The sequence below is a fragment of the Pseudomonas baetica genome (genome assembly GCF_051216495.1).
Classification (GTDB): domain Bacteria; phylum Pseudomonadota; class Gammaproteobacteria; order Pseudomonadales; family Pseudomonadaceae; genus Aquipseudomonas; species Aquipseudomonas baetica_B.
Map to the genome: position 1 here is coordinate 54,136 of NZ_JBPKAM010000009.1, position 45,441 is coordinate 99,576.

At 59.4% G+C, this 45,441-nt stretch carries 50 protein-coding genes, 1 tRNA gene and 1 riboswitch (1 of these 52 only partly in view); of the genes, 29 read left to right on the top strand and 22 right to left on the bottom strand.

Annotated elements, in window-relative coordinates:
- The 4 genes in view from ACSFE6_RS05885 to ACSFE6_RS05900 are tightly spaced (at most 15 nt apart) and all read right to left on the bottom strand, a layout consistent with a single transcriptional unit that may run on beyond the window.
- Nucleotides 1-321 carry the beginning of an urea amidolyase associated protein UAAP1 gene (locus tag ACSFE6_RS05885; protein WP_435426720.1) on the bottom strand. 405 nt of this gene lie to the left of the window's left edge, so the window shows 321 of its 726 coding nt (coding positions 1-321); its start codon is at nt 319-321; its stop codon lies off the left edge, out of view.
- A 12-nt stretch (nt 322-333) separates the two neighbouring features.
- Entirely contained in the window at nt 334-1,122 is a 789-nt protein-coding gene (locus ACSFE6_RS05890) for an ABC transporter ATP-binding protein (protein WP_435426721.1), read from the bottom strand.
- On the bottom strand, nt 1,119-1,934 hold the full coding sequence (locus ACSFE6_RS05895) for an ABC transporter permease (RefSeq protein ID WP_435426722.1): 816 nt from the start codon (nt 1,932-1,934) through the stop codon (nt 1,119-1,121). The genes ACSFE6_RS05890 and ACSFE6_RS05895 overlap by 4 nt, the downstream gene beginning before the upstream one ends.
- A gap of 15 nt (nt 1,935-1,949) precedes the next feature.
- A complete protein-coding gene (locus ACSFE6_RS05900) occupies nt 1,950-3,017 on the bottom strand; it encodes a putative urea ABC transporter substrate-binding protein (protein ID WP_435426723.1) in 1,068 nt (355 codons plus the stop codon).
- A gap of 61 nt (nt 3,018-3,078) precedes the next feature.
- Nucleotides 3,079-3,179: riboswitch (guanidine-I (ykkC/yxkD leader) on the bottom strand.
- A 277-nt stretch (nt 3,180-3,456) separates the two neighbouring features.
- On the opposite strand from ACSFE6_RS05900, the gene ACSFE6_RS05905 reads away from it, so the two are divergent.
- Nucleotides 3,457-3,699, top strand: a complete 243-nt coding sequence (locus ACSFE6_RS05905) for a hypothetical protein (RefSeq protein ID WP_435426761.1) — start codon at nt 3,457-3,459, stop codon at nt 3,697-3,699.
- A 167-nt stretch (nt 3,700-3,866) separates the two neighbouring features.
- Nucleotides 3,867-4,331, top strand: coding sequence for a hypothetical protein (locus ACSFE6_RS05910; protein ID WP_435426724.1), 465 nt, complete (start codon nt 3,867-3,869; stop codon nt 4,329-4,331).
- A gap of 116 nt (nt 4,332-4,447) precedes the next feature.
- Here ACSFE6_RS05910 and ACSFE6_RS05915 read toward each other — a convergent pair whose 3' ends face one another.
- The gene (locus ACSFE6_RS05915) at nt 4,448-5,563 is read right to left on the bottom strand and encodes an enoyl-CoA hydratase/isomerase family protein (protein ID WP_435426725.1); all 1,116 of its coding nucleotides are present in this window, start codon (nt 5,561-5,563) and stop codon (nt 4,448-4,450) included.
- A 132-nt stretch (nt 5,564-5,695) separates the two neighbouring features.
- On the opposite strand from ACSFE6_RS05915, the gene ung reads away from it, so the two are divergent.
- Nucleotides 5,696-6,388: a uracil-DNA glycosylase gene (gene ung, locus ACSFE6_RS05920; protein WP_435426726.1), complete on the top strand. Its 693-nt coding sequence runs from the start codon at nt 5,696-5,698 to the stop codon at nt 6,386-6,388.
- Between the two features lie 94 nt (nt 6,389-6,482).
- Here the strand turns inward: ung and ACSFE6_RS05925 are convergent, their stop codons facing one another.
- Genes ACSFE6_RS05925 through ACSFE6_RS05940 form a run of 4 tightly spaced genes read right to left on the bottom strand, consistent with a single transcriptional unit; the run spans nt 6,483 to nt 10,520 of the window.
- Nucleotides 6,483-7,517: an AbrB family transcriptional regulator gene (locus ACSFE6_RS05925; protein ID WP_435426727.1), complete on the bottom strand. Its 1,035-nt coding sequence runs from the start codon at nt 7,515-7,517 to the stop codon at nt 6,483-6,485.
- Entirely contained in the window at nt 7,510-9,024 is a 1,515-nt protein-coding gene (locus ACSFE6_RS05930) for a tripartite tricarboxylate transporter permease (RefSeq protein ID WP_435426728.1), read from the bottom strand. Before ACSFE6_RS05930 ends, ACSFE6_RS05925 begins: the two co-directional genes overlap by 8 nt.
- A 1-nt stretch (nt 9,025) precedes the next feature.
- Nucleotides 9,026-9,484 carry a tripartite tricarboxylate transporter TctB family protein gene (locus tag ACSFE6_RS05935; protein WP_435426729.1) on the bottom strand — a complete coding sequence of 153 codons (459 nt, stop codon included), beginning with the start codon at nt 9,482-9,484 and terminating at the stop codon, nt 9,026-9,028.
- Nucleotides 9,485-9,542: 58 nt separating this feature from the next.
- Nucleotides 9,543-10,520, bottom strand: coding sequence for a Bug family tripartite tricarboxylate transporter substrate binding protein (locus ACSFE6_RS05940; RefSeq protein ID WP_435426730.1), 978 nt, complete (start codon nt 10,518-10,520; stop codon nt 9,543-9,545).
- A gap of 433 nt (nt 10,521-10,953) precedes the next feature.
- On the opposite strand from ACSFE6_RS05940, the gene ACSFE6_RS05945 reads away from it, so the two are divergent.
- On the top strand, nt 10,954-11,625 hold the full coding sequence (locus ACSFE6_RS05945; RefSeq protein WP_007930220.1) for a response regulator: 672 nt from the start codon (nt 10,954-10,956) through the stop codon (nt 11,623-11,625).
- On the top strand, nt 11,618-13,006 hold the full coding sequence (locus tag ACSFE6_RS05950; protein ID WP_435426731.1) for a sensor histidine kinase: 1,389 nt from the start codon (nt 11,618-11,620) through the stop codon (nt 13,004-13,006). Before ACSFE6_RS05945 ends, ACSFE6_RS05950 begins: the two co-directional genes overlap by 8 nt.
- A 51-nt stretch (nt 13,007-13,057) precedes the next feature.
- Here ACSFE6_RS05950 and ACSFE6_RS05955 read toward each other — a convergent pair whose 3' ends face one another.
- On the bottom strand, nt 13,058-13,879 hold the full coding sequence (locus ACSFE6_RS05955; RefSeq protein WP_435426732.1) for an HDOD domain-containing protein: 822 nt from the start codon (nt 13,877-13,879) through the stop codon (nt 13,058-13,060).
- 35 nt (nt 13,880-13,914) lie between these two features.
- The gene (gene ygfZ / locus ACSFE6_RS05960) at nt 13,915-14,856 is read right to left on the bottom strand and encodes a CAF17-like 4Fe-4S cluster assembly/insertion protein YgfZ (RefSeq protein WP_435426733.1); all 942 of its coding nucleotides are present in this window, start codon (nt 14,854-14,856) and stop codon (nt 13,915-13,917) included.
- Between the two features lie 149 nt (nt 14,857-15,005).
- On the opposite strand from ygfZ, the gene ACSFE6_RS05965 reads away from it, so the two are divergent.
- Complete coding sequence (locus tag ACSFE6_RS05965) at nt 15,006-15,260, top strand: succinate dehydrogenase assembly factor 2 (protein ID WP_007930227.1); 255 nt, start codon at nt 15,006-15,008, stop codon at nt 15,258-15,260.
- On the top strand, nt 15,244-15,696 hold the full coding sequence (locus tag ACSFE6_RS05970; RefSeq protein WP_435426734.1) for a protein YgfX: 453 nt from the start codon (nt 15,244-15,246) through the stop codon (nt 15,694-15,696). The genes ACSFE6_RS05965 and ACSFE6_RS05970 overlap by 17 nt, the downstream gene beginning before the upstream one ends.
- Here the strand turns inward: ACSFE6_RS05970 and nadB are convergent.
- The gene (gene nadB, locus ACSFE6_RS05975) at nt 15,665-17,281 is read right to left on the bottom strand and encodes an L-aspartate oxidase (RefSeq protein ID WP_435426735.1); all 1,617 of its coding nucleotides are present in this window, start codon (nt 17,279-17,281) and stop codon (nt 15,665-15,667) included. The genes ACSFE6_RS05970 and nadB overlap by 32 nt on opposite strands.
- 557 nt (nt 17,282-17,838) lie before the next feature.
- On the opposite strand from nadB, the gene rpoE reads away from it, so the two are divergent.
- The 4 genes from rpoE (at nt 17,839) to ACSFE6_RS05995 (ending at nt 21,616) form a co-directional block, all read left to right on the top strand.
- The gene (rpoE, locus tag ACSFE6_RS05980) at nt 17,839-18,420 is read left to right on the top strand and encodes an RNA polymerase sigma factor RpoE (RefSeq protein WP_003172477.1); all 582 of its coding nucleotides are present in this window, start codon (nt 17,839-17,841) and stop codon (nt 18,418-18,420) included.
- A gap of 31 nt (nt 18,421-18,451) precedes the next feature.
- On the top strand, nt 18,452-19,039 hold the full coding sequence (locus ACSFE6_RS05985; protein WP_435426736.1) for a sigma-E factor negative regulatory protein: 588 nt from the start codon (nt 18,452-18,454) through the stop codon (nt 19,037-19,039).
- An 8-nt stretch (nt 19,040-19,047) separates the two neighbouring features.
- Nucleotides 19,048-20,010, top strand: coding sequence for a MucB/RseB C-terminal domain-containing protein (locus ACSFE6_RS05990; protein ID WP_435426737.1), 963 nt, complete (start codon nt 19,048-19,050; stop codon nt 20,008-20,010).
- Between the two features lie 178 nt (nt 20,011-20,188).
- Nucleotides 20,189-21,616, top strand: coding sequence for a DegQ family serine endoprotease (locus ACSFE6_RS05995; protein ID WP_435426738.1), 1,428 nt, complete (start codon nt 20,189-20,191; stop codon nt 21,614-21,616).
- Between the two features lie 69 nt (nt 21,617-21,685).
- Here the strand turns inward: ACSFE6_RS05995 and ACSFE6_RS06000 are convergent, their stop codons facing one another.
- Complete coding sequence (locus tag ACSFE6_RS06000; protein WP_435426739.1) at nt 21,686-23,119, bottom strand: M48 family metalloprotease; 1,434 nt, start codon at nt 23,117-23,119, stop codon at nt 21,686-21,688.
- A 98-nt stretch (nt 23,120-23,217) separates the two neighbouring features.
- Here ACSFE6_RS06000 and ACSFE6_RS06005 point away from each other — a divergent pair, with 98 nt between their 5' ends.
- A complete protein-coding gene (locus tag ACSFE6_RS06005; RefSeq protein WP_433739182.1) occupies nt 23,218-23,457 on the top strand; it encodes a sulfurtransferase TusA family protein in 240 nt (79 codons plus the stop codon).
- 31 nt (nt 23,458-23,488) lie between these two features.
- The gene (locus tag ACSFE6_RS06010; RefSeq protein ID WP_435426740.1) at nt 23,489-24,559 is read left to right on the top strand and encodes an AI-2E family transporter; all 1,071 of its coding nucleotides are present in this window, start codon (nt 23,489-23,491) and stop codon (nt 24,557-24,559) included.
- A gap of 138 nt (nt 24,560-24,697) precedes the next feature.
- On the opposite strand, the gene ACSFE6_RS06015 is transcribed toward ACSFE6_RS06010, so the two are convergent.
- The gene (locus ACSFE6_RS06015) at nt 24,698-25,171 is read right to left on the bottom strand and encodes a peroxiredoxin (RefSeq protein ID WP_435426741.1); all 474 of its coding nucleotides are present in this window, start codon (nt 25,169-25,171) and stop codon (nt 24,698-24,700) included.
- A gap of 10 nt (nt 25,172-25,181) precedes the next feature.
- Nucleotides 25,182-25,742, bottom strand: a complete 561-nt coding sequence (locus ACSFE6_RS06020; RefSeq protein WP_056856013.1) for a glycine cleavage system protein R — start codon at nt 25,740-25,742, stop codon at nt 25,182-25,184.
- Between the two features lie 328 nt (nt 25,743-26,070).
- Between ACSFE6_RS06020 and dapA the strand changes: the two genes are divergently transcribed.
- The 13 genes from dapA to ACSFE6_RS06085 all read left to right on the top strand — a co-directional run bounded on the left by dapA (nt 26,071) and on the right by ACSFE6_RS06085 (nt 37,029).
- Complete coding sequence (dapA, locus tag ACSFE6_RS06025; RefSeq protein ID WP_435426742.1) at nt 26,071-26,949, top strand: 4-hydroxy-tetrahydrodipicolinate synthase; 879 nt, start codon at nt 26,071-26,073, stop codon at nt 26,947-26,949.
- A 17-nt stretch (nt 26,950-26,966) separates the two neighbouring features.
- Nucleotides 26,967-28,082: an outer membrane protein assembly factor BamC gene (gene bamC, locus ACSFE6_RS06030; RefSeq protein ID WP_435426743.1), complete on the top strand. Its 1,116-nt coding sequence runs from the start codon at nt 26,967-26,969 to the stop codon at nt 28,080-28,082.
- 4 nt (nt 28,083-28,086) lie between these two features.
- Nucleotides 28,087-28,845 (top strand): MBL fold metallo-hydrolase, encoded by a 759-nt coding sequence (locus ACSFE6_RS06035; RefSeq protein WP_435426744.1) that lies wholly within the window; start codon nt 28,087-28,089, stop codon nt 28,843-28,845.
- 28 nt (nt 28,846-28,873) lie between these two features.
- Entirely contained in the window at nt 28,874-29,587 is a 714-nt protein-coding gene (gene purC / locus ACSFE6_RS06040) for a phosphoribosylaminoimidazolesuccinocarboxamide synthase (protein ID WP_435426745.1), read from the top strand.
- An 83-nt stretch (nt 29,588-29,670) separates the two neighbouring features.
- A tRNA-Ser gene (locus ACSFE6_RS06045) sits at nt 29,671-29,760 on the top strand.
- Between the two features lie 307 nt (nt 29,761-30,067).
- Nucleotides 30,068-30,259 carry a YegP family protein gene (locus ACSFE6_RS06050; protein WP_435426762.1) on the top strand — a complete coding sequence of 64 codons (192 nt, stop codon included), beginning with the start codon at nt 30,068-30,070 and terminating at the stop codon, nt 30,257-30,259.
- Between the two features lie 230 nt (nt 30,260-30,489).
- On the top strand, nt 30,490-31,416 hold the full coding sequence (locus tag ACSFE6_RS06055) for a LysR substrate-binding domain-containing protein (RefSeq protein WP_435426746.1): 927 nt from the start codon (nt 30,490-30,492) through the stop codon (nt 31,414-31,416).
- A 57-nt stretch (nt 31,417-31,473) separates the two neighbouring features.
- Nucleotides 31,474-31,839, top strand: a complete 366-nt coding sequence (locus ACSFE6_RS06060; protein ID WP_435426747.1) for a 5-carboxymethyl-2-hydroxymuconate Delta-isomerase — start codon at nt 31,474-31,476, stop codon at nt 31,837-31,839.
- 205 nt (nt 31,840-32,044) lie between these two features.
- Complete coding sequence (locus ACSFE6_RS06065) at nt 32,045-33,694, top strand: phosphoethanolamine transferase (protein ID WP_435426748.1); 1,650 nt, start codon at nt 32,045-32,047, stop codon at nt 33,692-33,694.
- 72 nt (nt 33,695-33,766) lie between these two features.
- Nucleotides 33,767-34,429, top strand: a complete 663-nt coding sequence (locus ACSFE6_RS06070; protein ID WP_435426749.1) for a class I SAM-dependent methyltransferase — start codon at nt 33,767-33,769, stop codon at nt 34,427-34,429.
- 123 nt (nt 34,430-34,552) lie between these two features.
- The gene (gene rnd, locus ACSFE6_RS06075) at nt 34,553-35,686 is read left to right on the top strand and encodes a ribonuclease D (protein ID WP_435426750.1); all 1,134 of its coding nucleotides are present in this window, start codon (nt 34,553-34,555) and stop codon (nt 35,684-35,686) included.
- Entirely contained in the window at nt 35,683-35,976 is a 294-nt protein-coding gene (locus ACSFE6_RS06080) for a YcgL domain-containing protein (RefSeq protein WP_435426751.1), read from the top strand. Before rnd ends, ACSFE6_RS06080 begins: the two co-directional genes overlap by 4 nt.
- A 120-nt stretch (nt 35,977-36,096) precedes the next feature.
- Nucleotides 36,097-37,029: a D-2-hydroxyacid dehydrogenase gene (locus ACSFE6_RS06085; RefSeq protein ID WP_435426752.1), complete on the top strand. Its 933-nt coding sequence runs from the start codon at nt 36,097-36,099 to the stop codon at nt 37,027-37,029.
- 124 nt (nt 37,030-37,153) lie between these two features.
- Here ACSFE6_RS06085 and ACSFE6_RS06090 read toward each other — a convergent pair whose 3' ends face one another.
- Complete coding sequence (locus ACSFE6_RS06090; RefSeq protein WP_435426753.1) at nt 37,154-37,747, bottom strand: nitroreductase family protein; 594 nt, start codon at nt 37,745-37,747, stop codon at nt 37,154-37,156.
- A gap of 280 nt (nt 37,748-38,027) precedes the next feature.
- Here ACSFE6_RS06090 and ACSFE6_RS06095 point away from each other — a divergent pair, with 280 nt between their 5' ends.
- Nucleotides 38,028-38,477: a YcgN family cysteine cluster protein gene (locus tag ACSFE6_RS06095; RefSeq protein ID WP_435426754.1), complete on the top strand. Its 450-nt coding sequence runs from the start codon at nt 38,028-38,030 to the stop codon at nt 38,475-38,477.
- A 37-nt stretch (nt 38,478-38,514) separates the two neighbouring features.
- Nucleotides 38,515-39,744 (top strand): hypothetical protein, encoded by a 1,230-nt coding sequence (locus ACSFE6_RS06100; protein ID WP_435426755.1) that lies wholly within the window; start codon nt 38,515-38,517, stop codon nt 39,742-39,744.
- Nucleotides 39,745-39,854: 110 nt separating this feature from the next.
- On the opposite strand, the gene ACSFE6_RS06105 is transcribed toward ACSFE6_RS06100, so the two are convergent.
- From ACSFE6_RS06105 to ACSFE6_RS06120, 4 genes are all read right to left on the bottom strand, one after another.
- Complete coding sequence (locus ACSFE6_RS06105) at nt 39,855-40,232, bottom strand: YgaP family membrane protein (RefSeq protein WP_435426756.1); 378 nt, start codon at nt 40,230-40,232, stop codon at nt 39,855-39,857.
- Nucleotides 40,233-40,315: 83 nt separating this feature from the next.
- Nucleotides 40,316-40,786 carry an RNA methyltransferase gene (locus tag ACSFE6_RS06110; RefSeq protein WP_046816778.1) on the bottom strand — a complete coding sequence of 157 codons (471 nt, stop codon included), beginning with the start codon at nt 40,784-40,786 and terminating at the stop codon, nt 40,316-40,318.
- Nucleotides 40,787-40,989: 203 nt separating this feature from the next.
- Nucleotides 40,990-41,361 (bottom strand): YajD family HNH nuclease, encoded by a 372-nt coding sequence (locus ACSFE6_RS06115; RefSeq protein ID WP_007944009.1) that lies wholly within the window; start codon nt 41,359-41,361, stop codon nt 40,990-40,992.
- 49 nt (nt 41,362-41,410) lie between these two features.
- The gene (locus tag ACSFE6_RS06120) at nt 41,411-42,097 is read right to left on the bottom strand and encodes a spermidine synthase (protein ID WP_435426757.1); all 687 of its coding nucleotides are present in this window, start codon (nt 42,095-42,097) and stop codon (nt 41,411-41,413) included.
- Nucleotides 42,098-42,193: 96 nt separating this feature from the next.
- Here ACSFE6_RS06120 and ACSFE6_RS06125 point away from each other — a divergent pair, with 96 nt between their 5' ends.
- Nucleotides 42,194-42,484 (top strand): hypothetical protein, encoded by a 291-nt coding sequence (locus ACSFE6_RS06125; RefSeq protein WP_435426758.1) that lies wholly within the window; start codon nt 42,194-42,196, stop codon nt 42,482-42,484.
- Here ACSFE6_RS06125 and ACSFE6_RS06130 read toward each other — a convergent pair.
- Together ACSFE6_RS06130 and ACSFE6_RS06135 are read right to left on the bottom strand one after the other, a co-directional pair.
- A complete protein-coding gene (locus ACSFE6_RS06130) occupies nt 42,481-42,954 on the bottom strand; it encodes a cyclic nucleotide-binding domain-containing protein (RefSeq protein WP_435426759.1) in 474 nt (157 codons plus the stop codon). The genes ACSFE6_RS06125 and ACSFE6_RS06130 overlap by 4 nt on opposite strands.
- 295 nt (nt 42,955-43,249) lie before the next feature.
- Nucleotides 43,250-45,304 (bottom strand): S9 family peptidase, encoded by a 2,055-nt coding sequence (locus tag ACSFE6_RS06135; protein WP_435426760.1) that lies wholly within the window; start codon nt 45,302-45,304, stop codon nt 43,250-43,252.
- Nucleotides 45,305-45,441: the final 137 nt, after the last annotated feature.

Consider the following 45,441-nt stretch of genomic DNA (forward strand, 5'->3'; position numbering starts at 1 on the left):
TTCTTCGGCGCAAAGCACGCCGCCGAGGCTGTCGCTCCAGCCGCAGGTGTCGGCAGTGATCGCCGCCAGCACGCGGCCCATGTCCGAATACAGGCAATGGCCGGTGGTGAGCTTGGCGGTGTGTTGGCATTTGAGGCTGTCGGGCAGGTTCAGGCGCTCGGTTTTCTCGTTGGCGTTGAGCAGCGTCAGGCTGACGTTGGCGCCGCCGCGAATATCGGTCAGGCGCAGCAATTGGCCGCGTTTGAGCACGAACGAACGATGGCCGCCGCCGGGGAGCATTTCTTCGGCGAAGGGCGGGAACAGTTGGGTCGAATCAGTCATTTCATAGTTCCTCTAAGCGATACGAAGCGTGCCTGCCGTTGGTGCCGGCAGGGCGTCGACGGCGGTACGGCTGGCGCGGCGGTCGCTGTTCAACGGGATGTCGTAGGTGATGCGCGCGCCATAGGCACCGGGGGCGTGCGGGTCGAGGCGAACCTTGTCGAACACCAGCAAGCGGGTGCCGAGACTGAAGCCTTCGGACAGGTCGTGGGTGACCATGAACACCGTCAGCTGCGTCTCGCGCCACAGCTCCAGCAGCAAGGCGTGCATGTCTTTGCGGATTCCCGGATCGAGGGCGCCGAAAGGTTCGTCGAGCAGCAACACGCGGGGTTTCATGATCAACGCCTGGGCGATGGCCAGCCGTTGTTGCATGCCGCCGGAAAGCTGCGCCGGGTACTTGTCCAGTGCGTGGCCGAGGCCGACCTTGTGCAGCAGTACCGAGGCCTGTTCGCGGGCCTCTTTTTTGGCGCTGCCGAACAGCCGGCCCAACAGCGGCGAACGTGGCAATTCGAGGCCGAGGGCGACGTTATCCAGCACGCTCAGGTGCGGGAACACCGAGTAACGCTGGAACACCACGCCACGACTGGCATCCGGCTCGCTGGCCAGCGGTTGACCGTCGAGCAGGATCTCGCCGCGACTGGCTTTTTCCTGTCCGAGCAACAACCGCAGGAAGGTCGATTTACCGCAACCGGAGGCGCCCACAAGCGTGCAGAACTCGCCCTCGTTGACGCTCAGGTTCAGGCCTTCGAGCACCACCTGATCGGCGTATTGCTGCCAGACGTTCTTGACGGTGATGAAGCTCATTTGGCGGCCCCCTCATACCAGGGGAACGCTCGACGGGTCAGGTATTTGAGGCCCCAATCCATCAGCCAGGCGAGCAGGGTGATCCACACCACATAGGGCAGGATCACGTCCATCGCCAGGTAACGGCGCACCAGGAAAATCCGGTAGCCAAGGCCGTCAATGGAGGCGATGGCTTCGGCGGCGATCAGGAACAGCCAAGCCGAACCGAGCATCAGCCGTAGCGAGATCAACAGGCGCGGCAGCAATTGCGGCAGCACCACTCGCAGCATCAGGGTCCAGGTCGAGGCGCCGAGGGTCTGGGCCTTGATCAGCAGCTCCACGGGAATCTCCCGGGCACGCTGTTCCAGATCTCGGGCCAGGGCCGGGGTGATGCCGATCACGATCAGCATGACTTTCGATAACTCGCCCAGGCCAAAGACGATGAACAGGATCGGCAGGATCGCCAGTGGCGGTACCATCGACAGTACCGTCAGCAACGGCGACAACGGCGCGCCGAACAGCGGCAGGGTGCCGGTGGCCATACCCAGGCACAGCCCGGCCAATGCGCTGATGCCCAGGCCGATGGCCAGGCGGCGCAGGCTGGAAACGGTGTCCTGCCACAGCACGTATTCACCGGTGCGGGTATCGGCGACGAAGGCCAGGCGTTTCACCGCGTCGGTCATCTGCACGGCGCTGGGCAACAGCTTGTCGTTGGGGTTATCCATCAGTCGCTCGGCCGACCCCATGAAGTAGGCGAGCAACACCAGGGCGAACGGCAGGATCACCAGCAACAGGCGACTCGGGCGATCCGGGTGGCGATTGATCAGGCGCATGGCCAGGTCCTCTTCTTACAACTGGGCGTCGGCGGCCATTTGCACGTAGCTGGGGTCGAAGCGCAGCTTGAGGTTGCCTTTGTCGCCGCTGGTCACGCCGTTGGCGAAGGCCATGCCGACCGCGCTGGTGTCCTTGGCGCCCTCACCCAGCAAGCCGTGCTGGAAGGAAAATTCGGCGACCCGGCGCATGGTTTCCGGCAATTGCTTGCTGGTGCTGAACGCCAGGGCTTCCTTGGGCGTGGCGAACAGTTTTGTGGTGTCCAGTTGCGCCTGGAAGCCGGCCAGATCGGTGCCGGAGGCCTTGGCCATGTGTTCCAGAGCCGCTTTGCCGGCGGCGTTTTTCGCGTTCATCAGCTCGACCACTTCAAACCAGGCGCCAGTCAGCGCCTTGCCCAGGGCCGGGTTGTCCTTGAGGGTCTGGGAGTTGACCACCATCATGTCCATGATCTCGCCGGGAATCTGGCTGGAGTTGAAGACTTCGGTCACTGCCGGCTTGGCCTTGATGTCCGACAGCATCGGGTTCCAGGTAGTGACGGCGTTGACCTGCTCGGTGTTGAAGGCGGCCGAGATGTCGGCGTCGGAGGTGTTGACCACCTTCAGGTCTTTCTCGGTGAGGTCCACCGAGTCCAGGGCCCGGGCCAGCAAGTAGTGAGAGACCGACAGCTCCACCAGGTTGACGTCCATGCCCTTGAGGTCGGTGACTTGCTTGCCTTCGCCCTTGAGCACGATGCCGTCGTTGCCGTTGGAGAAATCGCTGACGATCAGCGCCGTGCTGTCGACGCCACCGGCGGCCGGGATGGTCAGCGCATCCATGTTGGTCATGGTGCAGCCATCGAATTGGCCAGCGGTGTACTGGTTGATGGATTCGACGTAGTCGTTGAGCTGCACCACATCGATCTTGATGCCGTACTTCTTCGCCCATTTGTCGACGATGCCCTGGCTGCCGGCATATTCCCAGGGCATCCAGCCGGCGTAGATCGTCCAGCAAACGCTGAAGTGGTCTTTTGGCGCAGCGTGGGAAGAGAGGCTCACGAAGGCTGTGAATGCAGCGGCGAGCAGAGTGGGTAAACGAAGCTGGGGCATGGTGGTTCTCCAGTTGATCGAGGGCGGGCAGGAGTCAACGCGGCACCGTTAACGGTGGCTTGTCTCCCGGGCTTTTGTCCCGCCGTGTAACCTCAACTGGAGGTCGCCAACTCTCGGACCAGTCGCACGCCGTAGCGAGCCGGAACCCTAGTCAGCCATTGCAAATTGTGGTGCCGCGAACCTGTGATGACTCCTGCACGGCTTTGCTAAAGCGAGAGCCGTGCCAAGTCGTCCGAAACGCTCTGGCTTGGGGTTTTGCGCGATTGATGGGATTGGAAGCAGACATTGAGTTGCCTTGTGATGGTGCGTGGGCGCACCGCAATGGATCGTGTTGGCCACTGATCCGAAGGTTGCCTTTACGTCGCACTTGATAGCGGATAACGAGTCAAAAGTGGTGTCAGTCGGCTTGTTCCGACTGCTGGTCTTTCAGGAGGCCGCCATGCTTCGTCGATTGTTGTTCGGTGTTGTGCTCGGACTGGGACTGTCCGGCTGCTATTACTACGCCGGCGGATACGATGTGTACCCCTCACCTTATTATTATCCCGGCTATTCGCCTTATTCCTACTATTACGGCCCGCGTTATTACTACGGTGGCCCGCGCGTTTATGGCGGTTTTCGTTACTACTACTGGGGTGGGCATTCCCATTATCACGGCGGTGGATATCGGGGGTATCACCATTAATCGGCGGTTGAATGGATGAAAAACCTTTCATCGGCGAGATGTTTCAACTTGTTACCAAGACGCACCGGATTCTGAATTCGATGTCAGATGTTTTGACAGTCATTGAATGATCGACTGTCGCCTGCCAGCGTCGCTGGTGTGGCTCACTCGCGGTCCAGGAGGCCGCCATGCTCTGTCGAAAGAGTTTCCGACGATTTCTACTGATGGCTGTATTGGGATTGTCCCTGGGTGGGTGCGAGCCTTATTACGATGGAGGTGGCAGTTATTACAGCTCCGAGGTGTACACCTCGCCAGCGCCCGCTTATTACTCCAGCGGCGGTTATTACACGAACGACAGCTACTACTCGCCGCCACGCCGTTATTACTCACCTCCTGCCAGGTATTACCAACCGACCCCACGGTATTACTACCAGCCGCGGGTTTATCAGCCGTCACCGCGCTATTACCAGCCTTCCCACCGTTACTATCAGTCGCGGCCTGATTACAGGGCGCATCAGAACCATGGTTGGGACGGGCGCAACCGTGGCAACTGGGACAACGATCACTATCGCGGACGCAACAACAATCACGACCGCCGAGGCGACCGCAACGGGCACGGTGATCATAATAATGGCCGGGGCAACCACCGGTAATCCGAACTGAACGCAATCCCCCTGTGGGAGCGAGCCTGCTCGCGAAAACGGTGTATCAGACAGCAGCAATTTTGACTGACACACTCTCTTCGCGAGCAGGCTCGCTCCCACAGTTGTTATTGGTATTCCGACAGATCCGCCAACGGATGCCGACCTTCCCACACCTTGTGAAAATGCGCCTCCACCACCGCATCCGGCACAGTGTTCACATCCGGCCAGTGCCAGTGCGGTTTCTGATCCTTGTCGATCAACCGCGCCCGCACCCCTTCGCTGAACTCCGGATGGCGGCAGCAATTGAGGCTCAGGGTGTATTCCATCTGAAAGACTTGTGCCAGTGACATGTGCCGGGCGCGGATGATCTGCTCCCACACCAGATGAGCGGTCAGCGGTGAGCCTTCACTCAGGGTCCGCGCAGCACGGTTGAACAGCAAGTCAGTGTGATCGCGCAGTGCGCTGATCGCCTTCCAGGCACAGCGCACGTCACTGACGTCCAGCAGTTCATCGATGCGCTGGCGTCGCGGCAGCCACTGAGCCTCGGGCATTTGGTCGATGGCTTCCTGTTGCAGGGCCTTGAGCAGACTGTTGAGCTGCATCGGCGTCTGTTCCTGCCAGTTCAACTGCAACAAGCCTTCGATCAGTTTTTCCTGCTGCTCGTCGAGCAGGAAACGGTCGGCCAGGTCCAGGTCAATGGCGTCGCGACCGTTCATATGGGCGCCGGTCAGACCGAGGAACAGCCCTAGCTTGCCGGGCAGGCGCGACAGGAACCAGCTGGCACCGACATCCGGGTACAGGCCGATGCTGATCTCCGGCATTGCCAGTCGACTGCTTGGCGTGACAATACGAATGCTCGCCCCTTGCAGCAGGCCCATGCCGCCGCCAAGTACATAACCGTGGCCCCAGCAGATCAACGGTTTGGGGTAGGTGTGCAGGCTGAAGTCCAGGCGATATTCCGAGTTGAAGAAGTGTGCTGCCAGAGTGGGGACTTCACCCGGATGGGCGCGACAGGCTTCCACCAGGCTGCGCACTTCGCCGCCGGCGCAAAAGGCCTTGGCGCCGTTGCCGCGCAGCAGGACGCAAACGATTTGCGGTTCCTTGGCCCAGGCGTCCAGTCGGTCGCGCAGGGCGTTGATCATCGGCAATGACAGGGCATTGAGCGACTTTTCGGCATCGAGGGTGGCAATGCCGATGCGGGCGCCATCGGTGCCGGTGAGTTCTTCGAAGTGCAGATTCATCGTGACCTCGATCGGGAATTTGAGGATTAAGTATGATCGCTGTGTGGGAAAGTGCCGGATCCGTGTCAGATCAATTGACAAGCCTGGTCAGCCTTCTTAGGGTTCGCCCCATTGTTTTTACCGGATATGACCATGACTGCTGACGACCGTATCAAACTCGAACCGAGCTGGAAGGAGGCACTGCGTGCCGAATTCGACCAGCCCTACATGGCAGAGTTGCGAAATTTCCTGCAACAGGAGCGGGCGGCCGGCAAGGAAATCTATCCACCGGGACCAATGATTTTCAACGCGCTCAACTCGACGCCGCTGGACAAGGTCAAAGTGGTCATCCTCGGTCAGGACCCCTATCACGGCCCCGGCCAGGCCCATGGCTTGTGCTTCTCGGTGCAACCGGGCGTGCCGGCACCGCCGTCACTGGTCAATATCTACAAAGAGTTGAAACGCGACCTGAACATCGACATTCCCAACCATGGCTACCTGCAGAGCTGGGCCGAGCAGGGCGTGTTGATGCTCAACACCACCATGACCGTGGAACGCGCCAACGCCAATGCGCACAAGGACAAGGGCTGGCAGTTTTTCACCGATCGGGTCATTGAAGTGGTCAGCCAGCGGCAACCGCATCTGGTCTTCATGCTGTGGGGCGCCCATGCCCAGAGCAAACAGAAGCTGATCGATGCCACCAAACATCTGGTGCTGACGTCGGTGCACCCGTCACCGCTGTCGGCCTATCGCGGCTTCCTCGGTTGCGGGCACTTCAGTCGGACCAACAAGTTTCTGGAGCAGAACGGCGAGACGCCGATCGAGTGGCGGTTGCCGCCGGTTTGAAAAGCATCGCCAGCAGGCTGGCTCCCACATTGGTTTTACGGTGTTTACAAAACCTGTGGGAGCCAGCCTGCTGGCGATGAATTCGACTCGGTCTTTACTCTGGATTCCGATTCCAGTACTTGAACAACGGCTCAGCCAGAAACAACACAAACAACAACCGCATCACCTGCATCGCCGTCACCAGCGGCACCGACAGTTGCAGGGTTTCCGCCGTCAGGCTCATCTCCGCAATGCCGCCGGGCATCATGCCCAGGGTCAGCGAACGCAGGTCCAGGTGGGTCAGGGCACTCAGGCCCAGTGCCGCCGCCGTCGCAATCAACATGGTCAACACCGTGCCGATCAAGGTCCGGCCCATGAACGAGGGGGCACGGCGGAAGAACTGACGGTTGAAGTGACAGCCCAGACCACTGCCAATCAGCCATTGGCCAATCTGGCTGCCGCCGTTGGGTAAACCGATGTGCAGGTCCCAACCAATGCTCACCGCCGCACTGACCAGCAGCGGTCCGAACAGCCACGGGTTGGGTTGACGCAGACGTTCCCAGATCCAGGCCGCCAGCGCGCCTGCGGGAAACAGGATCGCCAGCCAACGCCAATCGATGCTGCCGGCGTGGGAGATCGGCGTGCCGTCACCCAACAGGTATTTGAACGCCGCCGGTACACAGAGCACTACCACCAGCACCCGCAAACTCTGCCCGGCCGCGACACGACTGAGCACTGCGCCGTTGCGCGCACCGAGGTTGACCATCTCCCCGGAACCGCCGGGCATGCTGGAGAAGAACGCCGTGGCGCGATCCTCCCCGGTGCGACGCATCAACCAGACCCCAACCACCGCGGACAGGCTGGTGACCAACGCACCGAAGAAGATCAAACCGAAATGACTCAGCACCTGCTCCATCACTACAGGAGTGAAGTGCAGGCCGATGCCGATGCCGACAATCCACTGGCCGCACTTGCGGCCGCCAGGGATTTCCGCCAATTGCCAGGGCGTCAGGCAGCGCACCAGGATGATCGCCAGTAACGAGCCGACCATCCATGGCAGCGGCCAGCCGACCTGGCTGGCAAGGTAACCACCCAGCAGGCCGACCAGTGGTGTACCCCACCAGGCTTTGAACGGTGTTCGATCAGACATCGGCAACGACGCGCCGGGCAACCGAACGTTTACGCCAGATCCGCACAATTGGCACCAGCAGCATGACCACGATCAACCCCCAGACACCGACGGTGATCCCGCTCGACCAGAGAATGTCCAGCGAACCGTTGGAGATCGACAGGGCCCGACGCAGGTTCTGCTCCATCAAACCGCCGAGGATGAAGCCCAGCAGAACCGGAGACAGCGGAAAGTCCAGCTTGCGCAGGATGTAACCGAAGATGCCGATGCCGATCATCAGGAACAGGTCGAAAGTCGTGGCATGCACCGCGTACACACCGATGGCGGTGATGATCGCAATCATCGGCACCAGTGCCCAATTCGGTACGGCGAGGATTTTGGTGAAGATGCGGATCATTGGGATGTTGAGGATCACCAACATGATGTTGGCGATGAACAACGACGCGATCAGGCCCCAGACAATGTCCGGTTGCTGTTGAAACAGCAGCGGGCCCGGCGTGATGTTGTACAGCGACAGGGCGCCGATCATCACCGCCGTGGTGCCCGAGCCGGGAACGCCGAGGGTCAGCATCGGTACCAGCGCACCGCAGGCTTCGGCACCGATGGCGGTTTCCGGGGCCGCCAAGCCACGCTTGTCGCCCTGGCCGAACTTGCCGTTCGGACCGGCGATGCGTTTCTCGGTCATATAGGCCACGGCGCTGGCCAGCGTTGCACCAGCCCCCGGCAGCACGCCCATGATGAAACCGAGCACGCCACAACGCATGTTCACCCAGAACACCGACGCGGCTTCCTTGAAGTTGAACAGCATCCGCCCGGTGGCCTGGAAGGCTTCCTGGCCACGGTGGGTTTTTTCCAGCAGCAACAGAATCTCGCTGATGGAGAACAGGCCCAGCACCAGCACCACGAACTGAATGCCGTCGGTGAGGTGGATGTTGTCCCCGGTGAAACGATACACGCCGCTGTTGGCATCGATACCAACGGTCGACAAGAACAGCCCGATCAGCGCCGCGATGAATGTCTTCATCGGACGGTCACCGGCCATGCCGCCGAGGCAGACAATCGCGAACACCATCAGCACGAAGTATTCCGCCGGGCCGAAGGCTATCGCCCATTTCGCCAGCATCGGCGCGAACACCACCATGCCGCAGGTGGCAATGAAGGCGCCGATGAACGAGCTCCAGGCCGACAGCGACAACGCAACCCCTGCCAGGCCTTGGCGGGCCATCGGGTAGCCGTCGAGGGTGGTCATGACGGTGGAGGCTTCACCAGGAATGTTCAGCAGAATCGAACTGATCCGGCCGCCGTACTCGCAACCCAGATAAACCGCCGCCAGCAGGATCAGCGCCGACTCTGGCGGCAGGCCCAGTGCGAAAGCGATCGGGATCAACAATGCCACGCCGTTGATCGGACCCAACCCCGGTAGCAGGCCGACGATCGTACCGATCAGCGTACCGCTGAGTGCGGTTACCAGGTTGTAAGGGGTCAGTGCGACGCCGAAGCCGTGACTCAAATAACCAAGCGTATCCATATCAGTTCTCCAGAACGTCGAGCAGGCCCAGAGGCAGTGGCACGTCCATGACTTTGTCGAACAGCAGGTACAGGCCGACGCTCATCAGGCTGATGATCACCGCGCCCGGCAACCAGCGTCCGCCGTACAGGCGCGCCATCGGAATGCCAACCAACATGCTGCTGAGGATGAAGCCCAGCGGTTCGAACAGCCCGGCGAAAACCAGCAGCAACAGCACGCAAACCCCGATCTTGGTCAGGGTCTCGCGGTCCATCGGCGGATCTTCTTCGGTGTGCTTGATCGGCGAGGGGCGATACACCATGTACACCAGCGCCAGGGCCATCAGCCCCAGCATCAGCAAGGGAAAGGCGCGCGGGCCGATTGGTTCGTAGGAAAAAGGTGCCTGGTAGGGCCAGGCCATCAGCACCAGGCCGAGACAGGCCAGCAACAGCACCGAAGCAAAAAGGCGTTGTAAGAGCATGAGGAACTCCTGTGCCACGGCCCCGCAAAACGGGACCGTGGCCGCTAGACAGGGACGATCACTGAATCAGGCCGAACTCTTTGGCCAGCACCTTGTAGTCCGCGACTTGCTTCTTCACGTAGGTGTCCAGTTCCTGGCCGGTCATGGCGAACGGGAACAGTTCACGCTGGTCGCGCAATTTGGCGAACTCTTCGGATGCCAGCAGTTTGTCGAAGGAGTCTTTCCACCAGGCGTAGTCTTCGTCACTGACTTTCGGCCCGAGGTAGAAGCCGCGCACCACTGGCCAGACAATGTCGTAGCCCTGCTCGCGGGCGGTTGGAATGTCTTTCATTTCCGGCTCGTCCAGGCGCTTGTCGGAGAACACCGCCAGCAAACGCATGTCGCCGCTCTGGATGTGTGGCATGGAGTCGGAGATGTCGGTGCTGCCGACCTGGATATGGCCGCCCAGCAGTGCAGTGGCGATTTCACCGCCACCTTCGAGGGCCACGTAACGCAGGTCGCGCGGGTTGATCCCGGCGGCCTTGGCGATCAGGGCAGTCTGCATCCAGTCCTGGCTGCCGACGGTGCCGCCGGAACCGATCACCACTTTGCTCGGATCTTTCTTCAGCGCCTGCACCAGATCGTCCAGGGTCTTGTAGGGCGAATCGCTTTTCACTGCGATGGCGCCGTAGCTGGTGCCGACGGCGGCGAGCCAGCGCACGTTGGTTTCATCGAAACGACCGAACTTGCCTTGCGCCAGGTTCAACAGCGAGCCGCTGGACCAGGCGACCAGGGTGCCGGCATCCGCCGGGCGCTGGGCAACTACCGCGTTGTAGGCCACCGCGCCGACGCCACCGGGCATGTAGGTCACACGCATCGGTTTGGTCAGCAGTTTTTCATTGACCAGCGCGCTCTGCGCCAGTTTGCAGGTCAGGTCGAAGCCGCCGCCGGGTGAGGCTGGGGCAATGCATTCCGGGCGTTTTGGCTCGGCCATCAATTGGCCGGCAAACAGCACGCAGCTGGCGGCGAGGGCGAAACGGCGCAGTGATCGATTCATTTTTTTGTCTCCTTCGGAGTTATTGTTTTTCGGGATGATTCAGATGCGACGATTTCGCGCGGCGCCGTCGTGTTTCAGTCTGCCGGGGCAGAACGACGGGCAGCCGGCTTCGGCGCTGACAAGCGTAGACATCGGACGTTGCGGGGGAGGGCAAGCCTGGAGCTGTGTGGGCAGCATGGTGCAGTACCTCGGTTATTGTTCTTATTGGCGAAAACGCTTCATGGCGTTTTTCGGGCGCTACATTCACAAACAGAGAGCAAATGGCGGGAGGAGTGCTCAGGTCGAAACATTCCGTGGATCGACTCTAACCAGTGAACCTTTCGCTAACCTTTCATCGGGCTTTCAAGGTTTTTCGGGCTTCACAGCGGCGGATGCCGCTGTAAACTCCGCGCCAAAGAATGGCGTCGACCATCCCTGAATGAGGTAAAGATCCATGCGTGTTCTGCTCGTCGAAGACCATCTGCAGCTCGCTGAAAGCGTCGCCCAAGCGCTCAAGAGCACCGGTCTGACCGTGGATGTGCTGCACGATGGCGTGGCGGCCGATCTGGCGCTGGGCAGTGAGGATTACGCCATGGCGATCCTCGATGTCGGTTTGCCGCGCATGGATGGTTTTGAAGTGCTGGCGCGTCTGCGCGCACGGGGCAAGAACTTGCCGGTGCTGATGCTGACCGCCCGCAGCGACGTCAAGGATCGGGTCCATGGGCTCAACTTGGGGGCCGACGATTACCTGGCCAAACCGTTCGAACTGACCGAGCTCGAAGCCCGGGTCAAAGCCTTGCTGCGTCGTAGCGTGCTGGGCGGTGAGCGTGTGCAGCGCTGCGGCGTGCTGGCCTATGACCTCGACACTCGGCGTTTTACCCTTGGCGAAGAGTTGCTGACCCTGACCTCCCGCGAGCAGGCCGTGCTCGAGGCCCTGATCGCCCGTCCCGGTCGGGTGATGAGCAAGGAGCAGCTGGCCTCCCAGGTCTTCGGCCTCGACGAAGAGGCCAGCCCCGATGCCATCGAAATCTACGTGCACCGGCTGCGCAAGAAACTCGATGGGCAACCGGTCGCGATCGTGACCTTCCGTGGCCTCGGTTACTTGCTGGAAAGCCGCGATGCATAAGCCCAGCAGTCTGCGCTGGCGGTTGCTATGGAACCTGGCGCTGTTGCTGGTGGTGTTGATGCTGGCCAGTGGCTTGAGTGCCTACTGGAATGGTCGCGAAGCCGCCGACACGGCGTATGACCGCACCTTGCTGGCCTCGGCACGCACCATTGCCGCCGGTCTCTCCGCGCGTGACGGTAGCCTCAGTCTCGATGTGCCTTATGTGGCGCTGGACACATTTGCCTACGACAGTGCCGGGCGCATTTTTTACCTGGTCAACGACATCCACCAGAACCTGATTTCCGGTTACGAAAACCTTCCCGCTCCACCCCCGGGAACGCCGCGCACCGATGACTATCCGGCGCTGGCACGTTTCTACAACGCCACCTATCGAGGGCAGAACGTTCGGGTGGTCAGCCTGCTCAAGGCGGTCAGCGAGCCGAACATGAATGGCATGGCGGAAATACGTGTGGCAGAAACCGACGAGGCACGGGTGAGCATGGCGCGCAGCCTGGCAGCGGATACCTTGCTGCGTCTGGGCATGCTGGCGGTCGGTGCGCTGCTGCTGGTGTGGTTTGCCGTCAGTGCGGCGTTGCGTCCGTTGGAACGCTTGCGAACAGCAGTGGAAGAACGGCAATCCGACGATCTTCGTCCGTTGCCATTGGTGGAAGTACAGCGTGAGTTGTGGCCATTGGTGCGCGCGCTCAATCACTTTACCGAGCGTCTACGTGGACAGTTCGAACGCCAGGCACAATTCATCGCCGATGCCGCCCATGAATTGCGTACACCGCTGGCCGCCCTTAAGGCGCGGCTTGAGCTTGGCCTGCGGGCGAACGAACCCGAAACCTGGCGCAATACTCTGGAGACCGCTGCCCAGAGCACTGATCGCTTGACCCATCTGGCCAATCAATTGCTTTCGCTGGCACGGGTCGAAAATGGCGCCCGGGCGATTGCCGAAGGTGGCGCGCAGTTGCTCGATCTGAGCCAGTTGGCACGTGAACTGGGGATGGCCATGGCGCCGCTGGCCCACAAACGTGGTGTGGCGTTGGCACTGGAAGCGGACGAGCCGGTCTGGCTGCGGGGTGAGCCGACCTTGCTGAATGAGTTGTTGAGCAATCTGGTCGATAACGCTTTGGCCCACACGCCACCGGGCGGCAACGTCATCCTGCGGGTCTCGTCGCCGGCCGTGCTGGAGGTCGAGGATGACGGGCCGGGCATTCCCCTTGAAGAGCGTGATCGGGTGTTTGAGCGTTTCTACCGACGTAACCAGCAAGTGGCCGGATCAGGTCTGGGATTGGCGATTGTCGGCGAGATCTGCCGCGCGCACCTGGCGCAAATCAGCCTGCACGATGGCGAGCAGGCGGGGTTGAAAGTACGAGTGAGCTTTATTGCCGGGGAGTGAGCAACGCTTTTGTGGAGAGGGAGCTTGCTCCCTCGCCACAGTAATTGCTGATCAGTAAAACATCGACCGCGTTTCTTCCAGGTCCGCGCACATTGCCTGGTTGTCGGGATCGATTCCGAGCTTGATGAAGGCGGGCACGCTGAAAGGGTCGATGCGTGAGAATGGGTGGTCAGTGTCCCTGTGGCAATACAGGCTGGCCACCTGCACCAGGTCGACGTAATCGAGCTGTTCGGACTGTCGCTTGAAGTTCTGGTACAGCAGCGGCACTTGCACCAGCATGTCCGGAAACTCCCAGACCCTGAGCAATTTGTCGCCAAGCAATGGGTGAATGTGCTCGATCACATGGTTCAGGCTGACCGGGTCGGACAGCAACTCATAGTGATCTTCAGCATAGGTCAGGATTGGCAGCACTCCGATCTGATGCACCAACCCGCCAAGGGCGGCCTGATCTGGCTTGAGCTGGGTGTAACTGCGGCACAAGGCATAGCTGACACCGGCGATTTCCAGGCTTTTTCGCCAGACATCGCGCATCTTCTGTTCAACCACCTCGGAACGGGCGTGGAAAATCTGCTCCATGACCAGGCCGATGGCGAGATTGCTGCTGTAGTTGATGCCCAGGCGCGTAATCGCCGTGTGCAGGTCGGTGACTTCCTGAGTGGCGCGCAGCAAGGGGCTGTTGACCACTTTGATCAGGCGCGCCGACAGCGCGGCATCGCGGCCGATCACTTTGCTCAAGGTGCTGATGCTGATTTCCGGGTCTTCAGCGGCCTTGCGGATCTGCAAGGCCACTTCCGGTAATGTCGGCAGAACCAGGTCATCGTTATCGATGGCCTCAACCAAATCCTGTTGGACCTTTTCCGCCAGCTCACTCATTTCGTTTCTCTAGGTGTCGCAAAAAAGTACGGCGGTTATCGCTGGATTTCGCGGTCGCGGTCCAATGAGTAGGGCAGGTCGAGCAAACGCAGGGCAGGGCCGTCGAGTGAGCCGACATGGATATCGCCAGCCTCGGCCGCTTCGGCTTGCAGCACCGCCAGCAGTTCAATGTTCTGCTCGGCATGGGCGGCCAGCACCACTTCACCGATCGAACTGCCGTGGCTTGGAGAAAACAGCTGGGTGCCGGGCTCGGGCAGTTCACTGGCATCCAGTTGCACGCGGTACAGACGACGCTTGAGTTTGCCCAGGTACTGCATCCGCGCGACGATTTCCTGGCCGGTGTAGCAGCCTTTTTTGAAGCTCACACCACCAACAGCTTGCAGATTGAGCATTTGTGGAATGAACAATTCGCGGGTACTCGGCATCACCTGGCCGATCCCTGCACGGACCTGGCCCAGCAGCCATTGATTCAGGTCGCCTTCGGTCAACAGGGCGGACAACTTGCCCTTGAGGGTGTCGGCTTGATCGGCGGCGACCCAGAGTTCGGCGCGATCGGGTGAAACGCGAACGGCGATCAGGCCGTCATGACGCACGACACTGTCAGTGTCTGCCGGCAGCTCAAGCCCGAGGCTTCTGAGCGCTGTATCGCCCTGTTCGATGCCAAAGCGGACCCAGGCGGCACTTTCATCGGTCAATTTGGACTTGGAGAACACCGCGTACTTTTTCAGGTCCGCTAATTGTGGTTCCAGCAATTCGCTGGCCATGGCCAGGAGCACACCGTCACCTTCGAGCAGGATGCGGAAGCTCGATTGCATCCGGCCTTTCTGCGTGCAGCGCGCGCCAAGACTGGCCTGGGAATCGCTCAGGTAATTGAGATTGCAGGTCAATTGTCCTTGCAGGAACTTGCCGGCGTCCGCGCCGCGGACCGCCAGAACACCTTCATGAGACAGCGTGCAGAAAAAAGCAGAATCGGCCATGGGTCATCGCAGGGTAAAGAGTCTGGCGGACATGATAAGGGGGCGCCCATGAAATGGGTAGTTCACAAAGGATCCTCGGTGACCGACCAAAGCCGACTGTTCGATATGGCGCGGGGCTGTATACTTGCGGCCTATTTGAGGAGCGCTCCATGGTCGAAGATGTTGAACTGAATCGCCTCTACTGGCACAGCCGCCGCGGCATGCTTGAGCTTGACGTGTTGCTGGTGCCGTTTGTGAAAGAGGTCTATCCGCACCTCAACGACGTTGATCGCGCTTGCTACGTCAGGCTGCTCGAATGCGAGGATCAGGACATGTTCGGCTGGTTCATGGAGCGTTCCGAATCGGAAGATCCGGAGCTTCAGCGCATGGTTCGCATGATCCTGGATCGTGTCCAGCCCAAGTAGTTCGTTTGAATGCCGCTGGCATGCCTCTGGGCAGTTGCTGGCGGTGTATTCTCTCGCCCAGTTGTTCGCGCTGGGTTCGCTGTTTCTTCTCGACATCCCGTTCTGGGCGAGGTTGCTCGGTGCCTTGTGCTGTCTGCTGCATGCCGTTTGGGCGCTACCGCGTCAGATACTGTTGACGCATCCACAGGCGTTCCGCGGCTTGCGGCGTGACGCCGAGGGTTGGCAGCTATGGAGTGAATTGGCGGGATGGCAATCGGTGCAGTTGCGACCAGACAGCCTGGCGCTGCCATTGGTGGTGGTGCTGCGCTTTCGATTGCGCGGTGAGCGGCGAGTCAGAGCGATATGTGTGCCCCGGGATTCGCAGGCGGCGGATCTGCACCGACGCCTGCGAGTCCGGCTCAAGTTCAGTCGGCGTAGGTGGGCGGCACCAGAATAGTGTCCAGGGCGACCGGCAGCATGTTCGGGTAGTCGAGGGTGTAATGCAGGCCACGACTCTCCTTGCGCTCCATGGCTGACAGAATCATCAGTTCGGCCACCTGCGCCAGGTTGCGCAATTCGATCAAGTCCCGACTGACTTTGTAATTGCTGTAGAACTCGTCGATTTCATCGAGCAACAAGCGAACCCGGTGCTGGGCCCGCTGAAGTCGCTTGTTGGTGCGGACGATGCCAACGTAGTCCCACATGAAACGCCGCAGTTCATCCCAGTTGTGCGCAATGATTACGTCTTCATCGGAGTCGGTCACCTGGCTCGCATCCCAGGCGGGAAGGGCGACGGGTGCCGCAACCAGGGACAACTGCTCCATGATGTCCGCTGCCGCAGAGCGCGCGTAAACAAAACATTCCAGCAGTGAATTGCTGGCCATGCGATTGGCGCCATGCAGGCCGGTGAAGCTGGTTTCGCCAATCGCATAGAGCCCCGGCACGTCGGTGCGACCTTGTTGGTCGACCATTACGCCACCACAGGTGTAGTGCGCCGCCGGAACCACCGGAATCGGTTGCTTGGTGATGTCGATAGAGAACTCGAGGCAGCGTTCGTATACGGTCGGGAAGTGCGTCTTGATGAAGTCTTCGGATTTGTGGCTGATGTCCAGATAGACGCAGTCAACGCCCAGGCGCTTCATCTCATGGTCGATGGCGCGGGCGACGATATCCCGCGGTGCCAGTTCGGCCCGTGGGTCAAAGCGCGGCATGAAACGTTCGCCGTTAGGCAGCTTAAGGTGCGCACCCTCGCCGCGCAGGGCTTCGGTGATCAGGAAGCTCTTGGCTTGCGGGTGATACAGGCAGGTGGGGTGGAACTGGTTGAATTCCAAATTTGCCACCCGGCAGCCGGAGCGCCAGGCCATGGCGATGCCGTCACCGCAGGCGCCATCGGGGTTGCTGGTGTAGAGATAGACCTTGGCCGCGCCGCCGGAGGCGAGGATCACGAAACGGGCGCCATAGGTGTCGACTTCACCGGTGCCGCGGTTGAGCACGTAGGCGCCGAGGCAGCGATCGCCCTCAAGGCCCAGGCGTTTTGTTGTGATCAGGTCGATAGCCACCCGCTGTTCCAGCAGCTCGATGTTCGGTCGTTGCTTGGCCTGGGTGAGCAAGGTTCTGAAAATGGCCGCACCGGTGGCATCGGCGGCATGGATGATGCGTCGATGACTATGACCGCCTTCCCGGGTCAGGTGAAATTCGAATCCGCCATCTTCGTTGCTGGAGTGCTCATCGCGGGTAAAAGGAACGCCCTGATCGATCAGCCATTGAATCGCTTCTTTGCTGTGCTCGACGGTAAAGCGCACGGCGTCTTCATGGCACAGGCCGCCGCCGGCATTGAGGGTGTCATCGACGTGGGACTCTACGGTGTCGGTATCGTCCAGGACGGCAGCAACACCGCCCTGGGCCCAGAACGTCGAGCCGTTGGCGAGGTCGCCTTTGCTCAGTACGGCGATGCGCAAATGATCGGGCAAGGTCAGCGCAAGGCTCAAGCCGGCAGCACCGCTGCCAATTACCAGAACATCGTGTTGAAACTGTTGGCTCATTTCAGGATTCCGCTCAAAGCGACCCGGGTCGGGGTAGGCGCTGGACATCTGGAAGGCAAGGTCAGGCAACCGCACAGCCCACTAGTATATAGAGGGGGGGAGCGGCACAATAGCCGAGCCCATATGGCATTGTGAAACTACCGTGACGGAAAAGACCTGACGCTTCGTCGGATGTTTTTTTGATCGATTGGGTGACAACAGCACTGTATCGCAGATTTAACAGTCATTTTCCCTTCACGGTTGCACAATCTCGGTTTGGCGCAGCTATAAATATTTGGAACTTTTGCCAAAGGCCCAAGATCAATAGACGGTTGCCTGATAAAAGGGACAGTGTCGGCTTCAGAGCGGGATCTGCGATTGGATCCTTGCCGGCGAGTCGATGACAAGATTATTCGCGCAGCCGGGGAATCTCGCGCTGCGCTTTTCGTGCGTGACGAATCAGAGCCCGCAGGAAACTTGCCTGGAGGGGGAGAACTTTTGCGAAAAGCCCGAGTCTATGATTGCAAGCCCGGTCGTTTAGTTATGCAAGCCTCCTCCGAGCTTATCGAGGAGTGTTCATGCTAACCCAGGAAGAGGATCAGCAGCTGGTCGAACGCGTTCAGCGCGGCGACAAGCGTGCTTTCGATCTGCTAGTGCTGAAATACCAGCACAAAATTCTCGGGTTGATCGTGCGTTTCGTGCACGACACCCATGAAGCCCAGGATGTGGCGCAGGAAGCCTTTATCAAGGCGTACCGCGCGCTTGGAAATTTTCGCGGAGACAGCGCGTTTTACACGTGGCTTTACCGCATCGCCATCAACACGGCGAAAAACTATCTGGTTTCACGCGGCCGTCGGCCGCCGGATAGCGATGTCAGTTCCGAGGATGCAGAGTTCTACGACGGCGATCATGGCCTCAAGGATCTCGAGTCGCCAGAACGAGCTTTGCTGCGGGATGAGATCGAAGGCACCGTCCATCGAACCATTCAGCAACTACCGGAAGATTTGCGTACGGCGTTAACTTTACGTGAATTCGATGGTCTGAGTTACGAGGACATTGCGAGCGTCATGCAATGTCCGGTGGGCACCGTGCGCTCCCGGATCTTCCGCGCCCGGGAGGCCATCGATAAAGCCCTGCAGCCGTTGTTGCAGGAAAACTAAAGACAGCGGCGACAGCCAAGAGAGGAACGCCATGAGTCGTGAAGCCCTGCAGGAATCGCTGTCCGCAGTGATGGATAACGAAGCGGACGAATTGGAATTGCGTCGGGTGCTCAGTGCCTGCGACGATGTTGAAACCCGTGAAACCTGGGCTCGTTATCAGATCGCTCGGGCAGCGATGCACAAGGATCTGCTGCTTCCACGTCTGGATATCGCGGCAGCCGTCTCTGCAGCCCTGGCTGACGAAGCCGTGCCGGCAAAAGCCACCCGTGGTCCATGGCGTAGCTTGGGTCGCTTGGCTGTCGCTGCTTCGGTTACCGTTGCTGTGCTGGCGGGTGTTCGTCTGTACAACCAGGACGAAATCGCCGGTGTCGAATTGGCGCAGCAAACCAGCCAGCAGAATCTGGCCGCTCCTCAAATCAAGGGTCCGGCTGTTTTGGCAGGCTACAATGAGAGTTCGGAAGCCACCGGTCCCATGGCCAGCGGCGTACTGCAAGGTCAGCCAGGCTGGCAGGATCAGCGTCTGCCAGGCTACTTGCGCCAACATGCTCAACAGGCTGCACTGAAAGGTTCTGAGAGCGCTCTGCCTTACGCTCGTGCAGCAAGCCTGGAAAACCGTTAAGGAGGACCATGCGCGCCATCCCTCTACTTACGCTTCTGCTTGGTGGCTGGATTGTTGTTCCAGCCCACGCCGATGAAGCTCAGGACTGGTTGACCCGTCTTGGTCAGGCCGAGCAGCAGCAAAGCTTTCGCGGTACTTTTGTCTACGAGCGTAACGGTAGTTTTTCTACCCACAACATCTGGCACCGCGTCCAGGATGGCAAGGTCCGCGAGCGTCTGCTCCAGCTCGATGGTTCGGCACAGGAAGTCGTGCGCATTGATGGGCATACTCAATGCGTCAGCGGCACTCTGATCGCAGGTCTGGGAGACTCTCCAAGCTCTGCAGCTCGCACATTCGATCCCCAAAAACTGAAGAATTGGTACGACCTTGCCGTCATTGGCAAGTCGCGTGTGGCCGGTCGTTCAGCTGTAATTGTATCGCTGACGCCTCGCGATCAGCACCGCTACGGGTTTGAACTGCACCTGGACAAAGAAACCGGCCTGCCGCTCAAATCATTGCTGCTCGATGACAAGGGGCGATTGCTGGAGAGGTTCCAGTTCACGCAGCTCAATACCGCGGATATACCTTCCGACAGTGAATTGCAGCCTGGCGCTGATTGCAAAGCAGTCAACCAGGAAAGTGACAAAGCCTCGGCTGTCAAAACGGCACAAGGCTGGCATTCGGACTGGCTACCACCCGGTTTTGAACTCACCAGCAGTACCGCTCGCAAGGATCCTGAGACAAAAACCCAGGTCAGCAGCTTGTTGTATGACGACGGCCTGGCGCGTTTTTCGGTGTTCCTGGAGCAGTTGAATGGTGCGACATTCACCGACACCCGCACTCAGCTGGGGCCGACCGTTGCTGTTTCCCGACGCCTGACGACACCACAAGGCGAGATGATGGTGACCGTGGTCGGCGAAATTCCGGCAGGCACCGCTGAACGGATTGCGTTATCCATGCGAACTGATGCCGCTGCCGCTGCCAAGCAGTGAGCTGAGATCGAAATGTTTCGTGAGCATTTCAATTTGCAAATACCCCCGGAATTTTTTATAGGTCAGAGCCCCTCGGCTCTGGCCTTGTTTTTTGTTCCCGGAACAAAAATACCGGCGTATCTTTCCCGGTGTTCCTTGATCCATATCGCTTAACCATGCTCGTCGTAACGGGAGCCGTATGTCGATACCACGTTTAAAGTCCTATCTCTCCATTATTGCCACTGTGCTGGTGCTCGGGCAGGCGGTCTCCGCACAAGCCGCCGAGTTGCCTGACTTCACGCAACTGGTCGAGCAGGCTTCGCCCGCGGTGGTGAATATCAGTACCACACAGAAACTGCCAGATCGCAAAGTGAACCAGCAGATGCCTGATCTAGAAGGCTTGCCGCCGATGCTGCGCGAGTTTTTCGAGCGCGGGATGCCGCCACAACCGCGCACGCCTCGCGGTGATCGTCAGCGTGAAGCTCAATCCCTGGGGTCGGGTTTCATCATCTCGTCTGACGGCTACATCTTGACCAATAACCACGTGATCGCCGATGCGGACGAAATTCTCGTGCGTCTCGCCGACCGTAGCGAAATGAAGGCCAAGCTGGTCGGTACCGATCCACGTTCTGACGTGGCGTTGCTGAAAATCGAAGGCAAGGATCTGCCGGTCCTGAAGCTCGGCAAATCCCAGGACCTCAAGGCTGGCCAATGGGTCGTGGCAATTGGTTCGCCATTCGGCTTTGACCATACGGTGACCCAAGGCATCGTCAGCGCTGTCGGTCGCAGCCTGCCGAACGAAAACTATGTACCGTTCATCCAGACCGACGTGCCGATCAACCCGGGTAACTCCGGTGGCCCGCTGTTCAATCTGAACGGCGAGGTGGTCGGGATCAACTCGCAGATTTACACCCGCTCCGGCGGCTTCATGGGCGTGTCGTTCGCGATTCCTATCGACGTGGCCATGGATGTTTCCAATCAGCTGAAAAGCGGTGGCAAAGTCAGCCGCGGTTGGCTGGGTGTGGTCATCCAGGAAGTGAACAAGGATCTCGCGGAGTCGTTCGGCCTGGATAAACCGGCCGGTGCGCTGGTTGCCCAGATCCAGGATGACGGTCCGGCAGCCAAGGGTGGTCTGCAAGTTGGCGACGTGATCCTGAGCATGAATGGTCAAGCGATTGTGATGTCCGCTGATCTACCACACCTGGTCGGCAAACTGAAGGCTGGCTCCAAGGCGAATCTTGAAGTGATTCGTGAAGGTAAACGCAAAAACGTCGAGTTGACGGTTGGTGCCATTCCCGACGAAGACGAAGAGCTGGATGCGCTGCCGAAATCAAGCATCGAGAGCAGCAGCAATCGTCTCGGCGTTTCGGTCGTTGAGTTGACCGCCGAGCAGAAAAAAACCTACGACCTCAAAGGTGGGGTGGTGATCAAGGAGGTTCAGGACGGGCCTGCGGCGATGATCGGCTTGCAACCGGGTGACATCATTACTCACCTGAACAATCAAGCCATTGAGTCCACCAAGCAATTCACTGATATTGCCAAGGCGCTGCCGAAGAACCGTTCGGTGTCGATGCGGGTTCTGCGCCAGGGCCGTGCCAGCTTCATCACGTTCAAACTGGCTGAGTAACCAGGTTATTCGTTGAATGAAAAACCGCCTCACAAGAGGCGGTTTTTTTGTGCCTGAAATCTGAAGCCGTCAGCCCATCATGTCCTTGATCATGCGTTCCTGCTCCATCAGTTCTCGCTGGCGGGCATCGATTCGCGACGACAGCGGGAAGTTGCTGCCAGCCTTTCGCTTGGCGAAATCCAGTTGTTGGATGGCCTGGCGATAGTCGCCGACCAAGGCGAAGTACTCTGCGCGCGCCTGATGCAAGCCAATAATGTTGCCCGACAGACCACGCGTCTCGGCCACCTGGTACCACACATCCGGATCATCCGGGCGCGATTTGAGCAGGCCTTCGAGCGCTTTTTCGGCATCGGCGGCACGGTTCTGTTTCAGCAGCAGGTCGACGCGCACCTGGTTAAGCGGATAGTTGCCGGGGTACTGAGTCAGCATCCGGTCTACCCGGGACTGCGCATCTGCCAGGCGATTGTTGGTGATGTCCAGATCGATTTGCGCAAGGTTGTAAATAATCTCGTTTGGCGATTTGGCCAGTAGCAGCTTGAGGTTTTCCCGTGCTTCGTTCAGTTGGCCACCCTTGATCTGGGCGATCGCCAGGCCATAGCGAGCGACATCGCTCTTCGGGTTTTCATCCAGTTGTGCCCGGAAGCGCTTGGCGCCCAGTCCAGGGGTTTCCTCATAGATCAGTTGCACCCGTGCGCGAATCAATTGATAACGCAGCGAGTCCTCAATGCCACCCTGTGGAGCCTGTTCGGCGCGGTTGCGGGTGTCGGCAATCCGTGATTCGGTCACCGGGTGAGTCAGCAGGAATTCCGGTGGCTTGGCGTCGAAGCGGTATTGGCGCCCCAGGCGTTCGAACATGGTGGGCATGGAGCGCGGGTCGTAACCGGCCTTTTCCAGGTTGAGGATGCCGATACGGTCGGCTTCCTGTTCGTTCTGGCGCGAGAACCGTCGCTGTTCCTGAATCGCCGCCGCCTGCGTACCCGCAATGGCAGCGATCCCGGCATCGCCGGCACCCGCCGCGGCAATCACGATCCCGGCCAGCAATGCAGCCATCATCGGTACTTGCATGCGCTGCTGGGCTTCGACGCCGCGGGCGAAGTGGCGTTGCGACAAGTGAGCCAATTCGTGAGCCAGTACCGAGGCATACTCTCCTTCGGTCTGGGCGTTGAGGAACAAGCCGCCGTTGACCCCGACAATTCCACCAGGCGCTGCAAAGGCGTTGAGTTGCGGGCTGTTGATCAGGATGAACTCCAGGCGCCGGTCATTGACCTGGCTGGTCTCCACCAGTCGGTAAACGCTGGATTCGACATAGTCCTTGAGCTGCGGATCGTTGAGTTGCGACACCTGGCTGCGCAACAGTGCCAGCCATGCACGGCCCAACTGGTATTCCTGCTGCGGTGAGACAATGGCAGAACTGGCGTCGCCGAGTGACGGCAAGTCGTCAGCGAAGCCCGGTGAGGCGAGCAAGCAAGCGAGCGTCAGCAGGGTAGGGCGCAAAAAAGTCATGCACAGAGCCTTAGTCGACAAAGACCTTACTGTAGCCGGACACCAGCCTTGCGACCAGATATTCTAGGCAACTCAACCACCTGAACCGGAGTGATGCAATGACCGACGCTGTAGCCCATGACGTTGAACTGGACGCCAGTGGCTTGAATTGTCCATTGCCGTTACTCAAGGCCAAGATGGAGCTCAACCGGATGGCCAGTGGCGCGATACTCAAAGTGGTCGCCACTGACGCGGGTTCGCAGCGCGACTTTCGCACCTTTGCCCGATTGGCCGGTCATACGCTGCTTCGTGAAGAAGATGAAGCGGGTGTTTACCGCTATTGGTTGAAAAAAGCCTGAAACCTGCGGCGTTTGTTCTTAAGGATTATTGATGTTCAAAGTGTTACGCGACTGGATTCAGCGCTACTTCTCCGATGAAGAAGCCGTGGTTCTGGCTGTTTTGCTGTTCCTGGCGTTCACCGCTGTGCTGACGCTGGGTGGCATGCTGGCGCCAGTGCTGGCCGGGATGGTGTTGGCGTACCTGATGCAGGGGCTGGTGCTCACCCTCGAGCGACTGCGGGTGCCTGGCGGGGCTGCGGTGGGATTGGTTTTTGCGCTGTTCATGGGCGTGTTGTTGGTGTTCATCGTGGTCGTGGTGCCGTTGCTCTGGCATCAGCTCATCACGTTGTTCAACGAATTGCCTGGCATGCTCGCCAAGTGGCAATCGCTGCTATTACTCCTGCCTGAACGTTATCCACATCTGGTGTCCGACGAGCAGGTGCTGCAGGCCATTGAGGTGGCGCGGGGCGAGATCGGCAAGTTCGGGCAATGGGCGCTGACGTTCTCGCTGTCGAGCCTGCCGCTGTTGGTCAACATCATGATCTATCTGGTGTTGGTACCGATTCTGGTGTTCTTCTTCTTGAAGGATCGGGCGATGATCGGCCAGTGGGTGCGTGGGTACCTGCCTCGCGAGCGAGCGCTGATCACTCGTGTGGCCCATGAAATGAACCGGCAGATCGCCAATTACATTCGTGGCAAGGTCATCGAGATTTTCATTTGCGGTGGGGTGACCTACATCGCTTTCGTCGTCCTGGAACTCAACTACGCGGCGCTGTTGGCGTTGCTGGTCGGTGTGTCGGTAGTGGTGCCATATGTCGGCGCCGTGGTGGTGACCGTGCCGGTCCTGCTGATCGCGCTGTTCCAGTGGGGCTGGAGTGATCAGTTCATCTACCTGATGGCGGTTTACGGAATCATCCAGACCCTGGACGGCAACGTGCTGGTGCCGTTGCTGTTCTCGGAAGCGGTCAATTTGCACCCCGTGGCGATTATCTGTGCAGTACTGTTGTTCGGCGGCTTGTGGGGTTTTTGGGGGGTGTTCTTTGCGATTCCCCTGGCAACCCTGTTCAAAGCCGTGCTGGACGCGTGGCCGCGCAAGGAGCCGGTGGTGGCGCCGTTGCTGTAATTCTTGGTCTGGATTTGGTGTGTGAGGCTGATAGCCTCTTCGCGAGCGGGCTCGCTCCCACAGGGGATTTGTAATGAATATAAAACCAATGTGGGACCGAGCCTGCTCGGGGAAGCGCCAGAGCAGGTGTCGATAAAATCAGGCTTTGTTCAGCGCTTGAGCAGCCGACAGAACCGCATCAACATGCCCCGGCACTTTCACGCCACGCCATTCCTGACGTAGCACACCGTTCTTGTCGATCAGGAATGTGCTGCGATCCACGCCCATGTATTCCTTGCCGTAAAGCTTCTTCAGCTTGATCACGTCGAACAGCTGGCAAAGTGCTTCTTCCTTGTCGCTGATCAGCTCGAAAGTGAAGGCTTGCTTGGCTTTGAAGTTTTCGTGGGACTTCAGGCTGTCCCGTGATACGCCGAACACTTCGGTATTGGCCGCTTTAAAGGCTTCAAGCTGGTCGCGAAAGCCCTGGCCCTGAGTCGTGCAGCCCGGCGTGCTGTCCTTCGGATAGAAGTAAATCACTACCTGTTTGCCCTTGAGTGCCGCCAGGTTGACGGTTTGCCCGCTGGTGGCGGGGGCTTCGAAGTCGGCAACCGGTTGGTCGATGGCAACGGCCATGAAAGCTTCCTTACATTGGGTTTTGTGGGCGCCACGGCTCGATCAGGGCATCCAGGTTCAGCGCATCGGCGAAATCCAGGAACTGATCGCGCAACCAGCTGATTTGAACGCCGGCAGGCAGGGTCACGGTAAACGTGGCGTTGAGCATGGTGCCGCCGGTTTGCGGCGCCTGATAAGTGTCGCACGTCAGGTTTTCCAGCTCGACGTTGTGGTCCATGAAGAACTGGCACAGCTCGTTGATGATGTCCGAGCGATAGGCCGAGCTGACATAGGCAACATACGGCAACGCCTGGGGACGGTTCTCCAGGGCGGCGCTGCGCACCACGTTGACGGTGAAGGCGTGCCGCTTGGCCAGTACGGGCAGGCTGCCTTCCAGGCGAGCCAGGGCGTCCCAGCTGCCGGAGACTTCGAGGACCAGTGCGCTGCACTCGCCATGACGGGTGAGGCGCGAAGTCACCACGGCGCAGCGGTTTTCATGGCTGGCGCGGCACAGGACGTTAGTCAGCTCCATGGGGTTGGCGCCGAGGGCACTGATGACAAGGAATTGTTCGCGAACTGTGGGGGTGGACATGCAGCATTCCTAAAGCGATGAGCGGTCGGTACTTCTGTCGGCTTGTTTACCCGGGGGCGAACCTGCGGATGCGAACTCGCCAGGCGCCAGGCGCAGGTTGCAACGTGCTCCAGTATGGCAGGAGCGGGTGGTGGCAACGCTGGAATGGGGCTTGTGAAGTCGAAAATGAAGGCTGAAACCCGATGTACGAGCCTGTCTGTACCGATCAAAGTCTGAAGGGTAGCGAAAAGCGGCGCCAAGGGGAATGGCGGCAGCGCAGTACTTCGCTTGTACAAGCATCTTGGCGCCAGTACCATTACCGCTCTCTTTTTCCGGCAGGAGCGGTTTCATGATTGCGGGCAGTATGGTGGCACTGGTCACACCCATGGATGCACAAGGGCGTCTTGACTGGGACAGCCTCAGCAAACTCGTGGACTTCCACCTCAAGAACGGCACCCATGCCATTGTCGCGGTCGGTACCACCGGCGAGTCGGCAACGCTTGATGTAGAAGAACACATTGCCGTCATCAAAGCCGTGGTCAAACAGGTTGCAGGTCGCATTCCGGTGATTGCCGGTACCGGCGCCAACTCGACCCGCGAAGCCGTCGAGCTGACCCGCAACGCCAAGGAAGCCGGCGCCGATGCTTGCCTGCTGGTGGTTCCGTACTACAACAAGCCGACCCAGGAAGGCTTGTACCAGCACTTCAAGCACATTGCCGAAGCGGTCGACATCCCACAGATTCTCTACAACGTGCCCGGCCGCACCTCCTGCGACATGCAGGCCGAGACGGTAATCCGTTTGTCCACCGTGCCGAACATCATCGGCATCAAGGAAGCCACGGGCGACCTGAAGCGCGCCAAGGCCATCCTTGATGGTGTGAGCAAGGATTTCATCGTGTTGTCCGGCGATGATCCGACCGCGGTCGAGCTGATCCTGCTGGGCGGCAAAGGCAACATCTCCGTGACCGCCAACGTCGCCCCGCGCGAAATGGCCGACCTGTGCGAGGCCGCGCTCAAGGGCGACGCCGAGACCGCACGGGCCATCAACGAAAAACTGATGCCGCTGCACAAGGACCTGTTCATCGAAGCCAACCCGATTCCGGTGAAGTGGGCTTTGGTCGAAATGGGCCTGATGCACGAAGGCATTCGCTTGCCGCTGACCTGGCTGAGCACCCCTTGTCATGAAACGCTGCGCTCGGCCATGCGCCAGTCCGGCGTCCTGGTTTAATTGAGGAAGTACAACGCATGAAGCGAATGGCCGGACTTTCCGCACTTGCCTTGATTATCTCCAGCACCAGTGGCTGCGGATGGATCTGGGGCCCGGAAGGTTATTTCCGTGACCGTGGTAGCGATTACCTGGAAGCGCAACAGACTGCACCGATGCAACTGCCACCGGATGTCCAGACCGCCAAGCGTCTGGACCCGCTGCTGCCGATCCCGCGCAATGTGGCCGATGACACCGTCAAGGGCGAATACGTCGTTCCTCGGCCGCAGCCGTTGTCGGCGGCTGCCGACGCCAGCGCCTACTCCCTGCAGAAGAGCGGCGATTCGCGTTCGATCCTGGCGCAGAACCCTCCGGCTGAGGTCTGGCCCGTGGCCGTGCAATTCTTCCAGGACAACGGTTTCCGACTGGATGAACAGCGCCCGCAAACCGGCGAGTTCACCACGACCTGGCAGCACTCCGATGAACTGTCGGCGGCCATGGCCAAGCGCCTGAGCGCGGCGGGCGTCAGCACTGACAGTGAGACTCGCGTGCGGGTACGTATCGAGCCTGGCGTGCAGCGCAATACCAGTGAAGTCTACGTGGTCAGTGCCGAGCGTCCTGCGGGCAGCACAGCCGACGTCGCCTTTACCAACCGCTCGGTCAATACTGGCCTGGATGCAGCGCTGGTTGATGACATGCTCGCGAGCATGAGCCGTATCTCGGAGAAGGGCGGCTCGGTCTCCATGCTGGCCTCGCGTGATTTTGACACTCCAAGCCGTGTCAGCCTGAGCGTGGACGGCAGCGGTAACCCTGTCCTGAACGTTGGCTCCGACCTGGATCGTGCCTGGTCGAGCGTCGGCCGTGCATTGGAGCAGGGCGAATGGCGCGTGGAAGACATCAACCGCAGCCTGGGCCTGTACTACATCAACCTGGCCGAAAAGGCCGAGAAGAAGGACGACAAGCCAGGTTTCTTCAGCAGCCTGTTTGGCAGCAAGCCGGACAAGGAAGAAGTTGAAGCCCGCGCCGAGCGTTATCAGGTCCGCCTGAGCAAGGTTGGCGAGAGCGTCCAGGTTACCGTAGAGAAAAACATCAATACCGTGGCGCCAGCTGATGTGGCGCGTAAGGTGTTGACCGTGATTCAGGACAATCTGGGCTGATCACATGCGTTTTGCCGTTCTCGGCAGCGGTAGCCAAGGGAACGGCACGCTGATAGCCAGCGCTGATACGTATGTGCTGGTGGATTGTGGTTTCTCCCTGCGGGAAACCGAAAAACGCCTGCTGCGCCTGGGTGTCAACCCAGCGCAGTTGAGCGCGATACTCGTAACCCACGAACATGCCGACCACGTGCATGGCGTGGGTTTGCTGTCTCGGCGCTACAATCTGCCTGTCTACCTCAGTCGCGGAACCCTGCGTGGCATGCGCAAACCCATCGAACCCGCAGGTTTTCTGGCGGGCGGTGAGCAACTGCAGATCGGCGACTTGAGCGTTGGCGTCATTGCCGTGGCCCACGATGCTCAGGAGCCGACGCAATATGTGTTCAGTGACGGTGAGCGGCGCTTTGGCTTGTTGACCGACCTGGGGTCGTATTGCAACAAGGTACTGGAGGGCTATCGGGATCTCGATGCATTGATGATCGAGGCCAACCATTGCCGTGACATGCTGGCTCGCGGTCACTACCCGTACTTTCTCAAGCAGCGGGTGGGCGGCGAACTGGGACATTTGAACAACCATCAGGCGGCATTCCTGGTGGCCGAGTTGGGCTGGCAAGGCCTGCAACACCTGGTCCTGGCCCATCTGAGCAGCAAGAACAACCTGCCGCAGCTGGCCCGGCAATGTTTTGTCGACACCCTTGGGTGCGACCCGGACTGGCTGCAACTGGCCGATCAAGATTCAGGGCTCGACTGGCGATACATCGCCTAGCCCATCTACTTAGCAAGCGGAGCCCATCATGGAAAAACGTGAAGAACTCTACCGCGGCAAAGCCAAGTCGGTTTACAAGACCGATGACGCTGACCGCTTGATCCTGCTGTTTCGCAACGACACTTCGGCGTTCGACGGCAAGCGTATCGAGCAGCTCGACCGCAAAGGCATGGTGAACAACAAGTTCAACGCCTTCATCATGCAGAAACTCGAAGCAGCCGGCGTGCCGACCCAATTCGACAAGCTGCTGGGCGACAACGAGTGCCTGGTCAAGAAACTGGACATGATCCCGGTCGAGTGCGTCGTGCGTAACTACGCCGCCGGTAGCCTGGTCAAGCGTCTGGGTGTTGAAGAGGGCATGAAGCTCAACCCTTACACCTTCGAGCTGTTCCTGAAGGACGACGCCAAGGGCGACCCGTTCATCAACGAATCCCACGTCGTGGCGTTCGGATGGGGCACTGCCGAGCAATTGGCACGCATGAAAGAACTGTCGCTCAAGGTCAACGAAGTGCTGACCAAGCTGTTTGACGATGCAGGCTTGCTGCTGGTCGACTTCAAGCTGGAGTTTGGCGTGTTCAGCGACGGCTCCATCGTTCTGGGTGACGAGTTCAGTCCGGACGGCTGCCGCCTCTGGGACAAGGACACCAAGAAGAAGATGGACAAAGACCGCTTCCGCCAGGGCCTCGGTGACGTCATCGAAGCCTACGAAGAAGTGGCCAATCGTCTGGGTGTGCCGCTTTAATCGACGCAAGCATCTGATAGCACAGAAATATTTCGCGAAAGGGGTTCGCTTCCGGCGAATGTGCTGTTATGATGCGCGCCGTTGGAGAGATGCCAGAGTGGCCGAATGGGACGGATTCGAAATCCGTTGTACCTTCGCGGGTACCTAGGGTTCGAATCCCTATCTCTCCGCCATTACATAGAAAAAGCCCCGTAGCTGAATAAGCTGCGGGGCTTTTTTGTTTGCACGGCTTTTGCACGGGGAGTGAGCGTCGAATCAAGCGGTCGCCCGTGTAGGAAAAATATGCCGACTTTGAGGGTAAGGTACTTGTCCCGGTCGTTCGAATCGCCGCTTTCTGTATCGATTGATTGCCCTTTGATTCAAGCCTTTTCCGACGAAAAATCCCCTGACACTCATTTTCTCCAACTCAAAAAATCCTCCTCTACTCTGGCTGTCGCGGGCCAGTGGCCTGCCATCATCAGCCATCGCAAGGAGCGACCGATGTATTTTGAAATCTACAGGCAAACCCGTGGCACCCTCCTGACCGGTAGAGGCCAGTGGCGTTGGCGTTTACGGGCGGGGAATCATGAAACGATTGCCAGTGGCGAGGCTTACGTCAACAGGTCTGATTGCGTGCATGCGATCAATTTGATCAAAGGGACTTGCGATCAGACGCCCATCAAGGAAATTTAGATCTCAAGCGGTGAAGCTGCTCTTAAGGGTGGCTTCATTCCCACCGGGCGACTTGGGGTTGTGCGTGCCTCAACTTTCTTTTGATCATGTTGTAGCCGTCCTTATGGAGGCGTCCTGTGATCGCTTTTGCATTAAACGCAAAATGCTTGAGGCGTGCCTTCAGTCGCATAGACGCCGATTGCGACACCTCCCTAAACTGTCGACAGTTAATGGGCGCGCGGGGGCAATGGATGAATCGCAACGAACTACGCAAGGCCGACATCAACCTGATGGTGGTGTTTGAAACGCTGATGCTTGAGCGCAATGTCACCAAGGTGGCGAATAAGCTGTTTCTTGGGCAGCCCACCATCAGTTCGGCGCTCAACCGCTTGCGTACGATGTTCAACGATCCGTTGTTCATTCGCGTCGGTCATCGCATGGAGCCTACGGCGCGGGCCGAGGAGATCTTTCGGCACCTGTCGCCAGCGCTGGATTCCTTGTCGGTGGCGTTGAGCCTGACCCATGACTTTGACCCGAGCAGCAGCACCATGACCTTCCGCATCGGCATGTCCGACGATGTCGAGTACGGGTTGTTGCCGCCGTTGTTGCACGCGCTCCGCCAGGAAGCACCGAAAGTGGTGTTCGTGGTGCAGAATGTCGATCACTGGCGGATTTCCGATCTATTGGCGTCCGGCGATATAACGGTAGGTATTTCCCAGAGCCGAGGTCTGCCGGCCAATGCCAAGCGCAAATTGTTACGACACATCTATCCCAGTGTGCTGCGTGCCGATGCCAGCGATACACCGCTGACCATCGACGAGTATTGTTCGCGGCCCCATGTGCTGGTGTCCCATATCGCCAATGTCAGCGGGTTCGCCGATGAGTGGCTGGCACAGATCGGTCGTTCGCGGCAGGTGGTGCTTTCGGTGCCGCAGTACAGCTCGTTACCGGCGTTGCTGGCCGGGACTGATCTGATCGCTAGCCTGCCGGATTACACTGCGGAGGCGATGGCGGCGTCGGGCCAGTTGTATAAGGAGCCGTTTCCCTTCAAGACCCCGACACTTGAACTATCAATGGTCTGGCTCAGCCATGTTGACAGCGATCCCGCCGAACGTTGGTTGCGTTCACGACTTGAGGCGTTCATGGGGGAGCGCAATCTGCCCTCACTGTCCCAATGAACAGGGCAGCGATTTGTTATATGCACGAACTTTTTACCAACTTACGGGAGTAATGCCATGCCTCACCTGCACTTGGAATATACCGCTAACTTGCCTGATTTGAATGCCGATGTGGCGTTGATGCGGCTCAACAACACGTTAGTAGGGTCTGGTCAATTCGGTGCCGAGTTCGACATCAAGAGTCGCGCGGTGAAGGTTGAGACATTCAAGGTCGGCACTGCAATGGCAGAGCGGGCGTTCGTGCATGTGAAGCTGGCGCTGTTGAGTGGGCGTTCGCCGCAGATCAAGCGGCAGCTGTCCGAAAGTCTGCTGGCGGTGGTGAAGGACCTCTGCGAGTGGCCGGCAGGCGTTGAGGTCCAGCTGTGTGTAGAGCTCCTCGACATCGATCGCGAGTCGTACACCAAGACTGCCATCGGCGTGTAGGGGCGAGACATGCTTGATTGTTCTGAACCCGAGCTGAACCATTCTCAAATAAGCTGAATGTTTCATTAGAATTTTACGGGCCAACTAATCGTTGGCTTCTTTTTCACAAAAAATTGATGGTCGGCTGCCTAAAGTTAGTGTTGCCACGGTAAATGAAATTTTCACATTTGCCGAGGGCACTTCTTTTCAGGAACAGCCGATCATCATGTTGAAGATTAAAGCCGTGCGCCCGGAGTGGGTGACACTGATTGCCAGCGCCTTTCTATTGACTGCCTTCAATTTAGTGTTGTGGCAACACCTGTTTGAAATCACCGCGGCAGATGGCAAAGGCATCGTCATGCGCTTGGCGTTCGGGGCGATGATCCTCGCGGCCTTCAACATTGTGCTTACGTTGTTGGCGTTCCGTCCCCTGATGAAGCCGGTCCTGACGCTGCTGTTCATGATCAGTGCAGGCGTGGCGTACTTCATGAGTCAATACGGTGTCATGATCGATGCCGGCATGTTGCGCAATTTTGCTGAAACCAATGTCACAGAAGTGCGCGGATTACTTTCGATAAAGTTGTTTATTTATATTCTGTTGTTGGGTGTATTGCCCTCGTGGTTGCTCTGGAAAACTCCGATCAACTATCGTCGCTGGCATCGCGAATTACTTAGTAAAGTTATGGTGAGCGTGGCGTCGGCTGCGGTCATTGGTGGTGTGGCGCTGGTTAATTACCAAGGGCTTTCTTCGCTGTTTCGTAATCACCATGAATTACGCCTGATGGTAGTGCCAAGTAACTACATCGGTGCTTCCCTCGGTTACTTGCGTGAACAGGTCGCCTCTGCCCGACAACCCTTTGTCAAAGTCGGTGAGGATGCCCAGAGAAACCCAGCCTGGCAAAATCACGGCCGCAAATCACTGACCGTGCTGGTGGTGGGTGAAAGTGCCCGGGCCGAGAACTTCGGTATCCTCGGCTACGACCGCGACACCACGCCGAAACTCGATAAAGAAGCAGGTCTGATTGCGTTCACCGATGTGCATTCCTGTGGTACGGAGACCGCCGTATCGGTGCCCTGCATGTTTTCCAACATGGGTCGCAAGGATTACAACGCCAGCAAGGCAAAGAATGAAGAAGGCCTGTTGGACGTGCTCAAGCGCGCAGGTCTTGATGTTATCTGGCGCGACAACCAGTCCGGGTGCAAAGGCACTTGCGACCGGGTGACACTCGACGATGTCAGTAACTTGAAAGATCCGGTGTTGTGCGCCAATAGTGAATGCCGCGATGAAATCCTGCTGCAAGGCCTGCAGCAATTTATCGATAACTTGGATAAGGACACCGTCCTGGTGTTGCACCAAATGGGCAGTCACGGCCCTGAGTACTTCAAGCGATACCCGAAAGAGTACGAACGTTTCACGCCCGTCTGTGAAAGTAACGCACTGAACAATTGCAGTCGCGAAAGTATCGTTAACGGTTACGACAACACACTGGTCTATACCGACCATGTGCTGTCGACCCTGATCGATCTGTTGCGCAGCAATCAAGACAAGGTCGATACCGCAATGTTGTACCTGTCGGATCACGGTGAATCCTTGGGCGAGTACAACCTGTTCCTGCATGGCACGCCTTACATGCTGGCGCCAGAGCAACAAAAGCATGTGGCGATGCTGGCCTGGTTCTCCGACAGCTATCAAAAGTCGTTTTCGGTGGATACCCATTGCCTGCAACTGAGTCGTGAAAAACCCCTGAGCCAGGACAACCTGTTCCATTCGATGCTGGGTTTGCTGGAGGTCAACAGCAAGGTCTACAACCAGGATCTGGATATGTTTTCCGGGTGCCGTGGCGCGGTGATCGACGGTGTGCTGGCCAAGGAATGAGGCGATGTACTTTGTGTCATGCAACGGTTGCTGATCTGCGGCCTGTCAAGCAAACCCCAAGAGCTATTGAGCATGTCTGGCCAGTCCCCATCCGCCATTGAGCTTGAGTTCGCCCGGCGCTACGACCAGGATCATGCGCGTGTCTGTTTACAACCGCCCACTCAGAGTCTGGCGGGGCGTTTGGCGCTCTGGCGTGAGGAGCAACTGGTACGTCATGCACTCAAGGTCGCTGGTGAGCCGGGGCTGATCCTTGATGTGGCCTGCGGTGTCGGGCGTTTCTGGCCGATGCTGGCCGAGTACGGGAACCGGGTGATTCTGGCGTCCGATCCATCCCAGAGCATGCTCGACCATGCCCGAACCCACCACCCTCAGAACTTGTTGAAACGGGTCAGAACCTTTCAAGGTTCAGCCTTCAACATTGGTCTTCCGGAAAATGCGGTTGATTGCATTTTTTGCATGCAACTGTTTCAACATATAGCCAATCCCGATCATCGTTTGGCATTGCTCGGCGAATTCCACCGGGTCAGTCGCGATACGGTGATTGTGGCGGTACGGGCCGGACGGCGTTTCAAAGCACGGCGAACAGAGGTGGAGGGGCTCGCAACCCGACCACTGGCGAGCAAGTGTGAAGTGGAAACCGAGTTCAAGCGGGCCGGCTTTCAACTGATCAGTCACCAGGAGTTTTTGCCTGGCTGCGCGCCAATGCGGGTTTACGTGCTGCGTAAGGTCGGTTAGCTCGGTTTTGTCAGACTATTCTTTTTGTTAAGCAGGTATTTTCGCTAAAGCTCTTGTTCAGTGGATGCGCGGAAATCGTCGGTAGCGATATATACTGCGCGCCATTCTTCAAGGGAGAGCCGTGTGGCCATCGATATTCACTGGATTCGCGACAACGATAGCCTCGCCCGGTTTTGCGCCGAGTGGCAGCAGCTGCCCTACGTTGCCCTCGACACCGAATTCATGCGGGTCGACACCTTCTATCCGATTGCCGGCCTGCTACAGGTGGGCGATGGCTCGCGCGCCTACCTGATTGACCCCCTGACCATCGACAACTGGCAACCCCTTGCCGTGTTGCTGGAAAACCCGGCGGTGGTCAAGGTGCTCCATGCCTGCAGCGAAGACCTGGAAGTCCTGCTGCGCCTGACCGGCAGCCTGCCTGCGCCGTTGTTCGATACACAACTGGCCGCCGCGTACCTGAATCTGGGTTTTTCCATGGGCTATTCACGGCTCGTGCAGGAAGTGCTCGGTATCGATTTGCCCAAAGGCGAAACCCGCTCCGACTGGCTTCAACGTCCGCTTTCCGACACTCAGATCAGCTATGCCGCCGAAGATGCCGTGCACCTGGCGGAGGTTTTCGTAGCGCTTCGTCCAAAGCTTTGCGCTGACAAATATGCCTGGGTGCTGGAAGACGGCGCCGAGCTGGTGGCCAATCTGCGTCGCGAGACAGACCCGTACGAGGTTTATCGCGACGCCAAGCTCGCCTGGAAGCTGTCTCGCGCCCAGCTCGCGGTATTGCGTGAACTCTGCGCCTGGCGTGAAACACAGGCCCGTGCCCGTGATCTGCCGCGCAACCGGATCATTCGCGAGCACTCGCTGTGGCCACTGGCGCGCACGCAACCGGACAACCTCGGTGCGCTGGCGAAAATCGAAGACATGCATCCGCGTACCGTGCGTCAGGACGGTGAGTTTCTGCTAGATCTGATCAAGCGCTCGGGTAGTGTGTCGCCAGATCAATGGCCACCTGCTGTCCCTGAGCCGCTGCCGGTGGATGCTGCAGCGCTGCTCAAACAGATGAAAGCCATCGGTCAGTCCGAGGCCGAGCGCCTGAACATCGCGCCAGAACTGATGCTGCGCAAGAAAACCCTGGAAGCGCTGCTCAAAAGCGGCTTCCCCAATGGTCCTTATCAATTGCCTGATTCGTTGCGTGGCTGGCGCCGCGAATTGATGGGCCAGGCGCTGCTCGACAGCCTGGCCACCGCCGGAGAACAGCCTTGAAGCGTATTTGCTCCATCTACCGCAGTTCGAAGAAAAACGAGATGTACCTCTATGTGCTCAAAAGCGACGCACTGGAGCGTGTACCTGAGCCTCTGCTGGCCGCCTTCGGCAAAGCCATCCACGCTTTCGACCTGGTGCTGACCCCCGAGCGCAAGCTCTCGCGTGAAGACATCACCGTCGTGCTGGAAAACCTCGACAAACAGGGTTACCACCTGCAAATGCCGCCGGCCGAAGAAGAGTACATCGAGCACTTGCCGGAAGAGTTGCTGCGACGCAACGACCCGGTTTGATGCCAGACAGGCCCTGTTCAGGGCTGTCGTGAAAACACTGGAATGATTTTGGCGGTGGCCGCACCGATGCAGCAGTCTTGCGTCGACGGCCGTCTGCAGCGTTTTTTGAAAGGTTGAAGCATGCGCGTCCTGATTGCTGAACACGACCACCCTGTGTACGCCCAACTGCTGCGCGAGGCTGCGCCAGAGCTGGAAGTGCTGACCAGCGGTGACTCTGCGGAACTGGCCCGTCAGGCGGCCGATTGTCCGGTCTGGCTCGGTCAGCCCGACCTGCTGGCGACCCTGCTTCGGCAGGGCCACAAGCCACTCTGGCTGCAATCGACCTGGGCGGGCATCACGCCACTGCTGGCCGATGGCCTTCCGCGTCACTATCGCTTGACCCGCGCGGTGGGGATTTTCGGTCAGGTCATGGCCGAGTATGTACTCACCTACATGCTCGGGCATGAACGTGAAGTGCTGGCGCGGCTGGTAAGCCAGGTCGAGCGCAAATGGGACAGTCGCCATGGCCAGAGCCTGGCGGGCCGCAAGGTGCTGATCGTCGGCACCGGTGACATCGGACAGACGGTGGCGCAGTTCCTCGTACCTTTCGGTGTCGAGCTGTATGGCATCGCCAGTGAGTCCCGCGAGCAGGCGCCGTTTGTCGAAGTCGGTTCGCTGGCCGACTTGCCGCGTTTGGTCGGTCAGGTGGATTATGTAGTCAATCTGCTGCCAAATACCCCGAACACTCACGATATCTACAATGCACCGCTGTTCAGGCAGTTCAAGCCAACCGGGTTGTTCATCAACGTAGGGCGCGGTGTGGCGGTGGTCGATGCGGATCTGGTGGAAGCCTTGAAAGAGGGGCATCTGGCGGGGGCGGTGATTGACGTCTGCCGTCAGGAGCCATTACCGCAGCGTCATCCTTTCTGGACCGCCTGGGGACTGCTTCTGACCGGCCACAGTTCGGCGCCGACTTCGCCTTCGCTGATGGTGAAACTGTTTGTCGAGAACCTGCGGGCGTATCAGGCGGGAGAGGCGTTGCGCGGGGAAGTGGATTTCAATCGCGGGTATTGAATCCACCCACATCATTTGTGGGAGCGAGCCTGCTCGCGAAAGCGGTGTATGAGTCAATAAATACAGAGACTGATACCCTGTCTTCGCGAGCAGGCTCGCACCCACATTGGTTTTGTACTGTGATTTAGAGGGCGAAGTCACCTTCAGCAGTGAGTTCGCTCAACGGACGACGCGGACTTGGCTCTTCACGGGCTTGCAGGTACTCAGCCAGGGTTGCCTTGTCCCCCAGTTTGCCGATCGCCACGGCGGCGTGCAGGGCGTAGCCCTCGGGAATGTTCAGCTCCTTGCGGGTCAGTTCTTGATCGAACCCGGCCATGCCGTGAGTGTGCCAGCCGCTGATAGTCGCTTGCAGTGCCAGGTGACCCCAGGCCGAACCGGTGTCAAAGGTGTGCCACAGGGCCGGGGTTTCTTCGCTGGCGCCAGGCGCTGTGAAGGTGGTTTTCGAGATCACGATCACCAGGGCCGAAGCATGTTGCGCCCAACTGCGGTTGAATTCGTTCAGCAGGCCCAGGTAACGCTCCCAGTTCGGCGTGTCGCGACGTGCGTAGAGAAAGCGCCAGGGCTGCGAGTTATACGCCGACGGTGCCCAGCGCGCGGCTTCGAAGAAGCTCAGCAGGGTTTCTTCGGGAATGGCTTCACCGGTGAAGGCGCGAGGCGACCAGCGATCGGTGAACTGAGGGTGAATGGCGTATTCGGCAACGCGTGGGTTTGCACTCATCAAGAGATTCCTTGCTACGTTTGAAAGTGAGGGATGTCTGAAACCTGCTGGCGCAGTTGAGCTGAGCGATAAGGTTTGTCGAGAGCCGTGGCGATTCACCGCAATGCAACGCGGTCGAGCGTTAATGGCACGCTGGTGTGGCTCCTTGCGACTGGCAAAGCTACTTGGCGATGCAAAAACTGACAAGCCCCGATCTACCGGTAGTCGCCAGTGCTTGGCCCACAGGTCCGCTGGCACTAGACTGGCGGCCTTTTCACCACCTGATATTGATGCTTGAGCCATGGCCGCCAAAGTCGAACCGTTCTGGATACGCAAAACCCTCGATCAACTCGATCAAGAGGAATGGGAATCGCTGTGCGACGGTTGTGGTTTGTGCTGCCTGCAAAAGCTTGAGGACGAAGACGACAACAGCGTCTATTACACCCGTATCGCCTGCAAGCTGCTGGACCTGAAAACCTGCCAGTGCAGCGATTACCCGAACCGTCGCGAGTCGGTACCGGACTGTATCCAGCTCACGCCGGGCAAGGCCGACGAATTCAAATGGCTGCCGCCGACCTGCGGATATCGTCTGGTCAGCGAGGGCAAGGACTTGCCACTGTGGCATCACCTGGTGTGCGGTGATCGCGATGCGGTGCACCACGAGCGTATTTCCCAGTCCGGACGCATGCTTGCCGAAGGCAGCGTGCCGGAAGAGGATTGGGAAGACCATCTGATTTTTCGGGCGGGCTAAGCGTCCAGGCGAGTTCAGGTTTCACCAAGGAGTGTGTATGGCTGTGGGATGGCGGCGAGCGTTGGTCGTTGGACTACTGACCTTGAGTTCGCCCGTGTGGGCGGCGAAGAAGGTCGACCTGGATTACCACGTGCGCCTGTTGCCGCAAAGCGACCAGGCTGAAGTTCGCCTGACGCTGGTGCAAGGCTCGGCGGTACGCAGTCTGGATTTCAACCTTGGCGACGGCAGCCATTACAGTGATTTCAAGGCCGACGGCCAGTGGCAGCTGACACCGGGCGAGCACGCCCGAGGTGTCTGGCGCCCAGCCGCCGACAAGGCCAGCCTGACGTATCGCGTACGCATCAGTCACGGCCGCAAGAGCGGCAGCTTCGATACACGCATGACCCCGAACTGGGCGTTGCTGCGCGGTGACGATCTAGTGCCGCCTGCCAAACTCGATCAGCAGGACGGAATCGAACTGGTCTCACGCCTGGAATTCGAGTTGCCCAGCGGCTGGAAAAGCGTCGAAACCGCCTGGCCGCGAATCGGCAAAAACAAGTTCCGCATCGACAACGTATCCCGATTGTTCGACCGGCCCACCGGCTGGATGCTCGCTGGCCACCTGGGTAGTCGTCGCACCCGCCTGGGAGAAACCGAAGTCACCGTGGCCTCGCCCCAGGGCCAGGGTATGCGGCGCATGGATGTGCTGACGTTGCTGACTTTTGTCTGGCCGCAAGTGCAGGCCGTTTTCCCTCGCCATCCCGCCAAGGTGTTGATTGTCGGCGCCAACGATTCGATGTGGCGCGGTAGCTTGGCGGCGCACGAGTCCATTTACCTGAACAGTCGTTTGCCGCTGGTCAGCGAAGTCGGCACCAGTGCATTGGTGCGCGAGTTGGCGCAGGTGTTCGGGCGGATCAACGACCGGCAGCGCAGTGACTGGATCAGCGAAGGCTTTGCCGAGTATTACGCCATTGAGCTGATACGCCGCGCTGGAGGCATGAGTGACGAGCGTTACCAGAATTTGCAAGGGCGCTTGGCGAAGGAGGGACAGAAAGTCACCACCTTGCGTGGCGAGCAGGTCAGCCCGGCGCAGATTTCGAAGGCTGTGGTGTTGTTACAGGAGCTGGATCGCGAAATTCGCCTGAAGACTCGCAACAAGCGTTCGCTGGATGATGTGATGCGCGGGGCGATGCGGTTGGGGAGTGTGGACACCAAGGATTTTGTTCAGCTCAGTGAGAGCGTGATTGGTGATTCTTCCAAAGTACTTGATACCGAGTTGATTCAGTAATGCCGCTATCGCGAGCGGCTCGCTCCCACAGTGGTTGGTGTGAACACCGCATGACCTGTGGGAGCGGGCTTGCCCGCGATGAGGCCATCAAACACGCCCCTCGTTCTGGATCAAACCCCGGCTTTCGGCGACTTCAATGAGTCATTACCGGTCACCGTCGCGGTTTTGGTCGCCGCCTCGGCATTGGCCTTCAACCGGTTCAAATCTTCCGCGGCACGCTGGATTTTCGCGCGCACGTTATTCATGTCCTGACGGCTTTTTTCCAGCAGGCTTTTCGCCGAGCTATGGCCCGTGATGCCACGCGCCAGCGCTACGCCGCCGATGGCTACCTGAATCAAGCCGAAAATCCCTCCACGGCGCAGACCCTTGCCCACCATCACCGCACCACCGGCCAGCGAACCAAGGCGTTCCCAACCGTGAACGTTGTGATCGTTAGGAGTCTGGAACGGGGTGGCTTCAATGCGTTCTACGCGTTTGAGTTCGCTCATGATCGGTCTCCAGGTTCGGTTCAGTCATCGATAGTCAGCTGACTGCCGGTGCCGTCAGCCGGTTCCATCAAAAGTGTCGCAACTTAGCGGAATTTCGGCCCCGAACGGGTATTGAGGCCCTTGGCCATGCGGTCATACAGCACGACATTGACGGTGGCGGCCAGGTTCATGCAGCCGGTGGTCGGGATGTAGACCACGTCTTCGCACCAGTCGCGAATCTCTTTATCCAGCGAGCCGTCTTCCGGGCCGAAGATGTACAGCGCGCGGTCCGGGTGGGTGTACTCAGGCAGCGGGCGGGCGCCATCGACCAACTCCACGGCGACCGGAACGCAATTCAGAGGCAGGATTTTCTTCAGGTCGTCGATGCCGATCAGCGGAATGTCGTAGTGGACGCGCTTGGTATCGGTCACGAAGTCGGCGGCGCGTTCGTAGCGCTTGCCGGTGTAGAACACCGACGCCACGCCGTAACAGCCAGCGGCGCGCATCACTGAGCCGACATTTTCCGGTGATTTGGGGTTGTACAAACCAATGCAGCTGTACCGTTTGTCTGCCACGAGCGGGGTGCCTTTCGGGAAAAAGCGCGATTATACCGGGATTGGCTGACAGGGGGCAGTTTGGAGATTGGCGGTGTCTAGGCGATCGTCATCGCTGGCAAGCCAGCTCCCACAGTGTTTGCTGGTGATCACACAGTCTGTGTACACCACATCTCCTGTGGGAGCTGGCTTGCCAGCGATGAGGCTGGGTCAGGCACTGAAGATCAATCTTCTTTCTTCATCAGGCCAGCCAACGCGGCAAACGGGTTATGCGTGGCCTTGGCGATTTTCGGCGTGCTCAGCGAGCCTTCGCCGAAATACTGTTGATCGGTGTAGCGCGAGTGCTCGTTGTCGTGGCAGTACAGGCACAACAGCTCCCAGTTCGAACCGTCCTGCGGGTTGTTGTCATGGTTGTGGTCGCGGTGGTGCACGGTCAGTTCACTCAGGCGCTTGCCGGAGAATTCACGGGCACAGCGGCCGCACACGTGCGGGTACATTTTCAGGGCTTTGTCGCGGTAGCCCATTTCCTTGTCGCGCTGGTTGTCAGCCAGGATGCGGTCCAGCTTCGACGTGTTGGTTGGGGTGGACGAACTCATGGGTTCACCTTTGTAAAAGACTAATGACGGTTCTACAGCAGAGTTTAGCTCAGCCCTTGAGCTTCTCGGCAATCCAGATGGTGTGGCGGGTGCCCTTGTTGCCGTGGGCGAAGACCTGCACTTCCTCGGCCTTGAACCCGGCTTTTTTCAGTTTGTCGGAAAACTGCTTGTCTGCGCTGGCTGACCAGACCGCCAGCACGCCTTTTGGTCGCAGGGCCTTGGCGCAGGCACTCAGGCCACCGGCGGAGTAAAGCCAGCTGTTGGCCTTCTGGGTCAGGCCTTCGGGACCGTTGTCGACATCGAGCATGATCGCGTCGAAACCTTGCGGCTCGGCCTGCAGCACTTTGGCCACGTCTTCCTGGCGAATGACTGTACGCGGGTCCAGCAACGGGTTTCCGGCTTTTTCACCCAGCGGGCCCCGGTTCCATTCCACAACACCGGGTACCAGTTCGGCGACCACCACTTCAGCGTTCTTGCCCAGGTGCTTGAGCGCCGAGGCGAGGGTGAAGCCCATACCCAGGCCACCAATCAATACCCGGGAATTGGTTCGACCGGCCACCTTGCGGCAAGGGATTTCGGCCAAGGCATCTTCGGAGCCGTGCATGCGCGTGTTCATCAGTTGCCCGCCGTCACCGCCCTGGATCTTGATGACGAAATCCTCACCGTACTCGAACAGGCAAAGGGCGCCACCGTTTTCTGGAATAGGCGTGGTGTCGAGCAGAACGAAACGTTTCATGGGGCTCACTTGACGGAAAAATGACGGCAGGGGGGAAGGCAAACACGCGCAGTTGGGAGTAGCCTGCAAATGACAACAAGGCCAACGGAGCCATTGATGAAGCGCACCATTCTAACGGTCATTGCCCTGGCCGCGCTCTCGATTAGTGCAGTGCAGGCCCAACCACTGCAAACCATGCCCGTCAGTCCCGCACCGATGCCCGGTTCGCCTGGCACCGCGACGCCCACGCCGTACCCGCAAATCACCCCCGCGCCGATGCCGAAGGTCGGCCCTGGCAGCGGCGGTCCACCGTTGGTCCCCATCGAGAGGCCGAGCCCACCGGCCAAGGATCAGCCGGTGCCGGGGATCGAGCAGAACCCGCCGAAGGTCAAGTCACCCGGCGGTTAGACCTGCTGCGATAGCAATTGCCCGTCGGCCATGCGCAGGCGCTTGGAGAGGGAAACGGCGAGGGCGCGGATGATCTTGGCGGCGATTTTCGGTGCGTCGTTGAGCATCTTCTCCAGGGAGTCCTTGCCCAGGTTGAGCAACTGACAATGGCTCGCCGCCACGCAACTGGCCGAACGACGTTCGCCATCGAGCACGGCCATTTCGCCGAACGAACGACCGCTGCGCAAAGTGGCAATGGTCACTAGCTGGCCGTCGCTGGTGGTCTTTTGCACGGCGACCTGCCCGGTGTGGATGATGCACATGAAGCTGCCGGCATCGCCCTCATGGAAAATCTCTTCGCCCTGGGCAATGCTGCTGATGCTGAAATAGCCCGAGGCGGCGGCGAAGTCCGCCGGTAGCAGTTGATTGAACAGGCCGCAGTCCATCAGCCAGTCACGGATTTCGTTGTTCAGATGTGTGGGTTCTGACATGTCGGGTGGTCTTTGTTGTTGTGTCTGTTGCATCCCCTGTAGGAGCGGGGGGGGGGGGGGGGGGGGGGAACGACGACAATGGGAGCCCGACAACCCACAACCCACTTCCCCCCCCCCCCCCCCCCCCCACCCCCCCCCACCCCCCCCCCCCCCCCCCCCCCCCCCCCCCCCCCCCCCCCCCCCCCCCCCCCCCCCCCCCCCCCCCCCCCCCCCCCCTCCCCCCCCCCCCCCCCCCCCCCCCCCCCCCTCTCCTACAGGTGCCGGGAAATAAGACAGGCACCTTAGGCCAAGTTCCTTAGGCAATGCCCAGAACCTTGAACAAAAATGCATATTCGAGCGCTACGTCACGCAATCCTTGGTATCGACCGCTCATCCCACCATGCCCCGCGCCCAGTTCGGTCTTGAGCAGCAGGGGATTGGCATCGGTTTTGGTCGCGCGCAACCTGGCCACCCATTTGGCCGCTTCCCAGTACTGCACGCGGCTGTCGTTGTAGCCGGCGATCACCAGGGTCGCCGGATACGCCTGCGCGGTGACGTTTTCGTAAGGAGCGTAGGACTTGAGCCGATCATAAACATCCGGATCTTCAGGATTACCCCACTCGTCGTACTCAGTGACGGTCAGTGGCAGATCCGGGTCGAGCATGGTGTTGAGCACATCGACGAACGGCACTTCGGCAATCGCGGCCCCAAAAAGCTCCGGCCGTTGGTTGAGCACCGCTCCGATCAACAGGCCGCCGGCACTGCCACCGCTGATCGCCAGTTGTGGTGCGGTGGTGAAACCATTGGCGATCAGATGCTCGGCGCAGGCGATGAAGTCGCTGAAGGTGTTGTGCTTGTGCTCCTGCTTGCCCGCGCGATACCAGGCTTCGCCCAGCTCGCCTCCGCCGCGCACGTGAGCGATGGCGAAGGCCATGCCGCGATCGAGCAGGCTCAAGCGTGCGTGGGAGAACCACGGGTCGAGGCTTTCGCCGTAGGCGCCGTAGCCGTACAAATACAGGGGCGTCGGCTTGCCCAGCGCCTCGCGTTTGACGACCAGGCTGATTGGCACTTGTGTGCCGTCAGGCGCGGTTGCCCACAGGCGCTGGCTGACGTAGGCATCGGCATCGAACGGGCCGAGTACCGGGGTTTCCTTGAGGACTTTTTGCTCGCCGTTGACCAGTTCAAGCTGGCGGATTTGCGCGGGGCGGTTCAACGCTTCGTAGCGCAGGCGTATCCGCTCGCTGGCGAACTCCAGACTGTTCTGTACGTGCAGGCTGTAGGCTGCATCCGGTAGCTGCACGCGGTAGCTCGGCAGGTCCTGTGGGTGGACTTCGATGATCGGCAAGCCACCTTCGCGCAGACTCAAGGTCATGGCGCCGGCGTTGAGGCTCATGCCGTCGATCATGACCGTGTCGCTGTGGGGAATCAGGTTTTGCCAGGCCGCCTCGGTCGGTGCCGCTCCGGTATCGACGGCGGTGTACAGGGCGAAATTGATGCCATCGCGGTTGGTGCGAATGAACCAGGTCCATTGACCATCGAGCGCGCCGTGATCGACGTCGTACTCATGATCCTCGACCCGGGGCGCGATGCAGGTAAAGGCCTGCTGTGGCTGCTTGGCATCCAGCACCCAGACTTCGCTGGTGGTCTTGCTGCCCAGGGACAGCAACAATTGCTGCTCGGAGCTGGAGCGGTAGCAATGCATGAAGAAGCGGCCGTCCGGCTCATGGAACACTTCTTCGGCCGCGGTGCCGTCCAGGCGATAGCGGAACAGCTTATGCGGGCGATGGGTGTCGTCCAGCTCGCCGAAAAACAGGGTCAGGCTGTCGTTGGCCCAGGTCATGCTGCCGTCGCAATCCTTGAATTCGAGTTCGCTGACGCGACCGTCGGACAATTCCTTCACGAACAGTGTGTAGATCTCATCACCCGTGGAGTCGATGCTGTAGGCCAGGCGCTGATGGTCCGGGCTGATGCTGAAAGCGCCGAGGGAAAAGAAGCCGCCATTGGCCAGCACGTTCGGGTCGAGCAGCAGTTGTTCCCGGCTTTCATCGAGTTGCAGGCTGTCGTCGGCCGGACGCGGGCAGCGGTAGTGCCGGGCGTACTCGTCACCCGCCGTGGTGCGGGTGTAATACAGATACGGTCCCCACGGTGAGGGCAAGGACAGGTCGGTTTCGAGAATCCGGCCCTTGATCTCCTCGAACAGGGTTTCACGCAGGCCGGCCTGATCGGCGGTTTGCGCCTCCTGATAGCGGTTTTCAGCCTTCAGGTAGTCGAGCACCGCATCGGTGTCGCGCTCCTGCAGCCAGGCATACGGGTCATCACCCGCGTCCTTGCGGGCGATCGGGGCGTCGGAAACGTTGGCGGGTAGGGGCATGAAAGGTTCTCGATCTATGTACGAAATAAGGGCGCCGCAACCCGTGGGAGGGGGGGGGGGGGGGGGGGGGGGGTGGACCAACACACCCCCAGCATCACCGTTGTCCTCTCTTGCTCCCTCACGTCGCCCCCACTATG

Coding starts and splice junctions, on each gene's coding strand:
- ACSFE6_RS05890 (WP_435426721.1), bottom strand. CDS start 1,122: ATGAGCTTCATCACCGTCAAGAACGTCTGGCAGCAATACGCCGATCAG.
- ACSFE6_RS05895 (WP_435426722.1), bottom strand. CDS start 1,934: ATGCGCCTGATCAATCGCCACCCGGATCGCCCGAGTCGCCTGTTGCTG.
- ACSFE6_RS05900 (WP_435426723.1), bottom strand. CDS start 3,017: ATGCCCCAGCTTCGTTTACCCACTCTGCTCGCCGCTGCATTCACAGCC.
- ACSFE6_RS05905 (WP_435426761.1), top strand. CDS start 3,457: ATGCTTCGTCGATTGTTGTTCGGTGTTGTGCTCGGACTGGGACTGTCC.
- ACSFE6_RS05910 (WP_435426724.1), top strand. CDS start 3,867: ATGCTCTGTCGAAAGAGTTTCCGACGATTTCTACTGATGGCTGTATTG.
- ACSFE6_RS05915 (WP_435426725.1), bottom strand. CDS start 5,563: ATGAATCTGCACTTCGAAGAACTCACCGGCACCGATGGCGCCCGCATC.
- ung (WP_435426726.1), top strand. CDS start 5,696: ATGACTGCTGACGACCGTATCAAACTCGAACCGAGCTGGAAGGAGGCA.
- ACSFE6_RS05925 (WP_435426727.1), bottom strand. CDS start 7,517: ATGTCTGATCGAACACCGTTCAAAGCCTGGTGGGGTACACCACTGGTC.
- ACSFE6_RS05930 (WP_435426728.1), bottom strand. CDS start 9,024: ATGGATACGCTTGGTTATTTGAGTCACGGCTTCGGCGTCGCACTGACC.
- ACSFE6_RS05935 (WP_435426729.1), bottom strand. CDS start 9,484: ATGCTCTTACAACGCCTTTTTGCTTCGGTGCTGTTGCTGGCCTGTCTC.
- ACSFE6_RS05940 (WP_435426730.1), bottom strand. CDS start 10,520: ATGAATCGATCACTGCGCCGTTTCGCCCTCGCCGCCAGCTGCGTGCTG.
- ACSFE6_RS05945 (WP_007930220.1), top strand. CDS start 10,954: ATGCGTGTTCTGCTCGTCGAAGACCATCTGCAGCTCGCTGAAAGCGTC.
- ACSFE6_RS05950 (WP_435426731.1), top strand. CDS start 11,618: ATGCATAAGCCCAGCAGTCTGCGCTGGCGGTTGCTATGGAACCTGGCG.
- ACSFE6_RS05955 (WP_435426732.1), bottom strand. CDS start 13,879: ATGAGTGAGCTGGCGGAAAAGGTCCAACAGGATTTGGTTGAGGCCATC.
- ygfZ (WP_435426733.1), bottom strand. CDS start 14,856: ATGGCCGATTCTGCTTTTTTCTGCACGCTGTCTCATGAAGGTGTTCTG.
- ACSFE6_RS05965 (WP_007930227.1), top strand. CDS start 15,006: ATGGTCGAAGATGTTGAACTGAATCGCCTCTACTGGCACAGCCGCCGC.
- nadB (WP_435426735.1), bottom strand. CDS start 17,281: ATGAGCCAACAGTTTCAACACGATGTTCTGGTAATTGGCAGCGGTGCT.
- rpoE (WP_003172477.1), top strand. CDS start 17,839: ATGCTAACCCAGGAAGAGGATCAGCAGCTGGTCGAACGCGTTCAGCGC.
- ACSFE6_RS05985 (WP_435426736.1), top strand. CDS start 18,452: ATGAGTCGTGAAGCCCTGCAGGAATCGCTGTCCGCAGTGATGGATAAC.
- ACSFE6_RS05990 (WP_435426737.1), top strand. CDS start 19,048: ATGCGCGCCATCCCTCTACTTACGCTTCTGCTTGGTGGCTGGATTGTT.
- ACSFE6_RS05995 (WP_435426738.1), top strand. CDS start 20,189: ATGTCGATACCACGTTTAAAGTCCTATCTCTCCATTATTGCCACTGTG.
- ACSFE6_RS06000 (WP_435426739.1), bottom strand. CDS start 23,119: ATGACTTTTTTGCGCCCTACCCTGCTGACGCTCGCTTGCTTGCTCGCC.
- ACSFE6_RS06005 (WP_433739182.1), top strand. CDS start 23,218: ATGACCGACGCTGTAGCCCATGACGTTGAACTGGACGCCAGTGGCTTG.
- ACSFE6_RS06010 (WP_435426740.1), top strand. CDS start 23,489: ATGTTCAAAGTGTTACGCGACTGGATTCAGCGCTACTTCTCCGATGAA.
- ACSFE6_RS06015 (WP_435426741.1), bottom strand. CDS start 25,171: ATGGCCGTTGCCATCGACCAACCGGTTGCCGACTTCGAAGCCCCCGCC.
- ACSFE6_RS06020 (WP_056856013.1), bottom strand. CDS start 25,742: ATGTCCACCCCCACAGTTCGCGAACAATTCCTTGTCATCAGTGCCCTC.
- dapA (WP_435426742.1), top strand. CDS start 26,071: ATGATTGCGGGCAGTATGGTGGCACTGGTCACACCCATGGATGCACAA.
- bamC (WP_435426743.1), top strand. CDS start 26,967: ATGAAGCGAATGGCCGGACTTTCCGCACTTGCCTTGATTATCTCCAGC.
- ACSFE6_RS06035 (WP_435426744.1), top strand. CDS start 28,087: ATGCGTTTTGCCGTTCTCGGCAGCGGTAGCCAAGGGAACGGCACGCTG.
- purC (WP_435426745.1), top strand. CDS start 28,874: ATGGAAAAACGTGAAGAACTCTACCGCGGCAAAGCCAAGTCGGTTTAC.
- ACSFE6_RS06050 (WP_435426762.1), top strand. CDS start 30,068: ATGTATTTTGAAATCTACAGGCAAACCCGTGGCACCCTCCTGACCGGT.
- ACSFE6_RS06055 (WP_435426746.1), top strand. CDS start 30,490: ATGAATCGCAACGAACTACGCAAGGCCGACATCAACCTGATGGTGGTG.
- ACSFE6_RS06060 (WP_435426747.1), top strand. CDS start 31,474: ATGCCTCACCTGCACTTGGAATATACCGCTAACTTGCCTGATTTGAAT.
- ACSFE6_RS06065 (WP_435426748.1), top strand. CDS start 32,045: ATGTTGAAGATTAAAGCCGTGCGCCCGGAGTGGGTGACACTGATTGCC.
- ACSFE6_RS06070 (WP_435426749.1), top strand. CDS start 33,767: ATGTCTGGCCAGTCCCCATCCGCCATTGAGCTTGAGTTCGCCCGGCGC.
- ACSFE6_RS06085 (WP_435426752.1), top strand. CDS start 36,097: ATGCGCGTCCTGATTGCTGAACACGACCACCCTGTGTACGCCCAACTG.
- ACSFE6_RS06090 (WP_435426753.1), bottom strand. CDS start 37,747: ATGAGTGCAAACCCACGCGTTGCCGAATACGCCATTCACCCTCAGTTC.
- ACSFE6_RS06095 (WP_435426754.1), top strand. CDS start 38,028: ATGGCCGCCAAAGTCGAACCGTTCTGGATACGCAAAACCCTCGATCAA.
- ACSFE6_RS06100 (WP_435426755.1), top strand. CDS start 38,515: ATGGCTGTGGGATGGCGGCGAGCGTTGGTCGTTGGACTACTGACCTTG.
- ACSFE6_RS06105 (WP_435426756.1), bottom strand. CDS start 40,232: ATGAGCGAACTCAAACGCGTAGAACGCATTGAAGCCACCCCGTTCCAG.
- ACSFE6_RS06115 (WP_007944009.1), bottom strand. CDS start 41,361: ATGAGTTCGTCCACCCCAACCAACACGTCGAAGCTGGACCGCATCCTG.
- ACSFE6_RS06120 (WP_435426757.1), bottom strand. CDS start 42,097: ATGAAACGTTTCGTTCTGCTCGACACCACGCCTATTCCAGAAAACGGT.
- ACSFE6_RS06125 (WP_435426758.1), top strand. CDS start 42,194: ATGAAGCGCACCATTCTAACGGTCATTGCCCTGGCCGCGCTCTCGATT.
- ACSFE6_RS06130 (WP_435426759.1), bottom strand. CDS start 42,954: ATGTCAGAACCCACACATCTGAACAACGAAATCCGTGACTGGCTGATG.
- ACSFE6_RS06135 (WP_435426760.1), bottom strand. CDS start 45,304: ATGCCCCTACCCGCCAACGTTTCCGACGCCCCGATCGCCCGCAAGGAC.